Consider the following 56,501-nt stretch of genomic DNA (forward strand, 5'->3'; position numbering starts at 1 on the left):
GAGCGGTACGGCGAGACGCTGTTCGCGGTGTTCAAGACGGTCTGCTACGTCGAGCACGAGAAGCTGACGGCGACCAGTGAGGTGGTGAACACCGGCGAGATCATGGTGTTCGTCGGCGAGGACTTCGTGATCACGGTGCGGCACGGTCGGCACGGTTCGCTGGGGCCGCTGCGCGAGGAGCTGGAGGCGACGCCGAACCAGCTCGCCAAGGGCCCCGCGGCGGTGCTGCACGCGATCGCGGACCATGTGGTCGACGACTATCTGAACGTCACGGACGCGGTGCAGGCCGACATCGACCAGGTCGAGGCGGATGTGTTCGCGGAGAACGGCGCGCGGGCCGACCCGGGGCGGATCTACCAGATGAAGCGTGAACTCCTGGAGCTGAAGCGGGCGGTGGTACCGCTGGGCAGGCCCATGGAGGAGCTGACGACCCGGCCGATTCGGGTGATCGCCCCGGAGATACAGGCCTACTTCCGGGACGTGCTCGACCATCTGATGCGGGCCAAGGAACAGATCGCGTCCTTCGACGAACTGCTCAACTCCATTCTCCAGGCGCATCTGGCGCAGGTGACGGTCGCCCAGAACGAGGACATGCGGAAGATCACGGCGTGGGCCGCGGTGATCGCCGTGCCGACGATGGTGTGCGGGGTGTACGGCATGAACTTCGATCACATGCCGGAGCTGCACTGGCGGTTCGGCTATCCGCTCGTCATCGGCGTCATATCCCTGGCCTGTCTGGTGCTGTACCGGGGCTTCCGGCGCAACGGCTGGCTCTGAGCCCCACGACGGGCAGCGCCAGGGACAACGGCGTTCGAGGAGATCGACATGTGACCAGGCCAGTTACATGCATGCACCTGTGTAAAAGCGGTTCGCCGAATCAGCCGATGCGAGCAGGGCGGCGGGGCCTGCCGGGGACGCTCAGCCGTTCCACGCCGGATGCCGCGGGTCGTCGGCGCGGACCAGGACGTCGGCCGTGCCGGCGGGGTCGGTCTCGGCTTCGTAGCGCTCGAAGGCGGGGAGGGTCCAGTGCTCGGACTCGGGGGTACGTCGGCGCAGGGCGCCGGGAGACAGCAGGAGGTGGACGGTCAGGTCGAACGGGAACCAGTGCCGCAGCAGCAGCGGTCCGTGCAGCAACAGAAGGCCCCCGGGCGGTAGTTGGACGTAGGGGCTGCGGGTGGCTCGGTCGGTGGCCGGGTCCCACAGGTCGGGCAGGACACGTCCGGTCCCGCCGGGGTCGAGGGGGCCGAAGACCTCCCGCCACAGGGCGTTGGTGTCGAACCAGCCGCCGTAGTAGGACTCCGCGTCGCGGCGGCCGTGTTCCAGACGCAGCGAGGCGGGGCGCAGGAAACCCTCGGCGCCCACGACGAGCGAAGGCCGGCCCCGCAGGCGCAACGCCTCCGCGACGCGCTCCGCGAGGTCCGCGGGCCGGGCCGCCGGGGCGCCGTCGAGAGCGACACGCGGCCAGGCGCCCCCGTCGGCGGGCTTCAGCTCGGCCAGCCGTTCGGCGAGGCGCTCGGCGAGCCGGTCCCAGGTGATCGCTTCGAGTCGCACGGGGTCATGATGCCGCGCGGCCCGGGCGGCGGCCGTGCCGGGGCCGGGGCACCCCGGCGAGTTTCGCCGGGATGCCCCGGCGCACCGAGCCGCGGGGGTGGCCGAGGGCGGCCGGGTCGTACTCCCGTTCCTGGCCGAACCGCACGTCGTGTGCCCGCCGCGGTGCGGACGTGAGATCCCTGGCCCGGAAGGGGAAAGAACCGCATATGACGCGCCTCGCAACTCCCCCTCACCACGGTGGACTTCTGGTGGTGCAGCCTCTTCGGCACCAGCGGTGTGCGGCCTGCCTGCGGGGGCCGTTGTCGATGCTGGTGCTGGAGGACGGGGCGCCGCGGTGCCTGGAATGTGCGGATCTCGGGCATCTGGTGTTCCTGCCGCGTGGGGACACCGCGCTGACCCGGCGGTCGCGGGAGGAGAGCACGCTGTCGGCGGTGGTGGTGCGGTTCAACCGCCGCAAGAGCCGGTACGAACGGCAGGGCGTCCTCGTCGAGGAGGCCGCACTGGCGCGGGCCGAGGCGCGGTGTCTGGCCGATGCCGAGGCGCGGCGGCGGCGCCGGGCGCGGGACGCGAGGCGGCGGGCGACGGAGGACGTGCGGTTCACGGAGGCCTTCGCGGCGGAGATCCTGCGCCTGTTCCCGAGCTGCCCGGTGGAGCGGGCCCGGGCGATCGCGACGCACGCGTCGGTGCGGGGCAGCGGGCGGGTGGGGCGGACCAGGGCCGGGCGGGCGCTCACGGAGAGGGCGGTGGTCTCAGCGGTGGTGGCGGGGGTACGGCATGTGGACACGCCGTACGACCAGCTGCTGATGGGCGGGGTGCCGCGGTACGAGGCACGGCGGCGGATCGCGAGGACGGTGGAGGCGGTGCTGCGGGAATGGGAGGCAGGGGTGGAGATCCGCCTCACCGGCTGACGCCGGGCGGAACAGCCGGCCGGAGGAGGCCGGGCAGTACAGAGGAGGCGGGCAGTACAGCCGGCCGGAGGAGGCCGGGGGACGGGAGGTGAGCAGGTAGGTGGCCGGGCGGGGCGGGCGTGGGCGATGCCTTGAATGGCGGCGGTGTCCGAGGCGAGGGCGAGAGTGAGTGTGATGGTTGTGATCGACGGGCCGTATTACGTACTGGTCCTGCTGGGAGTACTGGGGACCGGGCTGGTGGCGGGGGTGTTCTGCGGGTTCTCGACCTTCGTGATGCGCGGACTGGCGACGTTGCCGCCGGCACAGGGCGTCGCCGCGATGAACGCGATCAACCGGGCCGCGGTGACCCCCGCGTTCATGCTGGTGTTCGCCGGGTCGGCGGTGCTGTGCGCGATGATCGCGGTGGTGACGTTCGTGGTGTGGCCGGACGAGGGAAAGGCGGAGCTGCTGCTGGGCAGCGCGCTGTATCTGTCCGGTTCGTTCGGGCTGACCCTGGTGGCGAACGTGCCCCGGAACGAGGCGCTGGCCGCGCTGGAACCGGGCACCCCGGAGGCCGCCTCCTACTGGCCGGCATATGTGCGCGAGTGGACGCGGTGGAACCATGTGCGCACCCTCGCGTCGGCCGCGGCGGCGGTCGCCTATGTACTGGCACTGTCCTGAGGGAGGCATGGGAGAAAACTGACACCCGACTGACACCCGGCTGGCCTCCGGCTTGCTCCCGGCTGGGGAAGCCCCGGCAGATGGCGCTGTCAGCCACTCTGCGGGCACGACCGAGCGGACGTATCGTGGCCGAAAGAGTGCCGCCCGATGACACATGGCCTGGGGCAGTAGCACGCGAGGAAGTCGACCATGGCCGATCCCAAGGGTTTCATGACCACGCCGCGGGAGGAGTGGCCGCGGCGGCCGGTCGAGGAGCGGGTCCGGGACTGGGACGAGGTGTACGTCCCCGGGGCGCTGCTGCCCATCATCAGCAAGCAGGCGGACCGCTGCATGGACTGCGGGGTGCCGTTCTGCCACGACGCGTGTCCGCTGGGCAACCTGATCCCGGAGTGGAACGACCTGGTGTCACGGGAGGACTGGCGGGCGGCCGGTGACCGGCTGCACGCGACGAACAACTTCCCCGAGTTCACGGGGAGGCTGTGTCCGGCGCCGTGCGAGGCGGGGTGCGTGCTCGCCATCAACCAGCCGGCCGTCACGATCAAGAACGTCGAGTGCGCCATCGCCGACCGAGCCTGGGCGGAGGGGTTCGCCTCGCCGCGGCCGCCGGAACGGCTGTCCGGGCGGACCGTGGCGGTGATCGGGTCCGGTCCGACCGGCCTCGCGGCGGCGCAGCAGCTGACCCGGGCCGGCCACACCGTCGCCGTGTACGAGAAGGACGACCGGCTGGGCGGGCTGATGCGGTACGGGATCCCTTCGTTCAAGATGGAGAAACACCATCTGGAGCGGCGGCTGGGGCAGATGCGGGCCGAGGGGACCAAGTTCCGTACGTCGGTGACGGTGGGGCGGGACATCGGGGCGGCGGAGCTGCGGACGCGGTACGACGCGGTGGTCATCGCGACCGGGGCGACGGCGTGGCGGGAACTTCCGGTGCCGGGTCGGGAGTTGGACGGGATACACCAGGCGATGGAGTATCTGCCGCTGTCCAACCGGGTGGGCGAGGGGGATCTGGTCCGGTCGCCGATGTCGGCGGCCGGTAGGCACGTGGTGATCGTGGGCGGGGGTGACACGGGGGCGGACTGCCTGGGGACGGCGGTGCGGGAGCGGGCCGCGTCAGTGACCCAGCTGGACATCTACGCGCAGCCGGGGGCGGAGCGGGACGAGGACGTCGAGCCGTGGCCGACGTACCCGAAGATCTACCGGCTGTCGGCGGCGCACGAGGAGGCACGGGACCTGGAGACGGCGCCCGACGCGCATGCGGACGCGCGGTTGTTCGCGGCGTCGACGCTCCGCTTCACCGGCGACGGGAGCGGGCATGTGCGGTCACTGCACCTGACGGAGGTGGACGCGGCGCGGCGGCCGCTGCACGGGACCGGCCGGACGCTGCCCGCCGACATGGTGCTGCTCGCGCTCGGTTTCTCGGGCCCCGACCGGGAGGACGGGCTCATCGACCAGCTGGGGCTGGTGATGGAGCCGCGCGGGACGATCACCCGGGACGCGGAGTTCACCACGAACGTGCCCGGTGTCTTCGCCGCCGGGGACGCGGCGCGCGGGCAGTCGCTCATCGTCTGGGCGATCGCGGAGGGGCGGGCGGTGGCGGCGGCCGTCGACCGCTATCTGACGGGGAGTTCGCAGCTGCCGTCGCCGATATCACCGTACGACCGGCCGATGACCGTGTAGGGGAGAGCGCGGGATGCGGGACCGCCGCCGTAGGGCGGGCGGGTTCTCGGTCCTGTGGAGGAGACGGGGAGTACTGCCGAAGGAGGAGCGCCGGGCCGTGGTCTCCTCCCGGCTCATGAAATCCCCTCGCGGTGGGCCGGAAAGTGGACTGCGAGCGGCTTGGAGTTCAACGCCGGTGGGACGATGGAGGTAGGAGGCGTGTCGCGGTCGGCCGGCAGTGGGTCGTCGTGCGGCGCCCCCATCCTTCGTTCCGCCGTCAGGCGCAGCGCCACCCCCGCGCGTCCCCCCTGTTGGCGGTCGGTCCTGGAGGGTGTTGATGACGACACTCGGCGACGCCATGGGCTGGTCGAGGCGCGGGGGCCCGGCGCCGTACCGCTGGATCGGCCACTCGCCGCGGTTCCCCTGCGGGCCGGCTCCAAGGCCGCCAACCTCGCCCGGGCCGCTCGCGCCGGGCTCCCGGTACTTCCCGGGTTCGTGATCCCCGACGGCGCGTTCGGCGACACGGCCGTACTACGGCGGGCGGGCCTGGCTGGAACTCTCCGGCGGGAGCGACCTGCCGCTGGTCGTACGGTCCTCCTCGCCGCAGGAGGACACCCGGTCGTCGTCGCTGGCGGGGCAGTTCGCGTCCGTGCTGGAGGTGCGCGGCTGGGCGGACTTGGGTACGGCGGTACGGACGGTGCTCGACTCGGCGCGCCGGCCCGACGGAACCGTCGCCCCCATGGCGGTGCTGGTGCAGCCGATGCTGGCCGCCCGGATCGGCGGAGTGATATTCGGGGCCGATCCCGTGGCGGCCCGCGCCGACCGGATGCTGGTGAGTGCTGTGCGCGGCGGCCCGGACCGGCTGGTCAGTGGTGAACTGGCCGGGAGCAGCCACTGGTTGAGCAAGCGAGGGCGGCTGCTACGGCTTGCGCCCCACCGCCCCGTAGCCCGGAATCACGCCGTCGTCCTGCCCCGGTACCGGCTCGCCCAGTTCCGGATGCCAGTGGTGGACCGCCGAGACGCCGGGGTCGACCAGGTCCAGGCCGTCGAAGAAGCGGCCGAACTCCGCCCGGGAGCGCAGCGCCAGGGTGACTCCGGCCGCCTTGAGTTTCGCGGTGGCCGCCGCCGACTCCTCCGGGGTGAAGTCGGCGGTGGCATGGGTCATCGTCAGGTAGCTGCCGGACGGCAGCTCGGCGAGCAGCCGGCCGACCAACTCGTGCGCCCCGTCCTCGTCGGGGACGAAGTGCAGCAGGGCGACGAGCGACAGCGCGACCGGGCGGTCGAGGTCCAGGACCTCGCGCGCGCCGGCGACGATCGCCGCCGGGTCACGCACGTCGGCCTGGAGGTACTCCGTCGCACCCTCGGGCGTGCCACGCAGCAGGGCGGCCGCGTGGGCCAGCACGATCGGGTCGTTGTCGCAGTAGACGACCCGGGTGTCGGGTGCGACGCCCTGGGCGATCTGGTGCAGGTTGGGCTCGGTCGGGATGCCCGTGCCGATGTCCAGGAACTGCCGTACGCCCTGCTCGGCCAGCCACCGGGTGGCGCGGTGCATGAAGGCGCGGTTGACCCGGGCCATCACCGGCACCCGGGGGTCGAGGGCCAGCATCTGCCTGCCCATTTCCTCGTCGACCGGGTAGTTGTCCTTGCCGCCGAGGTACCAGTCGTACATCCGCGCGGGATGCGGCTTGCTGGTGTCGATCACGAGGCACTCCGTAAGCGTCCGGCAGGGGCGATGATCAATTCGGCACCATTACAAAGAAGTTGAACAAGAAAAAGAAGCAGCTTCAGGAGAGCAGGAAGTCGGCCTCCCCCGCTTTGGCGCCCTCGATGAAGGCCGTCATCTCGTCCGTGGTGTAGATCAGCGCCGGCCCGTCGGGGTCGGTCGACTGGCGGACGGCGATCCGGCCGTCGGCCAGCTTCATCGCCTCCAGGCAGTTGCCGCCGTTGCCGCCGCTCCACGGCTTGTGCCAGCCCTCGCTGCCCAGCTCCCGGGCGGGCATGCCGTTGTAGATCCGCTCGGTGCGGTTCCGCGGCCCGGACTGGGGCTTGATGCGATCCATTCACAGCTCCTTGCGGAGATCCCGGAGGATCTCCTTCGTGCGTTGTGCCGTAGCGGCCTGCGCCGCCATGCGGTCCATGACCTCCAGGTGGGTCGCCACCTCGGTGCGCGCGTCCAGGTAGACGGCGCCGGTCAGGTACTCGCTGTAGACCATGTCCGGCAGTTCGGGCATGGCGAATCGGAACAGCACGAAGGGCCCGTACGTCCCCGGGTGCGGCCCGCTCTCGAACGGGGCGACCTGGAGCGTCACATTGGGCAGCTTCGTGACCTCTAGCAGCCGGTCGATCTGCGCGCGCATCACCTCCGGGCTCCCGACCGGGCGGCGCAGGGCGGTCTCGTCCATCACGGCCCAGAAGCGGGGGGCGTCATCACGGGTGAGCAGGTTCTGGCGTTGCCTGCGCAGGGCGACATGGCGCTCGATCTCCTCCGGCTGGGTCTGGCCGACGGCTCCCGACTTCAGCACCCCGCGCGCGTAGTCCTCGGTCTGCAGCAGCCCGGGCACGAAGTGCGGCTCGTAGGAGCGGATCAGACTCGCCGCGCCCTCCAGGCTGACGTACATGGAGAACCAGCCCGGCAGGATGTCGTGGAACCGCTGCCACCAGCCGGGCTGGTTGGCCTCCTCGGCGAGCCGGACGAAGACGTCGGCCTCGTCGTCGGTCACCCCGTAGGCCTTCAGGAGCAGTTGGAGGTACGGGATCTTGAGGGCGACCTCGGCCATTTCCATACGGCGGACGGTGGCGGGCGCCACGCGGAGCACACGGGCGGCCTCCTCACGCTTGAGCCCGGCGCGTTCGCGCAGGTCAAGGAGGCGCCGGCCGAGGACCACCTGGCCCACGGTCGGCGCAGACCGCGGCTCGCTCACGCTCCACCTCCACGAAGTTCCCTGGCCGGACCGCCACTTGTACTCGTCGGCGGCACGGTCGCCGCCACATACAGGTGTCACCCCGGCTACAGGTGTCAGCGGCACGCTGACAGCCCAGCGGCGCCATTCGAAGACTCATTCGACGATCTGACGGGGTGACCGGGCCGGGCAGGGTGACCGAATTGACCGGAACAGCCGGAAACTTCCGGTTCAGCCGCATCGATCGCATTGGCCGGATCGGTCCGTCGGATCCTCACTGATCCCAACTGGCGCCGCTCGACATGCTGTTGCGAGCAGTGTGCCACGGCCTCTCACCGCGTCACACAGCACTCTGCATTTTTCAGAGTGACTCTTGCCAAGTGTTCACGGCGGGGCGATAGTGGCAAGCGTGATTCCGTCTCCGCCCTTAGGAACAGACGCCGTCGCAGACCGTCTCGGTCTCGGCGCTGCCGCGGTTGTCGCCCCTGGTGGGGGCGGTGCCGAGCGCCGGTTCCGGTTCGAGTTGGCCGCTCATCCGGGTTCCCCCGCCCAGGCGAGACGCCTGGTGCGTGCCCGGCTGACCGGCTGGTCGGTCTGCGCGGACACCTGTGACACCGCCGTACTCGTCATATCCGAGTTGGTCACCAACGCGATCGTGCACACCGCGAGCAGTCGCGTCGTGTGCGAGTTGCACGACCACGACGACACGGTGCGCATAGCCGTGCAGGACGAGGGCTGTGCACCGGATGAGCCCCACCCGTCCCCACAGCGTCCGGAGGAGGAGCACGGGAGGGGGTTGCTCCTCGTCGAGGCGCTGTGTCAGGCGTGGGGGGCTCAGCAGCACGGTCCCGGGCTGCTGGTCTGGGCGGAGCTGCCGCGCCAGGCCGATGCCGCCCAGGACACCGCCGAGCCGCGCAACGACCTGGGATGGGGCGCCCGCCCCGACCCGGGCCCGTCGCGCGGCTCGTCCCGCGGACCCTCGCGCGACCCGTCGCACGGGCCCGCGCACAGCCCGGTCCACCGTCCCTCGCCCGGTTCCGGGGAAGAGGGGCAGTCGGAGGCCGCGCTGCGCCCGGTGCCCGGGCGGAGGCAGCCGTGAACGGCGTCCCCGGTACCGGCCGGTCGCTCGGCCTCGACACCCTGGTCCGGCTGCAACGCGGCCAGCGGCCGACGGCCACGGGCGATGCCCGGCGGCTCACGGTGCCCGAGGGCATGACGACCCCGCTGGGCTGCGACGCCGTGGCCGTACCGGCGCGTCTCGGGCCGCTGGTGGTACCCCGGCTGCCGCGGGTGGGCTGTGTGTACGCCGACGGCACGCGCTGGTGGTGGATCGTCCCCTCCGACTCCGACTACGCCCTCAGCTGGCCCGCCCCGGCCGACTACAGCTCGGGGGCCCCGCTCCCCGGCGCCGCCCGGCTGATCCACCGCCCCGAGAGCACGGTGCCGTACACCCCGCCGATACCGCTCTACCTCGCCCTGTGCCGGGTGACGGGGACGACACCGGAGTGGTCCCGCCCCCTGAGCGCGTGACCGCCGCGCCACTTCGACGGACAGCGGCGCGAGACCGACGGGGGTGACCACCGGCGGCCACATCGTCGGCCCACCCCGTCCTCACCCCGCACCCCCGGCGCACTCCCCCGTGCCCCGCGAGCCCCGTCGTACGCCCTGCCCGGGGGCCGCCGTGGCCGCGATAGTGGCCGTTCGTCGACGGCCCTGGGGAGGAACTCGGTGACGAAGAGGCGGGACACGGCGGCGTCCGAGGTGTCGGAGTCGGAGCGGCTGCTGTTCGGGGGGCCGCTCCGCTACGACATGGGCTGGAACCAGCACCGGGACGCCTTCCTGGAGCTGGACCTCCGCGCGATGCTGACCCGTCTGCCCGGCATGCTCATGTCCAGCCTGCGGCTGGCCCGCCAGGCGGACGCCGGCGCCGCGCGCGTGGTGCTCACCGCGCAGGTGGCCATCGGCGTGACCCAGGCCGTGAGCCTGCTGGCCGTCAACAGCGTGCTGGGCCGGCTGATCGGCACCGGCACCATCGAGGAACGGCTGCGCGGTGCCGCCCCGGCCCTGGTGATCATGGCCGCCGTGCTGTTCCTGGCCGCCCTGCTGCGCGCCGCGTCCACCTATGCCACGGGCCGCCTGGAACCCAAGGTCGAGCGGGTGGCGACCGAGATGTACCTGGAACGTGCGGCGGCCGTCGAGCTCGCCGCGATCGAGGACCACGCCTTCCACAAGCTGCTGGACACCGCGCAGTACGGCGCCTCCTCCGCCCGCCGCATGATCATGTACGGGACGCGCGTGGTGAACGCGATGATCTCGCTGATCGCCGCGGCCGGTGTGCTGACCGTGCTGCACCCGGCCCTGCTGCCGCTGCTGATCACGATGACGATCCCGAGCGCGTGGGGCGCCCTGACCAACGCCCGGCGCCGCTACGAGTCGTTCCACACCTGGGTGCAGCACGCCCGCGCCGGCCACCTGATCAGCTCCCTGCTCACCGAGCCGGAGGCGGCGCCGGAGATCCGGGTGCACGGCGTCGGCCCCTTCCTGCTGCGGCACTTCCGGGCGATGTCGGAGACGGCGGAGGCGGAGCAGGCCCGGCTGGCCCGGCTCGCCGCCCGCACCGGCCTGATCGCGGCGGCCTGGACCGGCCTCGCGACCGTCGCCACGTACGCGACGCTGGGCGCGCTGCTGCTGAACGGGGCGATGGCCCTGTCGGTGGCCGGTACGGCGGTGATCGCGATCCGCACCGGCTCGGCGAGCCTCAACACGCTGGTGCTGGAGATCAACACGCTGCACGAGGAGGCACTGTTCGTCGGCGACCTGGAGCGGCTGTACGTCGAGGCGGCCGAGCGGGCCATCCCGACCGGCGGCGACCCGCTCCCGGAGGATCCGCGGGAGATCCGCTTCGAGAACGTCACGTTCACCTATCCGGGTGATGCCACCCGACCCGCCCTGGACGACGTCACCCTCGCACTCCCGCTCGGCCGGATCGTCGCCCTGGTCGGCGAGAACGGCTCCGGCAAGACCACCCTGGTCAAGCTGCTGGCCGGGCTGTACCAGCCGGACCGGGGCCGCATCCTGTGGGACGGGGTCGACGCGGCGCGCGCCGACCGGCACCGGCTCGCCGAGCGCATCGCGATGGTGGCCCAGGACTTCAAGCGCTGGCCCTTCACCGCCAAGGTGAACGTGGCCGTCGGCCGCTCGTCGGCGCCGCTCACCGAGGAGCGGCTGACCAGGTCGGTCTCGGAGGCGGGTGCGGAGGAGGTGGTCGAGGACCTGCCGCGCGGCCTGGACACCCTGCTGGCCCGCAACTTCAGCGGCGGGCACGAGCTGTCCGGTGGTCAGTGGCAGCGCCTCGGCATCGCGCGGGCCGCCTACCGGCGCGGGCGCATCCTGATCGTGGACGAGCCGACCGCCGCCCTGGACGCCCGGGCCGAGCTGGAGGTCTTCGAGAAGATCCGCGCGCTGGCGGGGAGCGGGCAGACCGTCGTACTGATCACCCACCGCCTGGCGTCGGTCCGCCACGCCGATCTGGTGCACGTCCTCGACCAGGGCCGGGTGGTGGAGTCCGGGACCCCCGACGAGCTCCTGGCGAACGGCGGTGTCTACGCGGAGTTGTACGCGCTCCAGGCGGACCAGTTCACGGCCAAGGTGCCCGCCCGGAAGGTGGGTTAGCCCTGGGCTCCGTCGGTGCCGCGCACGATGACCAGGAACGTGTCCGTCGCCAGGTCCATCACGACCTCCGCGGGCATGCCTTCGAGTCGCCGCGCGTGCGCGAACTCCTCCGCCGGCCATGATCCTCGCGGTCCGCCTGCGGAAAAGCGTTCGAGCACGGTTCGCCCGTTCACCATCCTGCACCTCCAGAAGTGCGTCGTACTTGTAGGAGTTAACGCTCTGGAGAACACGAATGGCTCGCCCGGTGACGGTACTGAGACATAGCCGACACGTCACCGGCGCGGAGGGTGAGAGTCCGTTGACTTTCGGCCACTTCCGTGACCACTTGTGTCAGTCCTCGTACTCGTCGTGATAACGCACCCGGTCGCTGCCCGCGGGCACCCGGCCCAGTGCCGTCAGGTCGAGCAGGGAACTGGTCGAGCCGAGTCCGTCGAGGCCACGGTCGTGGGCGGAGTAGGTGTGGAAGACCCGGTCGTGTTCCCGCAGGAAGCAGCTGATCCCGGGCCGTTCGACCGATTCGTCGTCGACCGTGAGGGTCGCCCCGAAGTCACGGTTGAAGTCGCTGTGGTGGGAGGAGTACCAGGGCAGCGTCCAGCCCATCCGTGCCTTGAACGGCAGGATCCTGGTGAACGGCGCCCGGGACACCGCCGCGAACGAGGTGCCGCGCGCCCGCAGATGGGCGAGGTGGCCGATCTGGTCCAGGAACGCCGAGCAGTTGGGGCAGCCGGCTTCCCACTCCGGGGCGAACATGAAGTGGTGGACGATCAGTTGGGCCCGCCCCTCGAAGAGGTCGAGCAGGGTGACCTTGCCGTCTCCGCCCTCGAACACGTACTCGGGGTCCACCTCGACCATCGGGAGCCGGCGCCGCTCGGCGTTGAGCACGTCCCGCGCGCGCGTGAGCGCCTCTTCCTTGAGCAGTAACTCCTCACGGGCGGCTCGCCACCGCTCACGCGAGACGATCTCCGGAAGCGACATGGGCCCTCCTGTACGACGGTCGGTTCCGGGTGGTGACCGTCGGCGGGAGAGGAACTCATCGGCGCGGCCGAAGTTTTTTTCCGGCGTCACCGTCAGGTGTCGTACTCCTGGATGCGCCGGCCCTGGCGGCGGTCGACGAGGGCGGGGAGTCGCTCCTCCAACTCCCGTACGATCGCCGGCACATCGAGGGTGAGCAGCTCGCGGTCGCGCATCAGGACACGGCCGTCGACGATCGTCGTGCGGACGTCGGCCGCGCGGGCGCTGTGCACGAGCGTGGCGGCGAGGTCGTGGACGGGCTGGGTGTGCGGCCCAGTGAGGTCGACGAGGACGATGTCGGCGCGGTGGCCGGGGGCGAGACGGCCGATGCGGGTGCCGAGCCCGACGGCCCGCGCGCTCTGCAGCGTGGCGTGGTGCAGGGCCTGCCGGGAGGTCAGCCAGCGCGGATCGCCCTCGCTGGACTTCTGGATCAGCGAGGTGAGCGCCATCGACTCCCATACGTCGAGGGAGTTGTTGGAGGCGGCGCCGTCGGTGGCGAGGCCGACCGGGACGCCGGCGGCGCGCAGGGCCCGTACCGGGGTCGTGGCGGGCCAGCCGAACTTGAGATAGCCGCGGGGCGCGGTCGCCACCGCGGTGCGGCCGCCGGTGCGCTCCAGTAGGGGCAGGTCGCGGTCGAGGATGCCGGTGCCGTGGGCGATGAGCAACTCGGTGTCGAGGAGCCCGGCGCGGTCCAGGATCTCGATGGGGGTGGCGCCGTGCCGGGCGAGGCTGGTGTCGGTCTGGTCGCGGTTCTCGGCGGCGTGCAGGTGCACGGGCAGGCCGTGGGCGCGGGCGAGTTCGGCGGTGGCGGCGAGGTCCGCGTCGGTGACGGTGTAGGGGGCGTGCGGGGCGAGGGCGGTGGTGATACGGCCGTCCGCGCCGCCCCGGTGCCGTAGCGCGAACTCCAGCGACCGCTCCCGCCCTTCGGGCCCCTGCGAGGAGAAGTACGCCTCGCCCAGGTGGGCCCGCAGCCCGCACTCGGCGACGACGGCGGCGACCGCGTCCATGTGGAAGTAGTGGTCGGCGAAGCAGGTGACCCCGCCCCGGATCATCTCGGCGCAGGCGAGCCGCGCCCCCGACTCCACGTCCCGCTCGGTGAGGTTGGCCTCGACGGGCCAGACGACGTCGTTGAACCACGCCTCGGTCGGCAGGTCCTCGGCGAGCCCGCGCAGCGCGACCATCGGGGCGTGGGTATGGCAGTTGACGAGCCCCGGCATGGCGACCTGCCCGCGCGCGTCGATCCGCTCCACGGCGGCCGTGTCGGCGCCCGCTCCCACGGATTCGACGACTCCGTCCCGTACGACGATCGAGGCGTCCGCCAGGAAGACGATCTGCTCCTGCTCGTCGTGCGTGAGCGCGGTACAGCCGGTGATGACGAGGTCGGCGGGAGCGGCAGCACGATCGGCGGGACCGGAACCACGATCGGCGGAGGTGAGACCTCGATCGGCGGGAGCGGAGCTCATCGCCCCAACGTAGGGCAGGGTCGTCGGCCCGCGTGAGCCGAACCGCGCATCCTGTCCTGCCTCTGTCACGTACCGGCCCGGACGAGCACGCTGGCCGCACCACCTCCTGGAAGGAGCCGGGCATGCTCCTCGGCACCTGGAACCTCGAGAACCTCTACCGACCCGGCAGCCCCTACGGCCCCAAGGACAAGTCCGCGTACGAGGCGAAGCTCGCCGCCCTCGCCTCCGTGATCGGCGCACTGGACCCGACCCTGCTCGGAGTCCAGGAGGTCGGAGACCCCGGCGCCCTGGAGGATCTGGCCGGACTGCTGGGTGTGAACTGGCGCGTCGCCCTCTCCGCGCACCCCGACGGCCGGGGTATCCGGGTCGGCTTCCTGGCCCGCACCGAGCTGACGGTGGTGTCCGACACGGCGGCCCTCCCGGCCCGGCTGGACCCGGTGCAGACCGACGACTCGGGCGGAACCGCCGCCGAAGCCGGGCGCGGCTTCCTGGCCGTGACGGTCCAGACCCCGGCAGGGCCGCTGACGGCGGCGGTGGCCCACCTCAAGTCCAAGCTGCTCACCTACCCCGGCGACCGCTTCTACCCGCACGACGAGGGCGAACGGGCGCGCTACGGGGCGTACGCCCTCTTCCGGCGCGCCGCCGAGGCGACGGCCCTGCGGGCCCTGGCGGACGAACTCCTGGCCGGGCAGGGCAAGTCCAGGGACGTGGCGGTGCTCGGCGACCTCAACGACGAGGTGCGGGCGGCCACCACCCAGATCCTCCTCGGGCCGCCCGGCTCCGAGATCGGCACCACCGGCTTCGACCATGCCGACAAGGGCGACGCCGTACGGCTGTGGGACACGGCCCCGCGGATCCCGGCCGAGCAGCGCTACTCCCGCGTCGACTCCGGCCGCCGCGAACTCATCGACCACATCCTCCTCAGCCACCACCTGGTCCACCGCCTGACGGAGGCCGGCACGGGCCTCCCGGGCACCACCGCGCCACCGTCCCTGCCGTCGGTGGGCGAGGACCCGGCGGAGCGCCGCGGGGCCCCGGGGTCGGACCACGCACCGGTGTGGGCGCGGTTCGGGGACTGAGGCCCCGGCAGGAGAAAGGCGGGAGCGTCCGGGACGGCTGTGGTCTCCGCGATAATCGCATCCCCGCCCTCCCGAAACGACTGGAGTCCCCCCGTGCCCGCACTGCACGACTTCGCCGTCTGGGCACCGGTACTGCGGCTGCTGCGGACCGCCCACGCGGAGCGGCTCGCCGCGCCGGGCGGCCAAGTGGCCGGACGCGTCGGCCTGTTCGGCTGGAGTCTTCCGCTGGACCGCCCCGCTCCGCCGCCCGGCCGGGCGGCTCAGGTGGAGGACGTGCAGGACGAGTTCGACGCGGTGCACCGTGTGCAGGAGGCGCTGACCGCGGCCGGTACCGACGACATGGCCTTCGTCGCGGAGATCGGGCCGGACGAGCGGACCGTGCTGCACCTCATCGGCCGCAGCCCCGCGGTGACACCGGGAATCGGAGGTCCGCACCCGGGCTCGCTCGTTCTGGTCGAGGATGCCGTCCCCGAGCCGTGGCGCCGGCTGCCCGACCCGGTGCCCGGCGCGCTGCCGCACCCCGCTGCGGACCCGGTGCTGCTGGAGCGGACATTGCGCGACCGGCTCCCCGACGCCGTCGGCGCGACCGAGGCGGAGATCGCGGCGGCGGAGGCGTGGCTCGGTATCCCGCTGCCCGAGGAGCTCAGGGCGCTGTACCGGGTGGCGCGGGCGCGCTGGGAGGACTGGGACGATCCGTTCGCCGGTGCCGAGGCGGTCGGCTGCGAACTGTTCCCGTTGGACGAGGTGTACCTGGCGGAGGCGGCGACCCGGCGGGCCGACTGGCGGTTCGCGGCGATGGCCGCCGTCGTCACCCCGCCGGACGCGGCGGTGCAGGGGCTGGTCGGCTCACCGGGCTGGATCGTCTTCGGCGACAACGGCGGCGGGGACCGGATCGCGGTGGACCTCACGCCGGGCCCGCGCGGCCACATCGGCCAGATCATCGTGATCGGTCACGAGCACCACACCGGCGCCGAAGTGCTCGCCGACTCGCTGACCGATCTGGTGGTGAACCTGCCGGAGGAGGCACGGCGCCGCGCCCCCGGGGACCGGCCGCCGGTCGTGGCGTACGTCAACAGCAGGGGCATCGGCAGCGTCGAGGAGGCGGCCCACCCGGCGCTGGAGGTGCTGAGCATCGGCGTACTGGACGAGGGCCGACGGTTCGGTCTCGGCCCGGTCACCGGGCTGCCCCGGCTGCGGACCCTGAGCGCCTTGCCCGGTACGCTCGCCGACCCGCTGGAGATCGGCGAGTTGACGGGCCTGGAGTTCCTGGCGCTGGGCCCGGAGGACTGGCGTGTCCTGCTGGACGCCTCGGTGGTGCCGCGCGGCCTCTCGGCCGCCGCCGTCGAGGTGCACGGCGAACGGCGGCCGCTGCCGATCGTGGCCCTGGCCAACGAAATCCTCGCACTCTGGAACCGCCCGCTCATCCCGGTCACGGTGCTGGAGGGCGACCTGGGGCTCTGACCTGGGCGGCTTCGTCGGCGCAAACGCCCTACGCGGAGACCGGCATCCGCGGCACCGTGAGTCCGAGCCGCTGCCCGCCGTGCTCCAACTCGGCTGCCAGGTCCTGGAGTTGCCGGGTGTGCCGGGCGGTGAGGCGCCCTGTCTCGTCGAGGTGCACGGCACACGCGGTGGTCGTGTCCACGAGCCGTTCGAGTACGGCGGCCACCGCGTCCGTGCCCTCGGTGTGCCGGGCGAGGGCGGGGAGTTCGGCGGCGGCGAGGGCGATCGTGGTGCGGGCCTCGGCGAGGGTGCGGTAGGCCTCGCGGCGCAGGGTCCAGCGTTCGCCGCGGTCGTCGGACTCGCTCAGTACGTGGTCGAGGTAGGCGTGCGCGGCCCGCCCGGCCGCCGCGAGCCGGGCCCGTACCGCGCCGCCCCGTTTCCCGGCCATCGGCAGATGCCCCACGATCAGCACGATCGCGCAGGCCAGCAGGGTCTCGCCGATGCGGCTGACGGAGGCCTGCGGTTCGCCGCCGACCATGACCAGGGCGAGCACGAGGACGGTCACGGCGGCGGTCTGGGCGGCGAAGTGCCGGGTGGACACCGGGATGACCGCTCCGCAGACGGCGACCAGCGCGATGAGCCCCTCGGGCCGGGGCAGTACCGCGGCGAGGCCCGCGAAGAGCAGGGCGCCGAGTACGGTCCCGGCGGCCCGGCACAGCACCCGGGAGGCGAGTGGTCCGAGGTCGGGCTTGACGAGGAAGACGGCGGTGGCGGGCAGCCAGTACCAGTGCTGGTGCTCGCCGTACCAGCGGGCCTGGTGCAGGGCCTGGGCGATGGCGGCGCTGGCCCCGAAGCTGAGCGCGACCCGCAGCCCGTACTCCCGGCCGCCGCTGCCGAGCGCGGCCCGCAGCACCTCCTTCGGGCTGCGGCGCCGGGCGGGCGGCCGGTGCTGCGCGCCCTCGGCCCGGTCGAATGCCTCGGCTGCGCGCAGCAGGGCGTCGTCCAGGGCACGCAGGGCGGGCGCCGACCGGGACGGCGCGGGCAGCGGCCCGGTGCCGTCGTTCTCCCGGACCGCGGCGGCGAGCCGCCGGGGCCCTTCGGCGGCCCGCGCGGATATCGGCTCCTCCGCCCAGGCGAGGGCGGTGGCGGCCTCGGCGAGGGGCAGTGCGGCGGCGTACTGCGCGTGCAGCCGTCGTTCGGCGGCGGAACTGGCGTGCCGCCGCAACCGGGGGCCGGTGAGCGCGTCCTGGGCATGGTCGAGGGCGGTGCTCAGCGCCTTGCGCCGGGCGAGGGCGGTCTCGCCGCCGACGGCGTCGAGCAGGTCGGCGACGGCGTCGTACACGGCGGCGACGGCGTCCCGTTCCCCGTCGAAGCGGTAGTCGCCGGCGAGGGCGCCGGGGGTGGGCAGGGCGAGCCGCAGCACGAGCAGCCAGCCGGCTCCGGCGAGGAAGGCGAGGGCCCGCTGCCAGCCCTCCTCGGCGACCGGCATCCCGGCGCCGATGGCGGCGGCGACCAGTAACTGCGTCCCGGCGCCGGAGGCGACGGGACCGACGGCACTCATGCCGCCGGCGACCAGCCCGAGCCCGGTGAGCAGCAGGGTCAGGGGGACGGCGGTGAGGTGTTCGCCGCCGTAGGTCCCGACGAGCAGCCCCACGGCCCCGGCCGCCGCGGGCACCCCGAGTCGCCGTACGGCGGCCCGCCGGCTGCCCGGCCGGTCGTTGATGCCGGCGAGCATCGCGGCGATGGCGGCGACGACACCGAGAGAGGTGTGGTGGAGCAGGACCGCGGTGAGCAGCAGCGGCCCGGCGGCCAGCGCTCCTCTCGTCACGGCGCTCCAGGGCACGGGCCCGCGCTGGGCGCGCAGGGCGTGGGCGAGCCAGGGCGGCAGGGCGACACGACGGGACACGGGGCTCCTGTACGGCGGACGAGGGCGGGGGTATGCCTTCGGGCGACGGCGGCCGTGGCTTCCGGTCTGGGTCTGTCCACCGTAGATCGTGTTCCCGTACGGAACGGTGCGTTTGCATTTCCGAGGTGTGACAAGTGGGGCGAAGGGCCGTGTTCTTTATGAACGCAATTTCAGGACTCCACGGCGAACGGGAATGGGCCCGGGGGCGTAGCCTGCCCCCGGGCCCTGGAGTGCCGCCCATCGTCACACGCCGGCACACTTGAGAACCCGGGTCAGTCGTGAGGTCGCCGCGTCCTTCCTTTGGACCACCACGCATCGAGCTGCGCGGGCAGGACTTGAACCTGCATTTCGACGTACTGGGGCCCGGGCCCGTTCGATCCGGCGATCGGCGGCGAATGCTGAGTCTGGAGCGAGAGTCTGAGATTCAACGCGGTCCGCCCCGTGTTCTGTGGGGTACGACCGCTCGTCACGACAAGCTTCAGCTTAAGCTTTGCGCTCCTCGCGCACCCCGGCCGCGAAGGACCGGGGAGTCTTCTGTGTCAGCCCTCTTCGATCACCCGAAGAGGTATCCGAACACGGCGCCCCCGACCCGCTGGTCGACGACGTCGGCGCCGTTCGCCTCTTCGCGGGCGAATTTGACGGCCTGCTGCAACTTCTCGACCCGGTCGAGGAGTTCGTTGATACGCCGCGCGGGCAGCGCACCCGAGAACTTCACGGTGGTCCAGTACCCCACCGGAATGTCCTCGTAGTACACCTCGACCTGTGCCGGGTGTTTCTCGGTCGCCTCGGCCTTCACATGGTTGCGGGGCACCTTCTTGGTCCGCAGAGTCCGCACCGGCTCGGTCTTCCAGGCGTCGGTGGACGGATCCTGCACCCACGACTCGGAGGCGTCGAGTACGGGCAGCTTCCGCACGAACGTGTTGAGATCGACGAGCTGCTTCTCCAGGAACAGCAGATAGGCCACGGGCACGGCGGCGACGAGCACCCGTCCGTCCACCTTCACGTCCGCCCTGGCCTCGCAGTTGGCCCAGTCCTTGGTGGCGGTCACGTCGAAGAGCCGCGTCAGCGTGGCCGAGGTCTGCCGCAACACGTCCTCGGCCTGCACCTGAACCCGCGTGGACTCGGGCGGCAGTTGCTCGCCCTCCTCGTCCTTCGGCTGATACGTCCGCGAGATACCGGCCAGCAAAGCGGGTTTCTGCAACCCGTGATGAGCTGCCGTCAGGTCCTGATGAGCCTTGGACTTGATGCCCTTCTCGACCGCGATGATCTGATTGAGTTTCGCCACGTGCAGGACGGTAGCAGCGGCAACTTGGGTATTTCCAACGTATTTTCGAGCGGAGAAAACCGTCACGCGGCGTCGAAAAAGTCCCCCGCTTCGGCGAAGACGCTAACCAACACCCCGGATGCCGACCACATCCCGCGAGGATGTCGCCGACACCCCGCAATCCGGCCCGCCCCGACAGCGCTTTCACGTTCGTCACCCGCTCCCCGCGGGGCCGCGAGGACGGCGTGACCGGTCTGGGGGGGCAGCCGTGGCGACGGCGTCGGAGACCTCGGTGGGGCACCATTCAGGACGTGGTTGGCCTTGGCTTGGCCTCGATTCGTCAGAGGTCGTGAGTGTCTAACTGCGGAGTCAGTTCACCCTGTTTGTTCCGCGTGATCGCGGGCGGGGTCTTCGCGTGTCCCTACGGCTGCGCCGGGGTTCCACGGCCCCCGGAGGTCGTGCAGGTCGGCTCCTCCCCTTGTCTCGTCGGGCTGGTGGTCAAGTCGTCAGGTGACGGCGGGCGGGTCGGTCGGCCGATGCCAGCAGATGGTGAACGCCGCCGCCCAGAGCCAGGTGGGTTCGATGTGCAGGAAGCGGTGGCGGGCATGGTCGGCCAGGCGGTAGCGGACCGGCGTGATGCCGTACAGCTGTACGCGCGCTCGGCTCTGGCCCTGCATCTGGCCGTGCGCGGGCGGCTGTTGGTGCGGGGTGAGGAGGAGCGGCTCAGGGCTCATCACTGGTGTGACATCGGCGAACCGGAGGGGCTCGCCTACAAGATCGGGATCTTCGAGCGGGTGGCACGGGACCGGGGGGCGGGTGGAAAGTCCGTACGGCGGCCTTTCCACACTGTGACACCGGCTGCGGGAAATTCGGGTGCGACAGCCCGGCGGGAGCGCGGATGATCGACAGGTTGTCCGCCGTTCACTCCAGGAGCCCCTGTGATCCAACGCGTCACCGCTCCGGCTCTCTTCCCGCCGCCCGGTCACTCGCACGTCTCCGTCCTCGAGGCCGGTACGAAGCTCGCCTTGCTCGCCGGTTCCGTTCCGCTGGACGCCGGAGGGAAGCTCGTCGGCGAGGGCGATCCGCCGCGGCAGGCCGAGCGGGTGATCGTGAGCCTGCGGGAGCAACTCCGCTCGGTCGGCAGCGACCTGGAGCACGTGCTGGCGACCGAGAGCGGTGAGCCCGCGGTGCTGTCCGGCGTGTGGGAGGCCGTCCAGGCCTCCGGGCTCGATGCCGGGCCGCACTCGCCGACGCTGGTCGGGGTCGTCTGCCTGGCCTACACCGGGCAACTGGTGGAGATCACGGCCACGGCCGTCGCGCCAGAGGGGGCGCGGGTATGAACGCCGAGGTCGTACTGCGCCGCGCCGCCGGACCGGACGCCGGCGCCGTCGCCGACGTCTGGCTGCGGTCGTACTCCGCCGCCCTGCCCACCGTCGTCCGGCCGCGCTCCGACGACGAGGTGCGCGCGTACTTCCGGGATGTCGTGGTGCCGGAGCGGGAGACCTGGCTCGCGGAGGTGGGCGGTCGCGTCGTGGGCGTGATGGTGCTCGCAGGGGATCTGCTCTCCCAGTTGTATCTGGCCCCCGAGTGGCGGGGGCAGGGCCTCGGTGACCGGTTCGTCTCGCTGGCCAAGGAGCGCTCCCCGCAGGGGCTCACGCTCTGGACGTTCCAGGTCAACAGGCCCGCCCACCGGTTCTACGAGCGGCACGGTTTCGTCGCCGCCGAGTACACCGACGGAAGCGGGAACGAGGAGCGGGAGCCGGACGTGCGGTACGTGTGGCGGCCCTGAAGCCACGCGCCGGACCCTCCGCCGGTGCCGGCCGAACGTGCACCCCGGCGATCGGGTCGGCGTCGACTCCCACCGGACCCGGGTTCCCCGCGCGACCGTCGCTACGGGGACCCGGCCCCCCACACCCGCCTTTTCGGCAACGGCTTCGCATAGCTCCCCGCCCGGCTGGTCGTGAGGCCCAGCGCCACCAGTGACTCCGCCAGCTTCACCGCCGCGCCGACCCCGTCGACCACCGGAAGCCCGAGCTTCTCCCCCACCGTGCGCTGCAGCCCGGTCATCCCGGCGCAGCCGAGAACCAGGACCTCGGCGCCGGCGTCCCGGGCACGTTCGGCCGCCGCGAGGAACGCGGCCTCCGTGCGCCCGGGGTCCCCGGCGAGGTCGAGGACGCCCAGTCCGGTGCCCGTCACGGCCGCACAGTTGCGGGCCACCCCGGCCGTCTCCAGGCTGTCCTCGATCTGCCCGCGCGACCGCTCCAGGGTCGTGACGACGCCGTACCGGCGCCCCAGCAGGCACGCCAGATGCGCGGCCGCCTCGGTGATGTCCACGACCGGTACGTCCACCAACTCCCGTACGCCCTCCCGTCCGTGCTCTCCGAACCCGGCCATCACCACCGCGTCGTACGGGGTGCCGTCGTACGTCCGCAGTGTGTCTATGACGGCCGCGGCCGAGAGGTAGCTGTCGAGCCAGCCTTCCGCCGACGCGGGGCCCCAGTTCGGGGTCAGGCCGGTCACGGTGGTGCCCGGGCCTGCGGCGGCCCGGGCACCTCGTACGATCTCCTCGGTCATCTCCTGCGTGGTGTTGCAGTTGGTGACGACGATCCGCACGGTCGTCAGGCCTCCCGGGGTGCGACGGCTCGGTCGGTGCGGCAGAGCGCCGCGTACAGTCCGGCGGCCAGCGCCGTGCCGATGAACCAGGAGTACGGCGCCACCTCGCTGAACGTCTTCACCAGCGCGAGCACCGCCGCGACCGCCGCCGACGGCAGGAACGCCCACAGCGCCTTGGGGTTGACGCCCTTGCGGTAGTGGTACGGCGATCCCGGCGTCGCGTCGAACAGCTTCTCGACGTCCACCTTGCCGCGCTTGACCCAGTAGTAGTCGACCATGATCACTCCGAACAGCGGGCCCAGGAAGGCGCCGAGGCCGCCGAGGAAGTAGTTGACGACGGTGGGGTTGGAGAAGAGGTTCCAGGGGGTGACGATCAGCGCGGCGACCGTGCTGATCATGCCGCCGACCCGGAAGCTGATCTTCTGCGGCCAGACGTTGGCCAGGTCGTACGCCGGTGAGACGAAGTTGGCGACGATGTTGACGCCCATGGTGGCGACCGCGAAGGTCAGCGCGGCCACGACCAGGACCCAGGTGTTGCCGACCTTGGCGACCAGTTCGGCGGGGTCGGTGATGGCCTCGCCGAAGACCTCCAGCGAGCCGGCCGTGACGATCACCGAGACGACCACGAAGGCCGTGGAGTTGACGGGCAGGCCCCAGAAGTTGCCGCGGCGGACGGTGCGGTAGTCCGGTGCGAAGCGGGAGAAGTCGCAGAAGTTGAGCATCAGCGTGCCGTAGGTGGCGAGGATCAGGCCGATCGCGCCGAACCACTGGCGCCACTGCTCGCCGGCCGAGACCGGGTGCGGGGTGGAGGTGAGCGAGATGGTCCAGTGGGCCTTGGCCAGGATCCAGACGGCGAGCGCGATCATGACCAGCCAGATCGCCGGACCGCAGAAGTCCTGGAACTTGCGGATCGTCTCCATGCCCCGGCTGATGATCGCCGCCTGGATCAGCCAGAGGGAGACGAAGGAGATCCAGCCGAGCGCGTCCAGGCCCAGGAAGGAGTGGTGCGTCCAGGACTCCAGGCCGGGCCAGGCCGCCAGCAGCATCACGTTGACGGCGACGGACGCCAGATAGGTCTGGATGCCGTACCACATGATGGCGATCACGGCCCGGATCAGGGCCGGGATGTTCGCGCCCCAGACGCCGAAGCTGATCCGGCTGACCACCGGGAACGGCACGCCGTGGCGCTGGCCGATCCGCCCCATCCAGTTCATGCCGACGTAGATGAGCACGAAGCCGACGAGGAGGGAGGTGAAGACCTGCCAGACGTTCATGCCGAGGACCAGCAGGCCGGCGGCGAAGGTGTAGTTGCCGAGGTTGTGGACGTCGGACATCCACATGGCGAAGAGGTCGAAGACCTTCCAGTTCCGCTTCGCGGCGGGGGCGAGGTCTTCGTTGGTGAGCCGGGGGTCGGGGACGAACGCGGGTGCGCCGGTGGCTTCGGCGCGGTCGGCCAGGGACACGGGGCCTCCAGGGACTACGAGGAACGCGGGGACTACGAGGACCGCGGGGGCAACGGGCTAGGGGGACGGGGAGGGCGCGGGTGGAGGGTGGGGGTGGAGGGTGACTGCCAGATGACGCGCACGTTTGGTATACCAAACTGTCGTCATGGTCCTCCCGTCAAGCGTTCCGACCGATGTCCGTCCCGTTACGGCTCCGTAAAAGCCCCCTCAGGTCGGCGAAGATGGCCTCATGGGATCCCCCACGACGAAGATCGAACCCCTGGGCGCGGTGCGCGAGCGCGTCCTCGCGACCCTGCGGCAGGACATCATCGCGGGGCGTCTGGGCCCGGGCGACCGGCTGGTCGAGCGCGAGCTGGCCGAGCGGTTCGGGGTGTCCCGGGTGCCGGTCCGGGAGGCGATCCGGGCCCTGGTCGCCGAGGGCTTCGTCCTCTTCGAGTCGGCCCGCCGGACCGTCGTACGCCGGCTGACCCCGACCGACGTCAAGGAGCTCTTCGAACTGCGCGAGGCGCTGGAGGTGTACGCGGCCGGGCTGGCGGCGGCGCGGGCGACCCCGCAGGCCCTGGCCGAGCTGCGGGACCTGCTCGACCGGGCCGCCACCGCGACGCGGGCCGGGGACGCCGAGGCGATCACCGACATCAACACCCGTTTCCACGACCGGATCCTGGCCCTGGCCGGCAACAGCCTGCTCATCTCGGTGATGGAACCGGTCGACGGCCGGCTGCGCTGGCTCACCCGGCGGAACGAGGAGTGGCCACAGCTGCTCACCGAACACCGCGAGCTGTACGACGCGATCGCCTCCGGCGACCCGGACCGCGCCCGCGCCCGCGCCCTCGGCCACGTCCAGGCCAACTACCGGTCGACGGTACGGCACCTCTTCGGCGAGGAGACCGAGCAACGGCCCTGACCTCGCATCGGGTTGTCCACAGGAACACCAGTTCGCACGCGGATCTCCTAGATTTCTCTTCAGCAGCGAAGACCGGAACGGATCCGACCGGACCACACGGGGAGGTACGACCATGGTGAGCAGCCGGGGGCTGTCGAGCGGAGCCGCACTCGTGGGGACGGGCGCGGTGGGCGGCCCGGCGGCGGGCGCGGAGACCGCCGCGACCGACACCCCGCTGGACACACCGTTCACCCCGGCCGCCCTACCGCATCTGGCCGAGGCCGAGCAGTTGGTGCGGTACCAGCGCATGCTGGCGGCCGGCCATCTGCCGACGGGACTGGCCGGGCACTGGCCGCTGGACGGCTCCGGCACCGACCGCTCCGGCCTGGAGCATCCCGTCACCCTGGGCTCCGGGGCGGGCTGGACGACTCTGCGGACCGGCGGTGAGCTGAGCTTCGACGGCACCTCCGGCGCCTACGCGGCCACCGGCTCGGTGCTGGACACCACAGCCCCGTTCACGGTCGCGGCCTGGGTCCGGCTGGCCGACGACGCCGTGCTGACCAACATGTACACGGCCGTCAGCCAGGACGGCGACCGCGTCAGCCGCTTCCTGCTCCAGTACGACGACGTGGCCGGGACCTGGGCCTTCAAGGTGCGCAGCGAGGACCAGGGCGCCAAGATCTCCGCACTGGCCGCCACGCCCGTCACCAGGACCGGCGTCTGGACCCACCTCACGGGTGTCTGGGACGGCAGCCGCGTCCAGCTGTATGTGAACGGCGTGCTGGAAGGCAGCGCCGACACGACCCTGTCCTGGGCCGCGCCCCAGGGCTTCAGCATCGGCCGGGCCCGCTGGGACGGCGGCTACGTCAACCGCTTCAAGGGCGCGATCGACGACGTCCGCGCCTACGGCCGCGCCCTGAGCGCCGCCGAGGTCGCGCTGGTCAGCGGCGCCACGGCACGCGCCAACAACGTCTACCTGACGAACGCGGCGGCGACCGTCGGCTGGGGCCGCCCGGACGACCTGGCGAGCTGGGTGGCCCGGGCCCGCTGCGCGTCCTTCGTCACGGCGCTGCTCAGACACACCTACGGCTGGGCGACCGACGCCTACTTCCTCCAGCACTTCCGGCAGAGGGGCCCGGAGGCCGCAAGCTACTGCGCGGCCTTCCTGACGGACACCGGCGGCCCGCGGTTCCGCCCCGTCCGCAAGGTCACCGACCTACGGCCGGGCGATCTGATCGCGGTCGACTACAACGGGCAGGACACCGAGAGCACCGGGCACATCGTGGTGGTCCGTGCGGTCAAGGGAGTCTTCAGCGGGGTCGCCGACTTCCCGGGCGAGACCCAGTACGCCGTCGAGATCATCGACTGCACCTCCGACCCGCACGGCGTGTACGGCCTGAGCAACTACCCGCGGTACCCCGACACCCGCATGGTCAGCAACGTGGACGGCGAGAACTTCCAGGGCGTCGGCATCGGCCACATGATGTTCTACGCCGCCGACGCCACCGGCGCGTTCTCTCGCTACCGCTGGAGCGTCAACTCGTCCGCGTCCACCGGCACCCACCCGGTCACCTACCGCCCGGTGGCGGCGGCCCGCATAGTCTGAGCCCGCCGCCCGCCGCCCGCCGCCCGCCGCCCGGAGCCTGTCACCGCAGCCCGGCCGCCTCCGCCGCCGTCGCCAGCACATCGCGGAGCATCTCGGGGGTGAGGCGGCCGGTGAAGGTGTTGCGCTGGCTGACGTGGAAGCAGCCGAAGAGGTCCAGGCCGTCCAGGTCGACCCGGGTGCCGTGGGCGAAGGCCGGCCGGGGCCGGGGCACGTTCCAGCCGGCCGCGGCCAACGCGGGCAGCGTGGCCTGCCAGCCGAAGGCGCCGAGCACGACGGCGGCGCGCGCCGTCGGCCGCAGCAACGTCAGCTCCTCGACCAGCCAGGACCGGCAGGTGTCGCGCTCCTCGGGGGTCGGCTTGTTGTCGGGCGGGGCGCAGTGCACGGGCGCGGTGATGCGCACGCCGTACAGCTCCAGACCGTCGTCGATGCGTTCCGACGTCGGCTGCGAGGCGAGGCCGACGTCGTACAGCGCCTGGTACAGCACGTCGCCGGAGCGGTCGCCGGTGAACATCCGGCCGGTGCGGTTGCCGCCGTGCGCGGCCGGGGCGAGGCCGATGATCAGCAGTGGGGCGTCGGGCGGCCCGAAGCCGGGGACGGGCCGGCCCCAGTACGTCCACTCGGCGAACGCGGCGCGCTTGGTACGCGCCACCTCCTCGCGCCAGGCGACCAGGCGAGGGCAGGCCCGACAGGCGCTGACCCGCTGGTCGAGGCGGTCGAGGGGGGTGGGCGGAGAGGGAGGAGGGGGAGGGGAGGGAGGGGGGTGGGCCACAAGGTCAACGGTAGAGCCGGGCGGCGCCGGCCGTACCGGATCGATCCGGTCGACGCGAGGGGCCACACGGGCGTCCGGGAAATCCGCTCCGTTTCTCTCGGCTCGGGGGGCTAAGGTCGGGGCATGGCTTCTGAGGACGCGGGCGAGAGCAGGGAGCGCGAGAGCGGTGGGACGGGAACCCCCGTCTCGGCCGGGCCTGCCGAAGGCACCGAGGCGTCTGCCGCCGAGGCCCCCGACTCCGACCCCGCCGCCGTCGCCGCGGCCATCGCCGCCGCCGAAGCCGCGGGGCCCGCTCCCGGTGAGAACGTGCGGATCGACAGCTGGATCTGGGCCGTGCGCCTGATCAAGACGCGCTCGATGGGAGCCACCGCCTGCCGGGGCGGACACGTCCAGGTGAACGGCGAACGGGTCAAGCCCGCCTACTCCGTGCGCGTCGGTGACGAGGTGCGGCTGCGCCAGGAGGGGCGCGAGCGGATCGTCATCGTCAAGCGCCTGATCCGCAAGCGGGTCGGCGCCCCGGTGGCCGCCCAGTGCTACGTCGACAACTCGCCGCCGCCCCCGCCCCGCGGGGCCTTCGTCCCCATCGGCCTGCGCGACCGCGGCACCGGCCGCCCCACCAAGCGCGACCGCCGCGATCTGGAACGCCTGCGCGGCCTCGGCGGGATGGGAAGCGCGGGCGGAACGAGTGGCATGGGCCGACCGGACGGCGGACGCCCCGGCGGACGATGATCCACCGGGGCTGACTCCACAGGGCTCTGCCGGGTCGGGTTCCGGCTCTGCTCTCGTTCGGCGGGTACGGGGTGTCATGCCCGGGGCCGCACCAATCCCCACAGCCGCGCGTTCTGTCCGCGTCGGGCCCAGGCGATCAGGGCCAGCGGCACGATCAGGATCAGCGGGGTCGCCGCGTACTGGCCGTCGAAGACGGTGAGCTGGACGATGAACGCGCCCACCATGAGCGCACTCAGCGCCGTCGCCGCCACCGACTGCAGCACCGGTACCAACAGGGCGACGGCACCGGCCAGTTCGAGCGCGCCGATGGTGTACATGCCCGTGCTGCCCCAGCCGATCCTGTCGAAGGACTCGACGGCCGACGGGTGCGCGATCAGCTTGGGCAGGGCGCTCGCGACGGCGTAGAAGAGGGCGAGCAGCACCTGCACCGTGCGCAGGGCCAGCCGGGCCCGGCGGCCACGGGCCGTCGCCGACCCGGCGACGACGGGGGCCGTGGCCGGTGCGGGGGCGGCGAGAGCGGCGAGGGAGGCGGAAGCGGTGGGCTCGGACATGGGGTTCTCCTGGGGGAAGCGGTCCCTGTTGCTGTCACAGGGGTAGACCCGCCGCCGACGGAGAACTCATCGACCGCCGCCGGGATTACCCGGCGGCCCGCCGCTCCTCGCTAGGCCGCAGGTACCGCCCTCACCCACACCCCGTCCTCGGTCAGGTACTCGGTCACCTCCAGTCCCGCTTCCGCGAGCGCCTCCTCGAACTGCTCCTGGGTGAGCGGCCGGGCCAGGAACGTCTGTGTCCAGGCCGCGTCCGGGAAGTCGTACTCCGCGCGCACCGAGTTCACCCCGTCCCCGGCCGGCTCCACGGACACGATCCGTACCGTGTAGCCGCTGGGGTCGACCCGTTCCCTCGGCACGTTCGAGTGGTAGTCGGCGCCTTCCCGCTGGATGAGCACGCAGCCGCCGTCCGCCACATGTGCCGCGCAGGTGCGCAGCATGCCCCGGCGTACGTCCGCGTCCCCGGTGTTCACGAGGAACGACGCGAGCATCACCACGTCGAACTTCCGGCCCAGGTCGAGCCCTTCGATGGTGCTGTGTACGGTGCGTGCTCCGCGGACGCGCGCCAGCATCTCCGCGGACTCGTCCACCGCCGTGACGGTGAACCCGCGTTCCAGGAGCGGGTGGGTCATCCGTCCCACGCCGCTGCCCAGTTCCAGGATGTGGGCGCCGGCCGGGACCGCCGCCTCGATGATGTCCGGCTCGCTGCCGACGGACAGCCGTGAGTAGAGCTCCACCGCGCAGCCGTCCGGGGTGATGGCACCGGGACCTGTCCCCTTGTATCCCTCGCGCATTTCAACCGTCATGCCCGGACAACGACCCACCCCCGTAAGGACGTTCCCGCCGTGGCGTCATTCTCCCCAGGGGAACCATCCGTGTCCGAGGTACCAGTGGCCGCCCGCCCGCAGGTGGTCGCCGACCGCCCGCTCCACCGACGTACGCCGGGGCAGGTCCTGTACCGGCAGGTCCGGGTCGCCGAAGACGAACTGGACCGCTGTGGTGTCGACCGGTTCGGTGTCCTCGTGGCCGGGCCGGAACCGGTCCTGGAAGCGGACGATGTTCGAGTCCGCTCGCAGGTACCGCCTCAGCTGCGGGTCGAGCAGCCAGGAGTGGCAGGTCGCGACCCCGTACTCCTCCTCGGGGAAGTACCGGGGGAAGAACTCCCGTGCCAGGGCCAGCGAGCGGTCGCAGGCGACGGGGGTCAGCGGCCCGCGGTAGTCGGGTATGTGCAGGTTCAGGCAGGGTTGCCCCGGAGCCACGGTCCCGGACGAGCCCGACGCGGTCGCCGTGACCGCCCGTGCCGTGCGCTCGCCGAGCCGGGCCCGCTCGTACTGCAGCCGGCCCAGCTGGTACAGCTCGCCGCGGAAGTGGCGGATGAGCCAGGACGCCTGGACGGCCGACAGTCCTCCCCTGCCGTGGCGCCTGCGGTGCAGCGTCATACCGCGCCCCAGGTCGGCGAGCGTGCGCCGGGACACGTCGGCGGGGATGCCTCGCGCCTGGTGGTACGCGTGGGCGTGGGGCAGTGCGGCGAGGAAGACGTAGACCAGGAAGTACCCGTCCAGTGCGGCCGGAGCGGCGGCGGCGAGCTCACCGAGCCCGGACGGGCCGTCGGCCGCCGCCGGGGCAGCCGTGGCGGCCGGAGCGGCCGTGGCGCCGGTGACCTCGTCGGCGCATTCGGCGAGCAGCCGCAGCACTCCGGGATCGGCGGTCACGGTCCGCCGCAGGGCCACCACCGCGTTGATGTCCTCATGCGGCACGGCGAGGTCGAGGAGCAGGTCGGGCAGGTCGTCGGCGTCCGGCAGCACGGCGGGGTCCCCCTTGGTGAACGTCCTGGTCGAAGAGTACGTTGCAAGGAGGAGTGGTGATCCATGATGCGTACGGGCAGTGAACCGGCGACCGCGCGCAGTGCGCTGCGGGCGCGGTTGTGGCTGAGTGTGTGGGGCGTGCTCTGGGCGATCTTCGGCACGGCGGCGTTTGCGCTCGTCGGCCGTCCCGGCTGGGCGGCCGCCTGCGGGGTGCTGTGGCTGGTGGCCACCGCCGACATGACCATGATCCTCCGGCACATCAGGCAGGGCCCGCACTATCAGCCGGGCCGTGATGTGCCGCCGTACCGGCCGGTGGACAGCGGCCCGCGGCGGCTACGGCACCCGCCGCAGCACGGCCACGGCCACCCGTGAGCGGCCGTCCACTCACGCGCCGTCGACCCCGGCGACCCCGTCGACCCGGCTGATCATCGGCGCTCCCACCCACGAGCCGGGCGGTTCAGCTGATCATCCGCTCCCCCACCCACGAACCGGGCGGTTCAGCTGAACGTCCGCTCCCCCGCCCACGAAGTGGGGTGACCCTGTGCGGACGTCGGCGTACCCGCCCACGGACCGGGCGGCCCTGGAGAGCACCCGGTCTCGCGCCGGCGAACCCGGCTGCCCTGGGGAGTTGTCCGCTCACCCGGCGTCGTCGAAGCGGGCTGCCTTCAGGTACTCGGGGTTCGGGTCCAGGGCGGCCGCCAGCCGGAAGTGGCGTATCGCGAGGTCGGCGCGGCCCTGGCGTTGGTAGGTGCGGGCGAGCGCGAAGTGCGCGAATGCGTTGTCCGGCTCGCGCTCCAGGACAATGGTGAACTCCAGCTCGGCGGGGCGCAGTTGCGCGGCGGCGAAGAAGGCTCGCGCGCGCAGCAGCCGGGCGGCGGTGTTCTCGGGGTGTGCGGCGATCACTCGGTCGAGCAGTTTCACCGCACCCCGCGGGTCCCGTGCGTTGAGCAGTTGCTCCGCGGCACGGAAGTCGATGACATGCGTCTCCGGAGTACGTCCGGTCGAACCGCTGGTCTCGGGCACGGCAAAGTCCTTCCCTCACTGAAGCGGTTCAACGCCCGGACGGGTGCCCGCTATTTCGAAGACGCATGGCCGCTAATTCGAACCCGCCTCCCGTGCCTGGCGTACGAGGTCGGCCCACACCTCGGCGACCCGCTGTTCGAGCACGTCAAGGGGCACGTCGTTGTCGATCACGATGTCGGCGATCTTCAGGCGCTTCTCGCGCGTCGCCTGCGCGGCCATGCGCGCGCGTGCGTCCTCCTCGGTCATCCCCCGCAGCCGTGTCAGCCGGTCGAGCTGGGTCTCGGGGGTGACGTCCACGACGACCACGACGTCGTAGAACGGTGCGAGGCCGTTCTCCGCGAGGAGCGGTACGTCGTTGATCACCACCGCGTTGGCGGCGGCCGCGTTCTCCAGCTCGCGGGAGCGGGACCCGACCAGGGGGTGCACGATCGAGTTCAGTACGGCGAGTTTCTCGGGGTCGGCGAAGACGATCGAGCCCAGCTTCGGCCGGTCCAGGCTGCCGTCGGCGGCGAGCACGTCCGGCCCGAAGGCCTCGACGACGGCCGCCAGACCGGGGGTTCCCGGCTCGACGACCTCACGCGCGATGCGGTCCGCGTCGATCAGCACCGCGCCGTGCCCGACGAGCAGCCGCGACACCTCGCTCTTGCCGGCGCCGATCCCGCCGGTGAGGCCCACTTTCAGCATGCCCCGAAGCTTAGGCCCTGCCACCGACACCGGCCCCGGCCGGCCTTGCTCCCGAGCGGACCCGCTTGGTCCCCAGCGGACCCGGACCCCACTGAACCGGCGCTGGTTCAAGGCCCGTCGGGTCCGGTGGAGGCCCCGGAGGGCGATTCAGTTGTCGCCCTCTCGCTCCGCGAGGAAGCGCTCGAACTCCAGGCCGATCTCGTCCGCCGAGGGGATCTCCACCGGCTCGGCCAGCATGTTGCCCCGGGTCTCGGCGCCCGCGGCGGCGTCGTACTGGTGCTCAAGGCCCTGGACCAGGGCGGTGAGTTCCTCGTCGCCCTCCTGGATCTGGCGGTCGATCTCCGTCTGCGTGCGGTACGCGTCCGTGCGCAGGGCGTGCGCGATGCTCGGGAGCACGAGACCGGTGGCGCCCGTGATGGCCTCCAGGACGGTCAGGGCGGCATCGGGGTAGGCGGAGCGGGCGATGTAGTGCGGGACGTGCGCGGCGACGCCCAGGACGTCGTGGCCGGACTCCATGAGGCGGTATTCGAGCAGCGACGCGGCGCTGCCGGGCACCTGGGCCTCGTCGAAGGGGCTGCTGTGGCCCGGGACGAGGTCGGTGCGGTTGCCGTGCGGCGTGAGACCGACGGGACGGGTGTGCGGAACGCCCATGGGAATGCCGTGGAAGTCCACGGACAGCCGGACACCGAGCCGCTCCACGATCTGCCGTACGGCCGCGGCGAAGCGCTCCCACTCGACGTCCGGCTCGGGGCCGGACAGCAGCAGGAACGGCGCGCCCGTGGCGTCCTGGACCAGCCGGACCTCGATGCTGGGCTCCTCGTACTCGGTCCAGCGGTCCCGCTTGAAGGTAAGCAGCGGGCGGCGCGCCCGGTAGTCCACGAGCCGGTCGTGGTCGAAGCGGGCGACGACCTGGTGGGGCAGCGAGTCGAGGAGCCGGTCGACGATCTGGTCGCCGGTCTCGCCCGCGTCGATGTATCCGTCGAAGTGGTAGAGCATGACAAGACCGGCCGACTCCTGGGCCAGCGCCACGTCCACCACGGCGAGGCCCTTCGGCTCCCATGCGTACAAACCCTGCGGATCAAGCACTGTGACCGCTCCTCCTCGTGTTCCTAGGGCACAACGTGGCAGGGGCGGCGGGCATTCCCGCCGCCCCTGCGATGATCCGACCACTCACCTTCTTCTCATGCCGAAGGACGCTCTTCTCGTACCGAAGGACGCTCTTCTCCTGCCGAAGACCCTTCTTCTCATGCCGAAGGACTCCCTTCTCCTGCCGAAGGACGCGCCCAAGTGCCCGTGCGGGCCCCGCCCTGTCGCGCCCTACGCGGACAGCACGCGCGCGTGCAGTGCCGTGACCGCCTTTCGCGCGGAGCTGAACGCGCCGTGCTGCCAGGCGTCCGTGTAGCTGAGCCAGTCGCCGGCGAAGTAGACGCGGCCGGTGGGCTCGTTGAGCGGCTTGTAGCGCACGTCGTCGGGACCGCCGGGGGTGTCGTGCCAGGCGGCCTCCAGATGGGGGGTCTGGCGCCAGTGGTGGGAGAAGGAGGAGACCAGCTCGGTGCGGTACTTGTCGCCGAAGATCTTCACGCCGGCGGCCACCGCGCGCTGTTCGCGTCGGGCCGGGGTGAGTTCGGCGTAGGAGTCCGCGTCGGTGTCGTAGTTGTAGTAGCCGATGAGGACGCCCCGTTGGCCGTGGAAGCCGTACGAGGGATGCCAGATGTGGGTGACGTCCTGGTCGGTCTCGGTGATGCCGCCGTAGATGCGGTGGTCCAGTTCCCACCAGCGGGAGCGGTATTCGAGGCCGATCTTGGCTGCGGACGACGGGGTGACGGCCGCCAGGGCGCTCTGCACGCCGGAGCCCAGGTTGTGCGGAACCTTGGCGAGGATGTTGGGCGGCATGGCGGCCACGCAGTAGTCGGCGTCGACGGCCTTGGTACGGCCGCCCTGGGTGTAGGTCACGGTGACGCCGTCGCCCTTGTCGGTGATCCTGGAGACGACGGCTCCGGTACGGATGCGGTGGGCGCCGATCGCGCGGGTGAGCGCCTTGGGTATCCGGTCCATGCCGCCGACCGGCTGGAACATCAGCATCGCCTGGTCGAAGCCGAACTCGAAGGAGAAGTAGCGTCCGACGCCGCTCGCGAACACCTCGGAGGCGGCCGGGACATCGCCGAGAAGCACGCCGGGAGTGCCGGCGGCGGCCGGTACGGTCGTGTATCCGCGCCGCTCGCCGCCCTCGTACGTCAGCTTGTCGCCGAGTTCGCCCCAGTCCTTGAGGAACTCGACGAGCCGCTCCTGGTCGGTGGCCGTCAACTCCTTGTCCAGGGCGCCTTTGTCGGTGGCCTTGGCGAGCAACTCCGCGACGTAGCCGTACACGTCGGCCTTGGCGGTGCGGTAGCGCTCGGGCTTCGTCATGCCGGCGGACTCGTTGTAGAGGTAGGCGTCGGCGTTGGTGTTCGTGAACACCTCGATGGGGACGCCGAGTTCGCGGCAGTAGTCGAGGGTGATCATCCACTGCGGTATGCGGGCCGGCCCGGCGTTCATGTAGTGGCCTTCGGCGAACCGCGCGGTCTGCGTATGGCCGTAGAGGTCCGTGGTCGTGTCGCCGCCACGCACGGTGAAGTTGCGTCCGCCGGTACGGTCCCTGGCCTCCAGGATCGTACAGTCGTAGCCGGCCTTGCCCAGTTCGTACGCGGTGGCGAGGCCGGCGATGCCGCCGCCGAGGACGACGACCCTGGCCGCGGCGCGCCCGGTGAGGGTGAAGTCGCTTGCGCCGGGCGCCCGGAAGGGCTGTTCGCGCTGGGCGGCTTGGGCGGTGGGCGCGAGGCCGAGGGCTCCCATGGTGGCGAGCATGGTGCCGGCGCCGCCGGTGAGACCGACGTTGCGCAGGAAGGTCCGCCGGCTCGTCCCTGACCTGTACTGAGGCTGTGCCATGCCTGGGCTCCTCTCCCGATCTTGAACGAAGACCGGGGAAGCGTCCCAGCGCCGCGTTACGGCTCAACGGTTACTCGTGTATCCCACACGTTTCTGCGAACGGGAAGTGAAGCGCCCCGCAGGGGGCGCGGGGGACTGCGCGGTCGGCCACAGCGGGCCCGCGCACGCGCGCGAACGCCCCCGGGAAAACGCTGAAGGGCCGTACCTCGAAAGGTACGGCCCCTCAGTCACCGGCTAGTCAAGCCCAGCGGCTGGCGTTCAGCTCTGGCCACCCGCGAGCTTCTCGCGCAGCGCGGCCAGCGCCTCGTCAGAGGCCAGCGCACCGGAGGTGTCCGCACCCTCGGAGGAGTACGAACCGCCACCCGAAGCGGCCGGAGCGGCAGCCTCGCCACCCTCGGCGGCAGCGGCAGCGTCGGCCTCGCGGCTCTTGATGACCTGCTGCTGGTGCTGCTCGAAGCGGGTCTGCGCCTCGGCGTACTGGTGCTCCCACGCCTCGCGCTGGGTCTCGTAGCCCTCGAGCCAGTCGTTGGTCTCGGGGTCGAAGCCCTCGGGGTAGATGTAGTTGCCCTGGTCGTCGTACGAGGCAGCCATGCCGTACAGGGTCGGGTCGAACTCGACCGAGGCCGGGTCGGCACCGAAGGACTCGTTGGCCTGCTTCAGCGAGAGGCTGATGCGACGACGCTCGAGGTCGATGTCGATGACCTTGACGAAGATCTCGTCGTTGACCTGGACGACCTGCTCCGGGATCTCCACGTGGCGCTCGGCCAGCTCGGAGATGTGGACCAGACCCTCGATGCCCTCGTCCACGCGGACGAACGCACCGAACGGAACCAGCTTGGTGACCTTACCCGGGACGACCTGACCGATCTGGTGGGTCCGGGCGAACTGCTGCCACGGGTCTTCCTGGGTCGCCTTCAGCGACAGGGAGACACGCTCGCGGTCCATGTCGACGTCGAGGACCTCGACGGTGACTTCCTGGCCGACCTCGACAACCTCGGACGGGTGGTCGATGTGCTTCCAGGACAGCTCGGAGACGTGGACCAGACCGTCGACGCCACCCAGGTCCACGAAGGCACCGAAGTTGACGATCGAGGAGACCACGCCGGAGCGGACCTGACCCTTCTGGAGGGTCGTGAGGAACGTCTGGCGGACCTCGGACTGGGTCTGCTCCAGCCAGGCACGGCGGGACAGGACCACGTTGTTGCGGTTCTTGTCCAGCTCGATGATCTTGGCCTCGAGCTCCTTGCCCACGTAGGGCTGGAGGTCGCGGACGCGGCGCATCTCGACCAGGGAGGCCGGGAGGAAGCCACGGAGGCCGATGTCGAGGATGAGACCACCCTTGACGACCTCGATGACGGTACCGGTGACGATCCCGTCTTCTTCCTTGATCTTCTCGATGGTGCCCCAGGCACGCTCGTACTGGGCGCGCTTCTTCGAGAGGATCAGGCGGCCTTCCTTGTCCTCCTTCTGGAGAACAAGGGCCTCGATCTCGTCACCGACGGCGACGACCTCGTTGGGGTCGACGTCGTGCTTGATCGAGAGCTCGCGGCTCGGGATTACACCTTCGGTCTTGTAACCGATGTCGAGCAGGACCTCGTCCCGGTCGACCTTCACGATGACGCCGTCGACGATGTCGCCGTCGTTGAAGTACTTGATCGTCTCGTCGATCGCGGCGAGGAAAGCTTCCTCGTTACCGATGTCGTTGACCGCTACCTGCGGGGTGGTGGCGGTGGTCTCGGTGCTGCTCGTCATGTGAGAAAGGGCTCCGGTACGGACATTGAAGTCGTAGGTACTGCTTACGCCGGGAGCCTGTTTCGCTCTGAAGAAGCCGGACAGCCTAGGAAGCGCCACCTGAACCACTGGTGGCGCCTCGAGAACCGAGGGGACATACAACAGATGCGAGCGCAGCCTGCTAGGTCTGAGGTGCGCAGGCCCGCAGCGCAACTTGTAGCATACGGGGGCAGCCGGACAGGGTCAATGCGCGAAGGCGCACACCCGGGGCGGATCGCCGCATACCCGGCACAAAAGCCGTCCCGTGAGGCCACGCAGGCCTGACAGACCTCCTCCGTGACACCCCCCCCTGAACGGGTTGCACGGAAGAGTACGACGAGGGAGCCGATCATCCAAGAGCCCGATTCGTTCGACCTCGAAGAGGCCGGATCACAGACCGGAACAGCGGCCGAGCCCGAAGCCACCCGGCGTGCCGCCGGGGTCACGGAGAGCAGCCGCGCCAACCGGGGCTGGTGGGACCGCAACGCAGACGAGTACCAGGTCGAGCACGGCACGTTCCTGGGCGACGACCGTTTCGTGTGGGGTCCCGAGGGCCTCGACGAGGTGGAGGCGGAACTGCTCGGACCGCCGGAGGACCTCAAGGGCAAGGACGTCCTGGAGATCGGCGCCGGCGCGGCCCAGTGCTCGCGCTGGCTGGCCGCCCAGGGCGCCCGTCCGGTCGCCCTGGATCTCTCGCACCGCCAGCTCCAGCACGCGCTGCGCATCGGCGGATCGTTTCCTCTCGTCTGTGCCGACGCCGGCGCGCTGCCCTTCGCCGACGGCTCCTTCGACCTGGCGTGCTCGGCGTACGGCGCGCTCCCCTTCGTCGCCGACCCGCGCCTGGTGCTGCGCGAGGTGCGGCGGGTGCTGCGGCCGGGGGGCCGTTTCGTCTTCTCCGTGACGCACCCGGTCCGCTGGGCGTTCCCGGACGAGCCGGGCCCCGAGGGCCTCACGGTCTCCGCCTCCTACTTCGACCGCACGCCCTACGTCGAGCAGGCCGAGGACGGCCACGCGGTGTACGTCGAGCACCACCGCACGCTCGGCGACCGGGTCCGGGACATCGTCTCCGCGGACCTGCGGCTGGTCGATCTGGTGGAGCCGGAGTGGCCGGCCTGGAACACGGCCGAATGGGGCGGCTGGTCGCCGCTGCGGGGCAGCCTCGTGCCGGGGACCGCGATCTTCGTGTGCGAGCGGACCTGAGCCGCCGGCGGCTCGGACAGCTGCCGGCGCCTTTGTACGAGCTGCCTTTGTACGAGCTGCCTTTGTACGAGCTGCCGGCAGCTCCTTTGTACGAGCTGCCGGCAGCTCGTACAAAGGAACGCGCGCAAGCGCACGCGCGCGTGGGGACGTCTCGGCGGCCGTAATGCACTTTCGGCGGCCGTAAGACACTAGAGCCGTGATCCGTTACGACGCCCTGGACGCGCTGCCCGTACGACAGGCCCTGCCCGGTCTGGACGACGCCCTGGCCGGGCCCGGCACCGCCGTCCTGGTGGCACCCCCCGGCACCGGCAAGACGACGCTGGTGCCACTGGCGCTGGCCGGGCTGCTGGACGGCGGGCGGCCCGCGCGGCGGGTGGTCGTGGCCGAGCCACGCCGGATCGCGGCGCGCGCGGCGGCCCGCCGGATGGCCTGGCTGCTCGGTGAGCAGGTCGGGCGCAGCGTCGGCTACACCGTGCGCGGCGAACGCGTCGTGGGCCCACGCGCGCGCGTGGAGGTCGTCACGACCGGTGTGCTGTTGCAGCGCCTGCAACGCGACCAGGAGCTTTCGGGCGTGGATGTCGTCGTCCTGGACGAGTGCCACGAGCGGCATCTGGACGCCGACACGGTGGCGGCCTTCCTCTGGGACGTTCGCGAGACGCTCCGCCCGGAGCTGCGCCTGGTGGCCGCCTCGGCGACCACGGACGCGCAGGGGTGGGCGCGGCTGCTGGGCGGTGCGCCGGTGGTCGAGGCGGACGGCGTGTCGTACCCGGTGGAGGTGGTGTGGGCCCCGCCGGTGCGGCCGGTGCGGCCGCCGCACGGGATGCGGGTGGACCCGGCGCTGCTGACGCATGTGGCGTCGGTGGTGCGGCGGGCGCTGGCCGAGCGGCCGGGGGACGTGCTGTGCTTCCTGCCGGGCGTGGGCGAGATCGCCCGGGTGGCGGGCCAGCTGGGCGACCTGGGGGACGTGGCGGTGCTTCAGGTCCACGGCCGGGCACCGGCGTCCGTGCAGGACGCGGTGCTGGCACCCGGGGAGCGGCGCCGGGTGGTCCTGGCCACGGCGGTCGCCGAGTCGTCGCTCACCGTCCCCGGGGTGCGGGTGGTCGTCGACTCCGGGCTGGCGCGGGAGCCGCGGGTCGACCACGCGCGCGGGCTGAGCGCGCTGGCGACGGTACGGGCGTCTCGGGCGGCCGGGCGGCAGCGGGCGGGCCGTGCCGGGCGGGAGGCACCGGGAGCGGTGTACCGCTGCTGGTCCGAGGCCGAGGACGCTCGTCTGACCGCCTTTCCGGCGCCGGAGATCAAGGTGGCCGATCTGACGGCGTTCGCCCTCCAGACGGCCTGCTGGGGTGATCCCGGGGCCGCCGGGCTGGCGCTGCTGGATCCGCCGCCGGGCGGGGCGATGGCGGCGGCGCGGGAGGTGCTGACGGCGATCGGGGCGGTCGACCCCGCCGGACGGGCCACCGAACGGGGGCTGCGGCTGGCCCGGCTGGGGGTGCATCCGCGGCTGGGCCGGGCGTTGCTGGACGGCCCCGGCGGGAGTGCCGAGGCGGTCGCGCTGCTGAGCGAGGAGCCGCCGCGGGAGTACGGGGACGACCTGGCGGGCGCGCTGCGGGCGGCCCGGCGCGGCGGCGACGCCTACGCCGGCCGATGGCTCGCGGAGGTACGCCGACTCCGGGCGGCCGACCAGGGCACGTCTCCCGGCACAGCGGACGACCGGCACACCAAGGCCGGCACGGTGGGCGATCGCTCGGTCAACGACCGCAGGGTCGGACTCGTCGCCGCTCTCGCCTTTCCCGAGCGCGTCGCCAAGGCCGACGGCGGCTCGTATCTCATGGCCTCCGGCACCCGGGCCGAGCTCGCCGACGGCAGCCCGCTGCGCGGCGCCCCCTGGCTCTCGGTGGCCGTCGCGGACCGCCCCCTCGGCAGAGGGCACGCGCGTGTGCGGCTCGCCGCGGTGGTGGACGAGGCCACGGCCAGGTCGGCGGCCGCGTCGCTGTACTCCGAGGACCAGGAGGTCCGCTGGGCCGACGGGGACGTGGTCGCGCGGCGCGTGGAGCGGCTCGGCGCGATCGAGCTCGTGGTGCGGCCGCTGCGGAACGCCGACCCGGCCCTCGTCCGCGCCGCGCTCCTCGACGGGCTGCGGCAGGAGGGGCTCGGCCTGCTGCGGTGGACGCCCGACGCGGCCGTACTGCGGCAGCGCCTCGCGTTCCTGCGGCTGCGCCTCGGGGAGCCCTGGCCCGACGTCTCCGAAGACGCGCTGCACGCGCGCGTGGACGAGTGGCTGGAACCGGAGCTCGGCCGGGCCCGGCGCCGGGCCGACCTCGGGCGGATCGACGCCGGGGAGGCGCTGCGGCGGCTGCTGCCGTGGGCGAGCGGCGAGGCGGGCCGGCTCGACGAGCTGGCGCCCGAGCGGATCGTCGTACCCAGCGGGTCGCGGATCCGGGTCGACTACGGGAACCCCGAGCAGCCCGTGCTCGCCGTGAAGGTGCAGGAGATGTTCGGGGCGCAGGAGTCACCGGCCGTGGCCGGGGTGCCGGTGCTCGTGCATCTGCTGTCGCCCGCCGGGCGCCCCGCCGCCGTCACCGCCGACCTCGCCTCCTTCTGGCGGGACGGGTACAAGGGCGTGCGGGCCGAACTGCGCGGTCGCTATCCGAAGCACCCCTGGCCCGAGGACCCGGCGGCCGCCGAGCCCACCCGGCACACCAACGCGCGGCTCAGGCGCTGACCGGTTCCGGGACCGCGGACGCGGCCGGTTCCGGGTCGGCCGGGCGGCGGCCGAAGGCTTCCAGGCAGAGGGCGAGGGCGAGCAGCGCGATGCCGAGGGAGAGGAAGCCCCACGGGAGGTAGGAGGTCAGCATCAGGACGAGGGTGCGGTTCTGCTTGACCAGGGCGACCGTGTGCTCGATGTAGTCCTCGCGCATCTTCACGTCGCCGGCGAAGGCCGTGACCTTGGCGCGGCCGCCCAGCAGGGTGCCGCCGCGCAGTTCCTCCTTGTGGATCTCCTCGCCGTAGACGGGTGCCCCGGTGACGGGCTCGACCCAGAACCTGCGGACCGTGGTGTACCAGCGGGTGGTGCCGGTCTTGGCTACCGTCTCGGGGGTGATGCCCCGCACCGGCATCTTCTTGGGCATGGGGACCTTGGTCCAGGGGATGGTCTGCTCGAAGTAGTAGACCTCGACGCCCCGGAAGGTCTGCGTCCCCTTGTAGTGGATGGGGTTGGTGGTGCGGGTCTGCGCGTCGAAGTACTCGTAGTCCCGCTTCTCGGTCAGGAACGGCCACTTGAACTCGATGCCGTCCCGTTTCACCGGGTCGCCGTCGACCATCTCGCCGGTGGCGTGGACGGGTTCCTGGCTGTGGGCGTCGAAGATGTAGCGCTCGGGGATCTCGGAGACCATCTTGCCGTCGGGGCCCTGGACGTAGGACAGGCCGTCCCAGACGACGACGTCCCGTCCCGCCGTCTTCTCGATCTTCTTCGCGGCCGCCACATCGCCCTTGAGGGTCTGCACGATGGTGACCTTCGGGACCTTCTTCGCCTTCATGGTGCCGTAGTCGAGGAGCGTGGCGTCCTTCGCCTCCAGGACCATGTCCTGGTACTGGTTGGCGGGGATCTTGGCCAGGCGCGGGAAGGCGTACCAGCGCAGCAGCGGGGACAGTGCCGCGAAGAACACGGCGCAGGCGAGCAGGACCAGACTGGCCTTGCGGCGCATCTCGGCCTCCCGGGGCGGCGGTTACGGATGTGACGGCACCGTCGTGAGCAGCGGCTTGGGGGACGTCGTCCCGGCCGGCGACCCCAGGGCGCTGATCGTGACGACCAGGACCAGCGCGAGGGCGAGACCGGTCGCGGCGGCGATCAGGGCACGCATGCGGGGCCTCCCGACGGCCGACTGTTTCCCGACGGTCTTCCTGATGGAGCGTCAGGTCCGGGCACCGTAGCAACGGGAGGGTGAGATGAGAACAGGTCGTACGACGCCGAAGGGCGCCGTCCCGCGTCGGCGGGAGGGCGCCCTGGTGGTCGTACGACCGTGGATCAGGGGGTGGCCGAGGCGCTCGGGGAGGCGGAGGCCGACGCGGACTCGGACGCGGACGGGCTCGGCGACGGGCTCGGTGAGCTGTCGGCCGCGGCGACCGTCAGTTCGACGGTGAGGGTCGCACCGCCGGTGGTGGTGATGCGGAGCAGGAAGGTGCCGGTGGTGTCGTCCGCGTACAGCTTGGGCAGCGTGAGCAGGCCGTTCTCGTCCGTCTTGAGGTCGGTGAGGGTCCGGACGGGGTCGCCGTTCGCGTCCTTGAAGTACGGGCCCTTGTCGTTCTCGGTGGCGTCGTCCGCCGACTTGACGAGCGTGGCGGTGGCGGCGACCTGGTCGGCGACGGCGCCCTGGTAGGTGGCCTTCGCCCGCACCTGGTCGGTGAATTCGGCGCCGGGGGTGCTGGTCGGCGCGGTGGTGTTGGCGAGGGCGACGGTGTCGGCGGCGCGCGCGGTGACACTCGCCGCGTAGTCGACGCCCTTGGCCGTACGGCCCACCACGCCGGCGCGGACCGTGAAGTCACCGGTCTTCTCGCCCGCCTGGAGCGCCGGTGCGACCGCGACGCCCTTGCTGTCGGTGGTGACCGTGGCGACGCTCTCGCCGCCGGTGAAGGTCGCGTCCGTGTCGCCGACGATGGTGAACCGGACCCGGACCTTGGCGACGATCCGGCCCGCCTTGGTCTCCGCGCGTGTGCTGATCTTCTTGGTGAACGCGTGGCCTGCCATCGCCGTGAGCTCGGCGGTACCCGCGTCCTCCAGGTGGTCCACGGTGTCGGTGGCCGTGGGCGGCAGGGTCGGGGTCGTGCTCGGGCCGCCCGGCTTGGGCTCGTTGGGCTTCGGGGTGGCCGGCGCACTGGGCGTCGGGGAGCCGCTGGGACCGCTGGAGCCGTTGGAGCCGCTGGAGCCGGAACCGCTGCCGGGCTTGTCGTCGTCGCTGCGGTGGCCGGGCACGGTGCCGGTGCCGTTCGGGACCGAGTGCGTGCCCTTGCGGTAGAACTCGTACCAGGACAGCACCAGGTTGAGGTAGTCCTGCGAGTTGTTGTAGCTGAGGATCGCGCTGTTCATGTCGGCCTGGACGGACAGGTCCCAGCCGTTGCGGCACAGGTAGTGGCCGGCGGCGAGCGCCGCGTCGTAGACGTTGTTGGGGTCCTTGACGCCGTCGCCGTTGCCGTCGCGTCCCGCCCACGCCCAGGTCGAGGGGATGAACTGCATGGGGCCGACGGCCTGGTCGTACTGGCTGTTGCCGTCGTACTGGCCGCCGTCGGTGTCCTGGATGAGCGCGAAGCCGTTGCCGTCGAGCTGCGGGCCCAGGATCCGGTGCAGGGTGTTGCCCTCGGCGTCGACGTCGCCGCCGCGGGCCTGCCCGGACTCCACCTTGCCGATGGCGGCGAGCAGCTGCCAGGGCAGGTTGCAGCCCGGCTTGGAGCCGCGCAGCTCCGCCTCGGCCTTCTTGTAGGCGTCGAGGACGGTGGCGGGTATGCCGGCTTCGGCCGCGTCCCGGGAGACGGCGGTGCCGACGCTCGGCGAGGAGGCGGTGGGACTGGCGCTGGGGTTCGGGCTGTTGAGCGGCGGCAGGTCCGTGTAGTACGGCGAGTTGCCGGTGGCGCCGTCGGCCGCGCCGGCTCCGTCGGACGCGGAGGCGCTGGCACCGGCGTTCGCCTGCCGGCCCGTGTCGCCGCCCGTCGCGCCCGGTGCCTGGGACGCGGACAGAGCCGCTACCGCCAACGCGGCCGCGGCGGTCGTCGCCGCTCCCTTGCGCAGCCGCCTGCCGAATTGCGCCGCCATAAGGTGAACCCCTCCCATGGGCGCCTTCTGAGCGCCCGTCTCCGTCTGTCTGCTCGCCTCTGGTGTGACGGTTGACCTGGTGCTGTGGTTGCCCCCTGTTACCTCTTTCGTGTGGTGAGGTAGCGCATCCGTGGTTCACGCCGGGGCGGCGACCCAGGCGACACTACGACAACTTCCATTCCGCGGACACCCGGCGGTGCCCGATTTTCACCAGTTGGCCATTACCCGTTGAACGATGGTGGTGTCGCGGATACTTGTCGTACGCGATCGCTTGTTCGGCGCTCCGGCCGACGACTGCTCCAGGGAGACCGGGTGCCGTTCACTCTCAGCCATGCCGCCGCCGTGCTGCCCGCCGTGCGCGGTGACGGGACCGGGCGTGGGCGGCTGGTGCCGGCGGTGCTCTTCGCCGGGTCCTTCTCCCCCGACCTCACCTACTACGCGGCGAGCGCGGTACCGGACGCGATGGAGTTCGGCGGGTTCACGCACTCCTTCACCGGTGTCTTCACCGTGGACGTGCTCTTCTCCTGGGCGCTGGTGGCGCTGTGGGTGCTGGTACGGGAGCCGCTCGTGGCCCTGCTGCCCCGGACCCGGCAGGGGCGCCCGGCGGCCCTGCTGCGCTGTGGGGCGCCACGCGCGCGAGCTGGTCTTTCCGTCGCCGCCCGGTGGTACGTCTCCGCCGTGCTCGGCGCGCTCACCCATGTCGTCTGGGACGCGTTCACGCACCACGACCGCTGGGGGACCCGGCTGATCCCCCCGATCGGCCGGAACGTCGCGGGCGTACCGCTCTACACCCTGCTCCAGTACGGCACTTCGGCGGTGGCCGCGGCCGTGCTCGCCGTGTTCGTGCTCCGTGCGCTGCGGCGGGCCCCGGCCGGGGAGCCGGTGGGGGTGCCGCTGTTGTCCGTACGGGACCGGTGGTGGGCCGGGGCCGGGATCGCCGGCTGCGCGCTGGTGGCCGCGGTGCAGCGGGCCACGCGGTGGTGGGCCTACTGGGGTTCGACGGCGAAGCCCTGGGAGCTGCTGCCGACGGTGCTCTTCGGAGCGGGCGCGGGGCTGCTGCTCGGGGTGCTGGGGTACGCCGTGACGGTCAGGGTGTGGCGTCCGGCGCCGGTGGCCGGCGGTGTGCGCCGGAACCCTTCGGCCGTTCGGTGAGGGTCGCCACGAAGACGGTCATGGTGCGGGGGCGGCGAGGGCCGGGGAGGGCGTTGAGGAGCAGCGCGAGATAGCTGCGGGCGAGATCCAGCCACTGCCGCGGGTCGGGGCGGGTGCGGAGTCTGCGCCGGAGGCGGGCGACCGCTTTGCGCAGGGTGACGGCAAGGTCGGTGGGGATGTGGGCGGAGCTGGCGCCGGGTGCCATGGCCGGGGCCGCCGAGGCCGCCGTGACCTGCGCCGCGGCGGAGCGGGCCTTGGCCGGGGGCCTGATCTGGGGCGTCCGGCCGTGAAGCATGCGTATACCCATGCCCGCATCCTTGCCGCTGCCAGGTACGGGGGCGTTCTGGCGGGGTCCAGCTGAGTGACGCCGCCGACCCGACGACCGGCGGCGGGCGCCGCTCCACCGGTGTCGTGGAGTGGCGCCCGCTGTCGGCTGCCGGGGGAACGCCCCCTGTCGGCTCTCGCCGGAGGCTAGTGCGCTGCTGATTCCCAGTCCGGGCCCACGCCGACCGAGACGTCCAGCGGGGCCCTGAGGTGGACCGCGTCGGCCATCTCGCGGCGGAGGACCGCCTCGACCTCGGTGCGCTCGCCGGGCGCGATCTCCAGGACGATTTCGTCGTGGACCTGGAGGAGCATCCGGGACTTCAGGTCCGCCTCGCGCAGCGCGCCGTCCACCTTCAGCATGGCCATCTTGACGATGTCCGCCGCGGTGCCCTGGATGGGCGCGTTGAGCGCCATCCGCTCGGCCGCCTCGCGGCGCTGGCGGTTGTCGCTGTTGAGGTCGGGGAGGTAGCGGCGGCGGCCGAAGAGCGTCGCCGTGTAACCGGTCGCCCGTGCCTCGTCCACGACCCGGCGCAGATAGTCACGGACGCCGCCGAACCGCTCGAAGTAGGTGTCCATCAGGGCGCGGGCCTCGCCGGCGTCGATGTTCAGCTGCTGGGAGAGGCCGAACGCCGACAGACCGTACGCGAGGCCGTACGACATCGCCTTGATCTTGCGGCGCATCTCCGCGTCGACGCCCGAGCGGTCGACGGAGAACACCTGGGAGGCGACCGTGGTGTGCAGGTCCTCGCCGGAGGTGAACGCCTCGATCAGGCCCTCGTCCTCGGAGAGATGGGCCATCACCCGCAGTTCGATCTGGCTGTAGTCGGCCGTCATCAGCGACTCGAAGCCCTCGCCCACCACGAAGCCCCGGCGGATCGCCCGGCCCTCGTCGGTACGGACCGGGATGTTCTGGAGGTTCGGGTCCGTGGAGGAGAGCCGGCCGGTCGCGGCCACCGTCTGGTTGAACGTGGTGTGGATACGGCCGTCCGCCGCCACCGTCTTGATCAGGCCCTCGACCGTCACCCGCAGCTTGGCCTGCTCACGGTGGCGGAGCATGATCACCGGCAGTTCGTTCTCGGTCTGGCCGGCCAGCCAGGCGAGCGCGTCGGCGTCGGTGGTGTAGCCGGTCTTGGTCTTCTTGGTCCTGGGCAGCGCCAGCTCGCCGAAGAGGACCTCCTGGAGCTGCTTGGGCGAGCCCAGGTTGAACTCGTGCCCGGCCGCCGCGTGCGCCTCCTTCACGGCCTGCTGGACCGCGCCCGCGAACATCTGCTCCATCGCTGCCAGATGCGCGCGGTCGGCCGCGATGCCGTGCCGCTCCATGCGGGCGAGGAGGACGGAGGTCGGCAGCTCCATGTCACGGAGCAGGTCCGCCGCGCCGACCTCCTGGAGCCGGCCCTCGAAGGCCTCGCCCAGGTCGAGGATCGCGCGGGCCTGGATCATCAGTGCCTCGGCCTCGGCACCGTCGTCCGCGCCGAAAGCCAGCTGACCGTCGGCCGCGGCGGCCGGCGCCAGCTCGCGGTGCAGGTACTCCAGGGACAGCGCGTCCAGGTCGAAGGAGCGGCGGCCGGGCTTGACCAGATAGGCGGCGAGCGCGGTGTCCATGGTGACGCCGTCGATGCTCCAGCCGTGCTCGGCGAAGACCCGCAGCGCGCCCTTGACGTTGTGGAAGACCTTGGGCCTCGCGGCGTCGGTCAGCCAGGCCGCCCACGCGTTCTCATCGGCCTCGTCCAGCTCGGCGGGGTCGAACCAGGCCGCCGCTCCCCCGCCCGCGGCCAGCGCGACCTCGGCGACCGAGCCGGTGCCGAGCGCCCAGGTGTCGACGGTGGCGACGCCCAGCGCCTGCGAGCCGTGCTCGGCGAGCCAGCCGGCCAGCTCGCCGGTGCCGAGGACGGTGCCGTCCACCTCCACACCCGCCTCGGCGGCCGGCGCGGTCTCGGTCTCCTCGGCGCCGGGGTCGACGGCGTAGAGCCGCTCGCGCAGCGACGGGTTACGGATCTCCAGGGTGTCCAGGATCATCGCGACGTTCTTGCGGTCGTACGGCGCGCGCTCCAGGTCGGCGACCGTCTTCGGCAGCTCGACCCGGCGCTCCAGCTCGGTGAGCCGGCGGTTGAGCTTGACCGACTCCAGGTGGTCGCGGAGGTTCTGGCCGGCCTTGCCCTTCACCTCGTCGACGCGCTCCACCAGCTCGGTGAAGGAACCGAACTGGTTGATCCACTTCGCGGCCGTCTTCTCGCCGACGCCGGGGATGCCGGGGAGGTTGTCGGACGGGTCGCCGCGCAGGGCGGCGAAGTCGGGGTACTGGGCGGGCGTCAAGCCGTACTTCTCGAAAACCTTCTCCGGGGTGAACCGGGTCAGCTCGGAGACGCCCTTCGTCGGATAGAGCACCGTGGTGTGCTCGGTGACCAGCTGGAAGGAGTCACGGTCGCCGGTGACGATCAGGACCTCGAAGCCCGCGGCCTCGGCCTGGGTGGCGAGGGTGGCGATGATGTCGTCGGCCTCGAAGCCCTCGACGGCGAAGCGCTGCGCGTGCATCGCGTCGAGCAGCTCGCCGATCAGCTCCACCTGGCCCTTGAACTCGTCCGGGGTCTTGGAGCGGTTCGCCTTGTACTCGGTGAACTCCTCGGAGCGCCAGGTCTTGCGCGAGACGTCGAAGGCCACCGCGAAGTGTGTGGGCGCCTCGTCACGCAAGGTGTTGGCCAGCATCGACGCGAAACCGTAGATCGCGTTCGTCGGCTGGCCCGTCGCGGTCGTGAAGTTCTCCGCGGGCAGCGCGAAGAACGCGCGGTAGGCCAGCGAGTGCCCGTCCATGAGCATCAGCCGGGGGCGGGTCCCACTGGGGGTCTGGTCGGTCTTCTTCGATGCTGTCTCTGCCACGCCCCCGATCCTGCCACGCCGCACTGACAGCGAGGGCCGACGGTTCGGGTCGCGGTGAGCCCGGCACCGCCGGACGGCACCCGTCGTGGCTGATCGCCGTTGCGGCGGAAAACTCGAGAACGGGGTGAGCCGGGAGGCGCAACTCTGCCGAGCATTGGTTCCGTTGCGCTCGGCCGACCGCCCTCGATCGCTGTCGGCGGCGCGTGCGAGTATCGGGTGCACAGGGCACTGGTGCCGGCGTAGAGGGAGATCGTGCGATGGCGACGAAGCCGCCCAAGGAGGACCCGGTCCAGGACGCGCCGCGGGTCGCGGAGCCGAAGCGCGCGGCCGCGGGGCTGCCGGCCATCGGCCACACCCTGCGTATCGCCCAGCAGCAGATGGGGGTGAAGCGCACCGCGCTGACGCTGCTCCGGGTCAATCAGAAGGACGGCTTCGACTGCCCCGGCTGCGCCTGGCCGGAGCCCGATCACCGGCACGCCGCCGAATTCTGCGAGAACGGCGCCAAGGCCGTGGCCGAGGAGGCCACCCTGCGCCGGGTGACGCCCGAGTTCTTCGCCGAGCACCCGGTCGCCGATCTGCACCACCGCAGCGGCTACTGGCTCGGCCAGCAGGGCCGGCTCACCCACCCCATGTATCTCGCCGAGGGCGCCGACCACTACGAGCCGGTCGGCTGGGAGCGCGCCTTCGACATCATCGGTGAGGAGATCGCCGCCCTCGGCTCCCCCGACGAGGCCGTCTTCTACACCTCGGGCCGGACCAGCAACGAGGCCGCGTTCCTGTACCAGCTGTTCGCACGCGAGCTGGGCACCAACAACCTGCCGGACTGCTCCAACATGTGCCACGAGTCCTCGGGCTCGGCGCTCAGCGAGACCATCGGCATCGGCAAGGGCAGCGTCCTGCTCGAAGACCTCTACAAGGCCGACCTGATCGTCGTCGCCGGGCAGAACCCGGGGACCAACCACCCCCGCATGCTGTCGGCGCTGGAGAAGGCCAAGGCCAACGGCGCGAAGATCATCAGCGTCAACCCGCTCCCGGAGGCCGGCCTGGAGCGGTTCAAGAACCCGCAGACCCCCCAGGGCATGCTCAAGGGCGCCGCGCTCACCGACCTGTTCCTGCAGATCCGGATCGGCGGCGACCAGGCCCTGTTCCGGGTCCTCAACAAGCTGATCCTGGAGACCGAAGGCGCGGTCGACGAGGAGTTCGTGCGCGAACACACCCACGGGTACGAGGAGTTCGCCAAGGCCGCCGGTGCCGCCGACTGGGCCGAGACGCTCGCCGCCACCGGTCTCACCCGCGCGGAGATCGAGGAGGCGCTGCGCATGGTGCTCGCCTCCGAGCGCACCATCGTCTGCTGGGCCATGGGCCTGACCCAGCACAAGCACTCGGTGCCGACCATCCGCGAGGTAGTCAACTTCCTGCTGCTGCGCGGCAACATCGGCCGTACCGGCGCGGGCGTGTGCCCGGTCCGCGGCCACTCGAACGTGCAGGGCGACCGCACGATGGGCATCTTCGAGCGCCCGGCGCCGGCCTTCCTGGACGCTCTGCAGAAGGAGTTCGGCTTCGCACCCCCGCGCGAGCACGGCTTCGACGTCGTCCGGGCCATCCGCGCGCTGCGCGACGGCGAGGCGAAGGTCTTCTTCGCGATGGGCGGCAACTTCGTCTCCGCGACCCCCGACACGGAGGTCACCGAGGCGGCGATGCGGCGGGCGCGGCTGACCGTGCACGTGTCGACGAAGCTCAACCGCTCGCACGTCGTGACGGGCGCGCGGGCGCTGATCCTGCCGACGCTCGGCCGCACCGAGCGCGATCTCCAGAACAGCGGCGAGCAGTTCGTCACCGTCGAGGACTCGATGGGCATGGTGCACGCCTCGCGCGGGCGCCTGGAGCCCGCGAGCCCGCATCTGCTGTCGGAGCCGGCGATCGTGTGCCGGCTCGCCCGCCGGGTGCTCGGTGACGAGAGCGTCACCCCCTGGGAGGAGTTCGAGAAGGACTACGCGACCGTCCGCGACCGCATCGCGCGCGTGATCCCCGGTTTCCAGGACTTCAACGCGCGCGTGGCGCAGCCGGGCGGCTTCGCGCTGCCGCACGGCCCGCGCGACGAGCGCCGCTTCCCGACCGCCACCGGCAAGGCGAACTTCACGGCGGCGGCCGTCGAGTACCCCGAACTGCCCGAGGGCCGGCTGCTGTTGCAGACGCTGCGCTCGCACGACCAGTACAACACCACGATCTACGGTCTGGACGACCGCTACCGGGGCATCAGGAACGGCCGCCGGGTGGTGCTGGTGAACCCGGAGGACGCGCGGGCGCTGGGTGTCGCCGACGGGGCGTACGTCGACCTGGTGAGCGAGTGGAAGGACGGCGTGGAGCGGCGGGCGCCGGGCTTCCGGGTGGTGCACTATCCGACGGCCCGGGGCTGCGCGGCCGCGTACTACCCGGAGACCAATGTGCTGGTGCCGCTCGACGCGACCGCCGACACCAGCAACACCCCGGCCAGCAAGTCCGTCGTGGTCCGTCTGGAGAGCGGTGTGCCGCAGCCGACGCCCGCCCTCTGAGCGGATGCTCGGTCCGTCTGGAAGAATCGGCGGCCTACTGAGCGTTTGCTCAGTGGAGCGAGACAGCCGTACGACGATCGGAGCCGGCCCATGGGCGAGCAGCAGCGAGTGAAGTTCCCGCAGGAGGTCATCGACGAGTACGCCGCCCTCGGGGTCGACCTGCCCGCCCTGTTCTCGGCGGGCCATCTCGGCACCAGGATGGGCGTGCAGATCATCGAGGCCTCGGCGGACCGGGTCGTCGGCACCATGCCGGTGGAGGGCAACACCCAGCCGTACGGACTGCTGCACGGCGGGGCCAGCGCGGTGCTGGCGGAGACCCTGGGGTCGGTCGGGTCGATGCTGCACGGCGGCAGCTCGAAGATCGCGGTCGGCGTCGACCTGAACTGCACGCATCATCGCGGGGCCCGCTCCGGCCTGGTCACCGGCGTGGCCACGCCCGTCCACCGGGGGCGTTCCACGGCGACGTACGAGATCGTGATCAGCGACGAGGAGGGCCGCCGGGTGTGCACGGCCCGACTCACCTGCCTGCTGCGCGACCTGAAGGGCGACTCGCTCCCCTCCGCGCCCCAGGGCTGAACACCCTCGCCCCAGGATTGAGCACCGTCGCCCCGGGGTTGAGCACCGTCGCCCCCGCAGGGTTGAACACCCTCGACCCCGCAGGACCACACCGAGCGCCCTCGGCCCCGCAGGGTCGAGCACCGTCGCCCTCGCCGGACCGGGCCCGGTCCGGCCGCAGGGCTTGGACCCGCCCGCCGCCCAGGGCCGGGGCCCGTCGCCGACGGGCCCATTGCTCCCCGCCGTCCCCGCCCTTAACGTCGGCGCATGGGACGGCGAGGAGGCACCCTGCCGGGTGGAGCGACCGCACTGGGTATCGGCCTCGCCCTGCTGACCGGCTGCGGCACCACCGGTCCCACCGGCACCCCCGCTCACACCACCGCGGCCTCCACGTCGCCTTCGGCGTCACCTTCGGCAACCTCCGACGCCGCGCTGTGCGCCGCGATCGTCGCGCACTGGTCGCGCGAGGTGCTCGACAGCGGTACCTACGGCGACTACCAGTCGATGGGGCTGTCCAACGGCCAGTACGAGATCCTCCGGGACGTCGTGGACGCCGCGCGGGCCGTGAGACACCGTCAAGGTGCCGCAGCCGCCGACCAGTTGATCGAGCGTCGGTCGCGTGCCGCCTGCACCGGGCGATACCGCGACGGCGCGCCGACGGGAGGCCCCTGGCAGTGAGCGGAACGACCGGTATCGGCCCCGTCGAGCCGGGCGAGGGCACCCACGGCCGGGACCTCCCCGAGCCGGAAACCGCCCCTCCCCCGCACCCCGGCCGCCGTCGCGCCGCCCTCGCCCTGGCCACGACCGCCGCCGTACTGGCCGGCGGCGGCTACCTCTACGCGACCCGCCCGCACGACCCGCCGCCGCCCGAAGTCCCTTACCCCGCACAGACGGTGGCGTTCGCCTTCCTGGGCGACCGGCTCACTCCGCCCGGCGCCCCGATCCGCAGTTTCAGCTTCGCGGTGCGGATGAGCGTGCTGGAGGGACCACCGGTCACCGTGGACCGGATCAACCAGCCCTACGCCGGCCTCTCACTGACCGAGACGCCCCGCGCCCCCTTCCGGACGAAGGCGGGCTCGCCGCGCGACGTCACGATAACCATGCATGTGACCGACTGTGCGACGGTTCCGAAGGACGCCGGACTTCCTTTCCTTGACGTAACTCTGCGTAATACGCGCGCAATACAAGTACAGAGTTTCATCCTGGGGTCCCGCTACGCACAACACCTGTCACGCGCCCTGAAAGTCGCCTGCAGCAACGGCCGGTAAGCGCTTCGAGTAATCACCAAAAGCCCCGAGACACCTGATCCGATTACGGCGGGTCCTGCGGGTTCTCACCATGCGGACGGAGCGAATCGGCCTGAATTCCACTCTTCTCGACACCATGTACCGCTCTGCATTACCTCGTGTCATAACAAGAGCGTCACAGCATCGGTCAGACCCTCCTCCACGTTCCCTCAGCCCGCTTAGAGTCACGGCCAGTCACGGCGCCGTTGAAATCTTCACTTCGACAGGGCGCCCGACTCGACCGTTTCCACGGGGATGCGGTTGTTCAGGGGAAAGGACTGATCGTGCGTCAACGTTCGCTCATCGCCATCACCGCAGCTCTGGCAGCGGGAGCACTCACCCTCACGGCCTGCGGCTCGCGCGACAGCGGCGACAAGGGCTCCGACTCGGGCAGTGGTGGCACCACGGTCACCATCGGCGTCGACGCCCCGCTGACCGGCGACCTGTCCGCGCTCGGCCTGGGCATCAAGAACTCGGTGGACCTGGCGGTCAAGCAGGCCAACAAGAAGAAGTACGTCGACGGCGTCACCTTCAAGATCGAGGCCAAGGACGACCAGGCTCAGCCCTCCTCCGGCCAGGCCAACGCCTCCGCCTTCGTCAGCGACAACAGCGTCTACGGCGTGGTCGGCCCGCTGAACTCCTCCGTCGCCCAGTCGATGCAGAAGGTGTTCGACGACGCCAAGCTGGTCGAGGTCTCCCCGGCCAACACCAACCCGGCCCTGACCCAGGGCGACAACTGGCAGACGACGAAGGCACGGCCGTACAAGTCGTACTTCCGTACCGCGACCACGGACGCCATCCAGGGCCCGTACGCCGCGCAGTACGTGTACAACACGGCGAAGCTGACCAAGGCCTTCATCATCGACGACAAGAAGACCTACGGCGCCGGCCTCGCCGCCACCTTCACCGACGAGTTCAAGAAGCTCGGCGGCAAGGTGGTCGGCACCGAGCACATCAACCCCGACTCCAAGGACTACTCCGCGGTCGTCACCAAGGTGAAGAACTCGGGCGCCACCGTGGTCTACTACGGCGGCGAGTACCCGCAGGCCGGTCCGCTGAGCAAGCAGCTCAAGGCCGCGGGCGCCAAGATCCCCCTGGTCGGCGGTGACGGCATCTACGCCGACGACTTCATCAAGCTGGCGGGCACCGCCGCCACCGGCGACATGGCCACCTCGGTCGGCGCCCCGGTCGAAACCCTCGACTCCGCCAAGGAGTTCGTCGACAACTACAAGGCCGGCGGCTACACGGAGGCGTACGGCGCCTACGGCGGTTACTCCTACGACTCCGCCTGGTCGATCATCGAGGCCGTGAAGAAGGTCGTCGACGACAACGGCGGCAAGCTGCCGTCCGACGCCCGCGCGAAGATCACCGCCGCGGTGCAGAACGTCTCCTTCGACGGTGTGACCGGCAAGGTCTCCTTCGACGAGTACGGTGACGCGACCAACAAGCAGCTCACCGTCTACAAGGTCACGGGCGGAGCCTGGAAGGCCGCTACCTCCGGCACGTACACGCCGAGCAGCTGACCCACACCCGCCGCAGCACCGAGCCGCGCGGGGCGCTGTTCCACTGGCGCCCCGCGCGGACTCGCATCCGGCCTCATCCGTCGAACTTTCCGAACGTCTCGGAGGACATGCGGTGAACGAACTGCCGCAGCAGCTGGTCAACGGCCTGCTACTGGGATCCATGTACGGGCTGGTCGCCATCGGCTACACGATGGTCTATGGCATCGTCCAGCTCATCAACTTCGCCCACGGCGAGATCTTCATGACCGGCGCCTTCGGCGCGCTCACGGTCTACGCGTATGTACTGCCCGGCGGCACCTCGATGTGGGTGGCGCTGCCGCTGATGCTGGTGGGCGCGATCATCGTGGCCGTCCTGGTCGCCGTGGGAGCGGAACGGTTCGCCTACCGTCCGCTGCGCACCGCCCCACGTCTCGCCCCCCTCATCACCGCCATCGGCCTCTCGCTGGCCCTCCAGCAGGCGGTGTGGGCCTGGTACCCCGAGGCGAAGTCCGCCCGGACCTTCCCGACCATCCCGGGCGGCCCCTTCAACATCGGCAACGTCACGATCCAGACCGGTGACATCTTCCTGGTGGTCGTGGCCCCGCTCAGCATGGCCTTCCTCGCCTACTTCGTGATGCGCACCCGCACCGGCCGGGGCATGCAGGCCACCGCCCAGGATCCGGACACCGCGAAGCTGATGGGCGTCAACACCGACCGCATCATCGTGATCGCGTTCGCCCTCGGTGCCGCCTTCGCCGCCGTCGGCGGTGTCGCCTACGGCCTCAAGTACGGCCAGATCGACTTCAAGATGGGCTTCCTGCTCGGTCTGAAGGCCTTCACCGCAGCCGTCCTCGGCGGCATCGGCAACATCTACGGCGCCATGCTCGGCGGACTCGTCCTCGGCGTCGCCGAGGCCCTGTCGACCGCCTACATCTCGAACATCCCCGGCATGGGCCAGTTCGGCAGCCAGTCCTGGGCCGACGTCTGGGCGTTCGTACTCCTCATCCTCGTACTGCTGTTCAGGCCACAGGGTCTGCTCGGCGAACGCGTCGCGGACAGGGCGTGACACCGATGACCACAGAGACCACCGCATCCGAGACCCCCGAGACCCCGGGGTCCCCCGAGACCGAGAGCGCCCCCGCGCCCGCCGCGTCCGGCCTCATCGGTCTGCCCACCCCGCTGGGCCGGGCCCTCGCCACCGGCGGCGGCGCCCTCGCCGTCATCTCCACGTTCATGTCCTGGACCTGGACCTCCGCGTTCCCCGGTGACCTCACGGTCTACGGCTACCCGGGCGGCCTGCAGGTCCTGGTCCTGATCGGCGGCCTCCTCACCACCCTGTTCGGTCTCGCCTCCTACGGCGTGCGGGGCCTGAACGCGCTGACGCCGGGCAGCGCCGACAGCGCGCTGAAGATGGCCGCGGTCGGCACCTTCGCCACCGCCTGGTACACCGTCATCGCCATCAGCGACGAGCTCGGCGGTGTGGTCAACCTGGACCCGGGCGGCTTCGTCGTCGCGATCGCCACGCTCGCCGCCCTGGTCGGCGCGCTGGCCCTGCCGTTCGAGCGACCGGAGCCCGACCCGGTCGACCCGGACGACACCGGCTGGGAGCTGCTCAGGCACAAGTCCCGGCAGAACTGGAGCACCTTCCGCGCGTCCTTCGCCGCCAAGGCCCCGGCCCCGAGCCGCCCGCTGCCCTCCTGGGCCGAGATCCTGGTGATCGTCGCGGCCATGGCCGTCGGCCTGATCGTCTTCAGCTACGGCGTCGGCACGTCGTACGACGAGCTGTTCATCGGCTTCCTCCTCACGGCCGGTTTCGGTTTCGCCGCCCTCTCCAAGGCCGGGATCGTGGCCCGGGTCTCGGCGATCACCGCGAAGCACCGGAACATCACCATGACCGGCGCCTTCCTGGCCGCCGCCGCCTTCCCGTTCACCCAGTCCAACGACCAGTACGCGACGATCGGCGTCTACATCCTGATCTTCGCGACCGTCGCCCTCGGCCTGAACATCGTCGTCGGCCTCGCCGGCCTGCTCGACCTCGGTTACGTCGCCTTCCTCGGTGTCGGCGCCTACACCGCGGCCCTGGTCTCCGGCTCGCCGTCCTCGCCGCTGCACGTGCAGTGGCCGTTCTGGGCGTCGGCGCTGCTCGGCGCGGCCGTCGCGATGGTCTTCGGTGTCGTCATCGGCGCGCCGACACTGCGACTGCGCGGCGACTACCTGGCCATCGTGACGCTCGGCTTCGGTGAGATCTTCCGTATCACCGTCCTCAACCTGGACGGCACTTCGGGCCCGGACGTCACCAACGGCTCCAACGGCATCTCCTCGATCCCGAACCTGGACATCCTCGGCTTCGACTTCGGCGCCGAGCACCAGATCCTCGGCTCCACCATCGGCCGGTTCGCCAACTACCTGCTGCTGATGCTGATCATCACGCTCATCGTGGTCATCGTCTTCCGGCGCAGCAGCGACTCCCGCATCGGCCGCGCCTGGGTCGCCATCCGCGAGGACGAGACCGCCGCGCTCGCCATGGGCATCAACGGCTTCCGGGTCAAGCTGATCGCGTTCGCCCTGGGCGCCTGCCTCGCCGGCCTCTCCGGCTCGGTCCAGGCACACGTCACCTACACGGTGACCCCGGAGCAGTACCAGTTCGCCTACGTCGTACCCCCCAACTCGGCCTTCCTGCTGGCCGCGGTGGTACTCGGCGGCATGGGCACCATCTCCGGGCCACTGGTCGGCGCGTCCCTGCTCTACCTGATCCCGGCCAAGCTGCAGTTCCTCGGCGACTACCAGCTCTTCGCCTTCGGCGTGGCGCTCATCCTGCTGATGCGCTTCCGCCCGGAGGGCCTCATCCCCAACCGGCGCCGCCAGCTCGAGTTCCACGAAGACGCCGAAGCGCCCGCCGTCCTCACCAAGGCAGGGGCGTGACCA

At 71.5% G+C, this 56,501-nt stretch carries 51 protein-coding genes and 1 pseudogene (1 of these 52 running past the window's edge); 26 read left to right on the plus strand and 26 right to left on the minus strand.

Annotated features, from left to right (window positions below; genetic code table 11):
- Positions 1-777, plus strand: partial view of a magnesium/cobalt transporter CorA gene (gene corA, locus ABZ642_RS13475; protein WP_360481924.1) — the 3' portion only. The gene continues 351 nt to the left of window position 1, outside the view; only the last 777 of its 1,128 coding nucleotides appear in the window; its start codon lies beyond the left edge, outside the window; the stop codon is at positions 775-777.
- A gap of 141 nt (positions 778-918) precedes the next feature.
- Here corA and ABZ642_RS13480 read toward each other — a convergent pair whose 3' ends face one another.
- Positions 919-1,551, minus strand: a complete 633-nt coding sequence (locus ABZ642_RS13480; RefSeq protein ID WP_360481927.1) for a uridine kinase — start codon at positions 1,549-1,551, stop codon at positions 919-921.
- Between the two features lie 206 nt (positions 1,552-1,757).
- On the opposite strand from ABZ642_RS13480, the gene ABZ642_RS13485 reads away from it, so the two are divergent.
- From ABZ642_RS13485 to ABZ642_RS13500, 4 genes and pseudogenes are all read left to right on the plus strand, one after another.
- Positions 1,758-2,459 carry a DUF2293 domain-containing protein gene (locus ABZ642_RS13485; protein WP_360481930.1) on the plus strand — a complete coding sequence of 234 codons (702 nt, stop codon included), beginning with the start codon at positions 1,758-1,760 and terminating at the stop codon, positions 2,457-2,459.
- Between the two features lie 180 nt (positions 2,460-2,639).
- The gene (locus ABZ642_RS13490; protein ID WP_360482475.1) at positions 2,640-3,119 is read left to right on the plus strand and encodes an anthrone oxygenase family protein; all 480 of its coding nucleotides are present in this window, start codon (positions 2,640-2,642) and stop codon (positions 3,117-3,119) included.
- Positions 3,120-3,308: 189 nt separating this feature from the next.
- The gene (locus ABZ642_RS13495) at positions 3,309-4,796 is read left to right on the plus strand and encodes a glutamate synthase subunit beta (protein ID WP_360481933.1); all 1,488 of its coding nucleotides are present in this window, start codon (positions 3,309-3,311) and stop codon (positions 4,794-4,796) included.
- A 559-nt stretch (positions 4,797-5,355) separates the two neighbouring features.
- Positions 5,356-5,607: pseudogene (locus ABZ642_RS13500) on the plus strand (PEP/pyruvate-binding domain-containing protein); the annotation flags it as partial.
- 87 nt (positions 5,608-5,694) lie between these two features.
- On the opposite strand, the gene ABZ642_RS13505 reads toward ABZ642_RS13500, so the two are convergent.
- From ABZ642_RS13505 to ABZ642_RS13515, 3 genes are all read right to left on the minus strand, one after another.
- Entirely contained in the window at positions 5,695-6,444 is a 750-nt protein-coding gene (locus ABZ642_RS13505; RefSeq protein WP_360482478.1) for an SAM-dependent methyltransferase, read from the minus strand.
- A 115-nt stretch (positions 6,445-6,559) separates the two neighbouring features.
- Entirely contained in the window at positions 6,560-6,835 is a 276-nt protein-coding gene (locus tag ABZ642_RS13510; protein WP_089100964.1) for a DUF397 domain-containing protein, read from the minus strand.
- A complete protein-coding gene (locus ABZ642_RS13515) occupies positions 6,836-7,696 on the minus strand; it encodes a helix-turn-helix transcriptional regulator (protein WP_360481936.1) in 861 nt (286 codons plus the stop codon).
- Positions 7,697-8,198: 502 nt separating this feature from the next.
- Between ABZ642_RS13515 and ABZ642_RS13520 the strand changes: the two genes are divergently transcribed.
- The 3 genes from ABZ642_RS13520 to ABZ642_RS13530 all read left to right on the plus strand — a co-directional run bounded on the left by ABZ642_RS13520 (position 8,199) and on the right by ABZ642_RS13530 (position 11,347).
- Complete coding sequence (locus tag ABZ642_RS13520; protein WP_360481939.1) at positions 8,199-8,774, plus strand: ATP-binding protein; 576 nt, start codon at positions 8,199-8,201, stop codon at positions 8,772-8,774.
- Complete coding sequence (locus ABZ642_RS13525; protein WP_360481942.1) at positions 8,771-9,205, plus strand: hypothetical protein; 435 nt, start codon at positions 8,771-8,773, stop codon at positions 9,203-9,205. Before ABZ642_RS13520 ends, ABZ642_RS13525 begins: the two co-directional genes overlap by 4 nt.
- 279 nt (positions 9,206-9,484) lie before the next feature.
- Complete coding sequence (locus ABZ642_RS13530) at positions 9,485-11,347, plus strand: ABC transporter ATP-binding protein (RefSeq protein ID WP_360482481.1); 1,863 nt, start codon at positions 9,485-9,487, stop codon at positions 11,345-11,347.
- On the opposite strand, the gene ABZ642_RS13535 is transcribed toward ABZ642_RS13530, so the two are convergent.
- From ABZ642_RS13535 to ABZ642_RS13545, 3 genes are all read right to left on the minus strand, one after another.
- Positions 11,344-11,523, minus strand: coding sequence for a hypothetical protein (locus ABZ642_RS13535; protein ID WP_360481944.1), 180 nt, complete (start codon positions 11,521-11,523; stop codon positions 11,344-11,346). The two genes, ABZ642_RS13530 and ABZ642_RS13535, sit on opposite strands and share 4 nt — an antisense overlap.
- 154 nt (positions 11,524-11,677) lie before the next feature.
- Positions 11,678-12,322, minus strand: coding sequence for a DUF899 domain-containing protein (locus tag ABZ642_RS13540; RefSeq protein ID WP_360481947.1), 645 nt, complete (start codon positions 12,320-12,322; stop codon positions 11,678-11,680).
- A gap of 92 nt (positions 12,323-12,414) precedes the next feature.
- Positions 12,415-13,821, minus strand: a complete 1,407-nt coding sequence (locus tag ABZ642_RS13545) for an amidohydrolase (protein WP_360481950.1) — start codon at positions 13,819-13,821, stop codon at positions 12,415-12,417.
- Positions 13,822-13,943: 122 nt separating this feature from the next.
- Here ABZ642_RS13545 and ABZ642_RS13550 point away from each other — a divergent pair, with 122 nt between their 5' ends.
- Together ABZ642_RS13550 and ABZ642_RS13555 are read left to right on the plus strand one after the other, a co-directional pair.
- A complete protein-coding gene (locus ABZ642_RS13550) occupies positions 13,944-14,900 on the plus strand; it encodes an endonuclease/exonuclease/phosphatase family protein (RefSeq protein WP_360481953.1) in 957 nt (318 codons plus the stop codon).
- 93 nt (positions 14,901-14,993) lie between these two features.
- Positions 14,994-16,361 carry an SMI1/KNR4 family protein gene (locus ABZ642_RS13555; protein WP_360481956.1) on the plus strand — a complete coding sequence of 456 codons (1,368 nt, stop codon included), beginning with the start codon at positions 14,994-14,996 and terminating at the stop codon, positions 16,359-16,361.
- A gap of 28 nt (positions 16,362-16,389) precedes the next feature.
- Here ABZ642_RS13555 and ABZ642_RS13560 read toward each other — a convergent pair whose 3' ends face one another.
- The 3 genes from ABZ642_RS13560 to ABZ642_RS13570 all read right to left on the minus strand — a co-directional run bounded on the left by ABZ642_RS13560 (position 16,390) and on the right by ABZ642_RS13570 (position 20,244).
- On the minus strand, positions 16,390-18,246 hold the full coding sequence (locus ABZ642_RS13560) for an FUSC family protein (RefSeq protein WP_360481959.1): 1,857 nt from the start codon (positions 18,244-18,246) through the stop codon (positions 16,390-16,392).
- A gap of 553 nt (positions 18,247-18,799) precedes the next feature.
- Complete coding sequence (locus tag ABZ642_RS13565; RefSeq protein ID WP_360481962.1) at positions 18,800-19,531, minus strand: hypothetical protein; 732 nt, start codon at positions 19,529-19,531, stop codon at positions 18,800-18,802.
- Positions 19,532-20,016: 485 nt separating this feature from the next.
- Positions 20,017-20,244 carry a hypothetical protein gene (locus tag ABZ642_RS13570; RefSeq protein WP_360481965.1) on the minus strand — a complete coding sequence of 76 codons (228 nt, stop codon included), beginning with the start codon at positions 20,242-20,244 and terminating at the stop codon, positions 20,017-20,019.
- 204 nt (positions 20,245-20,448) lie between these two features.
- On the opposite strand from ABZ642_RS13570, the gene ABZ642_RS13575 reads away from it, so the two are divergent.
- Together ABZ642_RS13575 and ABZ642_RS13580 are read left to right on the plus strand one after the other, a co-directional pair.
- Positions 20,449-20,850, plus strand: a complete 402-nt coding sequence (locus tag ABZ642_RS13575; protein ID WP_360481968.1) for a Rid family hydrolase — start codon at positions 20,449-20,451, stop codon at positions 20,848-20,850.
- Complete coding sequence (locus ABZ642_RS13580) at positions 20,847-21,299, plus strand: GNAT family N-acetyltransferase (RefSeq protein WP_360481971.1); 453 nt, start codon at positions 20,847-20,849, stop codon at positions 21,297-21,299. The genes ABZ642_RS13575 and ABZ642_RS13580 overlap by 4 nt, the downstream gene beginning before the upstream one ends.
- 101 nt (positions 21,300-21,400) lie before the next feature.
- Here the strand turns inward: ABZ642_RS13580 and ABZ642_RS13585 are convergent, their stop codons facing one another.
- Both ABZ642_RS13585 and ABZ642_RS13590 read right to left on the minus strand, forming a co-directional pair.
- Positions 21,401-22,123: an aspartate/glutamate racemase family protein gene (locus ABZ642_RS13585; protein WP_360481974.1), complete on the minus strand. Its 723-nt coding sequence runs from the start codon at positions 22,121-22,123 to the stop codon at positions 21,401-21,403.
- A 5-nt stretch (positions 22,124-22,128) separates the two neighbouring features.
- On the minus strand, positions 22,129-23,586 hold the full coding sequence (locus tag ABZ642_RS13590; protein WP_360481976.1) for an NCS1 family nucleobase:cation symporter-1: 1,458 nt from the start codon (positions 23,584-23,586) through the stop codon (positions 22,129-22,131).
- A gap of 229 nt (positions 23,587-23,815) precedes the next feature.
- Between ABZ642_RS13590 and ABZ642_RS13595 the strand changes: the two genes are divergently transcribed.
- A complete protein-coding gene (locus ABZ642_RS13595; protein WP_360481979.1) occupies positions 23,816-24,490 on the plus strand; it encodes a GntR family transcriptional regulator in 675 nt (224 codons plus the stop codon).
- Positions 24,491-24,602: 112 nt separating this feature from the next.
- Positions 24,603-26,075, plus strand: coding sequence for a LamG domain-containing protein (locus ABZ642_RS13600; RefSeq protein WP_360481982.1), 1,473 nt, complete (start codon positions 24,603-24,605; stop codon positions 26,073-26,075).
- A gap of 40 nt (positions 26,076-26,115) precedes the next feature.
- On the opposite strand, the gene ABZ642_RS13605 is transcribed toward ABZ642_RS13600, so the two are convergent.
- The gene (locus tag ABZ642_RS13605; protein ID WP_360481985.1) at positions 26,116-26,844 is read right to left on the minus strand and encodes a uracil-DNA glycosylase; all 729 of its coding nucleotides are present in this window, start codon (positions 26,842-26,844) and stop codon (positions 26,116-26,118) included.
- A 123-nt stretch (positions 26,845-26,967) separates the two neighbouring features.
- On the opposite strand from ABZ642_RS13605, the gene ABZ642_RS13610 reads away from it, so the two are divergent.
- Entirely contained in the window at positions 26,968-27,573 is a 606-nt protein-coding gene (locus ABZ642_RS13610) for an RNA-binding S4 domain-containing protein (RefSeq protein ID WP_360481988.1), read from the plus strand.
- A 74-nt stretch (positions 27,574-27,647) separates the two neighbouring features.
- Here ABZ642_RS13610 and ABZ642_RS13615 read toward each other — a convergent pair whose 3' ends face one another.
- The 3 genes from ABZ642_RS13615 to ABZ642_RS13625 all read right to left on the minus strand — a co-directional run bounded on the left by ABZ642_RS13615 (position 27,648) and on the right by ABZ642_RS13625 (position 29,926).
- Complete coding sequence (locus tag ABZ642_RS13615; protein ID WP_360481991.1) at positions 27,648-28,124, minus strand: DoxX family protein; 477 nt, start codon at positions 28,122-28,124, stop codon at positions 27,648-27,650.
- Positions 28,125-28,234: 110 nt separating this feature from the next.
- On the minus strand, positions 28,235-28,915 hold the full coding sequence (locus tag ABZ642_RS13620; RefSeq protein ID WP_360482484.1) for a class I SAM-dependent methyltransferase: 681 nt from the start codon (positions 28,913-28,915) through the stop codon (positions 28,235-28,237).
- 57 nt (positions 28,916-28,972) lie between these two features.
- Positions 28,973-29,926, minus strand: coding sequence for an acyltransferase domain-containing protein (locus ABZ642_RS13625; protein ID WP_360481994.1), 954 nt, complete (start codon positions 29,924-29,926; stop codon positions 28,973-28,975).
- Positions 29,927-29,992: 66 nt separating this feature from the next.
- Here ABZ642_RS13625 and ABZ642_RS13630 point away from each other — a divergent pair, with 66 nt between their 5' ends.
- Entirely contained in the window at positions 29,993-30,298 is a 306-nt protein-coding gene (locus ABZ642_RS13630; RefSeq protein WP_360482487.1) for a DUF6343 family protein, read from the plus strand.
- Positions 30,299-30,562: 264 nt separating this feature from the next.
- Here the strand turns inward: ABZ642_RS13630 and ABZ642_RS13635 are convergent, their stop codons facing one another.
- The 5 genes from ABZ642_RS13635 to rpsA form a co-directional block, all read right to left on the minus strand.
- Complete coding sequence (locus tag ABZ642_RS13635; RefSeq protein ID WP_360481997.1) at positions 30,563-30,949, minus strand: tetratricopeptide repeat protein; 387 nt, start codon at positions 30,947-30,949, stop codon at positions 30,563-30,565.
- A gap of 72 nt (positions 30,950-31,021) precedes the next feature.
- Positions 31,022-31,633, minus strand: coding sequence for a dephospho-CoA kinase (gene coaE / locus ABZ642_RS13640; RefSeq protein WP_360482000.1), 612 nt, complete (start codon positions 31,631-31,633; stop codon positions 31,022-31,024).
- A 147-nt stretch (positions 31,634-31,780) separates the two neighbouring features.
- Positions 31,781-32,719: a PAC2 family protein gene (locus tag ABZ642_RS13645; protein ID WP_360482003.1), complete on the minus strand. Its 939-nt coding sequence runs from the start codon at positions 32,717-32,719 to the stop codon at positions 31,781-31,783.
- A gap of 231 nt (positions 32,720-32,950) precedes the next feature.
- Positions 32,951-34,558: an FAD-dependent oxidoreductase gene (locus ABZ642_RS13650; protein WP_360482006.1), complete on the minus strand. Its 1,608-nt coding sequence runs from the start codon at positions 34,556-34,558 to the stop codon at positions 32,951-32,953.
- A gap of 258 nt (positions 34,559-34,816) precedes the next feature.
- Positions 34,817-36,310 (minus strand): 30S ribosomal protein S1, encoded by a 1,494-nt coding sequence (rpsA, locus tag ABZ642_RS13655; RefSeq protein WP_067125571.1) that lies wholly within the window; start codon positions 36,308-36,310, stop codon positions 34,817-34,819.
- A gap of 315 nt (positions 36,311-36,625) precedes the next feature.
- On the opposite strand from rpsA, the gene ABZ642_RS13660 reads away from it, so the two are divergent.
- Both ABZ642_RS13660 and hrpB read left to right on the plus strand, forming a co-directional pair.
- Entirely contained in the window at positions 36,626-37,528 is a 903-nt protein-coding gene (locus tag ABZ642_RS13660) for a class I SAM-dependent methyltransferase (protein WP_360482009.1), read from the plus strand.
- Between the two features lie 196 nt (positions 37,529-37,724).
- Positions 37,725-40,250: an ATP-dependent helicase HrpB gene (gene hrpB, locus ABZ642_RS13665; RefSeq protein WP_360482012.1), complete on the plus strand. Its 2,526-nt coding sequence runs from the start codon at positions 37,725-37,727 to the stop codon at positions 40,248-40,250.
- Here the strand turns inward: hrpB and ABZ642_RS13670 are convergent.
- The 3 genes from ABZ642_RS13670 to ABZ642_RS13680 form a co-directional block, all read right to left on the minus strand.
- Entirely contained in the window at positions 40,240-41,232 is a 993-nt protein-coding gene (locus ABZ642_RS13670; RefSeq protein ID WP_360482015.1) for a DUF3068 domain-containing protein, read from the minus strand. The two genes, hrpB and ABZ642_RS13670, sit on opposite strands and share 11 nt — an antisense overlap.
- 21 nt (positions 41,233-41,253) lie before the next feature.
- Positions 41,254-41,388, minus strand: a complete 135-nt coding sequence (locus ABZ642_RS13675) for an SPW_0924 family protein (protein WP_360482018.1) — start codon at positions 41,386-41,388, stop codon at positions 41,254-41,256.
- Positions 41,389-41,552: 164 nt separating this feature from the next.
- Positions 41,553-43,331 carry a lytic transglycosylase domain-containing protein gene (locus tag ABZ642_RS13680; RefSeq protein WP_360482021.1) on the minus strand — a complete coding sequence of 593 codons (1,779 nt, stop codon included), beginning with the start codon at positions 43,329-43,331 and terminating at the stop codon, positions 41,553-41,555.
- A gap of 312 nt (positions 43,332-43,643) precedes the next feature.
- Here ABZ642_RS13680 and ABZ642_RS13685 point away from each other — a divergent pair, with 312 nt between their 5' ends.
- Complete coding sequence (locus ABZ642_RS13685) at positions 43,644-44,483, plus strand: DUF4184 family protein (protein WP_360482024.1); 840 nt, start codon at positions 43,644-43,646, stop codon at positions 44,481-44,483.
- Here ABZ642_RS13685 and ABZ642_RS13690 read toward each other — a convergent pair.
- Together ABZ642_RS13690 and polA are read right to left on the minus strand one after the other, a co-directional pair.
- Positions 44,419-44,790, minus strand: coding sequence for a hypothetical protein (locus ABZ642_RS13690; protein ID WP_360482027.1), 372 nt, complete (start codon positions 44,788-44,790; stop codon positions 44,419-44,421). The genes ABZ642_RS13685 and ABZ642_RS13690 overlap by 65 nt on opposite strands.
- Before the next feature lie 164 nt (positions 44,791-44,954).
- The gene (polA, locus tag ABZ642_RS13695) at positions 44,955-47,681 is read right to left on the minus strand and encodes a DNA polymerase I (protein WP_360482030.1); all 2,727 of its coding nucleotides are present in this window, start codon (positions 47,679-47,681) and stop codon (positions 44,955-44,957) included.
- A gap of 257 nt (positions 47,682-47,938) precedes the next feature.
- On the opposite strand from polA, the gene ABZ642_RS13700 reads away from it, so the two are divergent.
- The 7 genes from ABZ642_RS13700 (at position 47,939) to ABZ642_RS13730 (ending at position 56,498) form a co-directional block, all read left to right on the plus strand.
- Positions 47,939-50,233, plus strand: coding sequence for an FdhF/YdeP family oxidoreductase (locus ABZ642_RS13700; protein WP_360482034.1), 2,295 nt, complete (start codon positions 47,939-47,941; stop codon positions 50,231-50,233).
- Positions 50,234-50,323: 90 nt separating this feature from the next.
- Positions 50,324-50,809 carry a hotdog fold thioesterase gene (locus ABZ642_RS13705; protein WP_360482037.1) on the plus strand — a complete coding sequence of 162 codons (486 nt, stop codon included), beginning with the start codon at positions 50,324-50,326 and terminating at the stop codon, positions 50,807-50,809.
- A gap of 246 nt (positions 50,810-51,055) precedes the next feature.
- Complete coding sequence (locus ABZ642_RS13710) at positions 51,056-51,466, plus strand: hypothetical protein (RefSeq protein ID WP_360482040.1); 411 nt, start codon at positions 51,056-51,058, stop codon at positions 51,464-51,466.
- Complete coding sequence (locus ABZ642_RS13715) at positions 51,463-52,056, plus strand: Tat pathway signal sequence domain protein (RefSeq protein WP_360482043.1); 594 nt, start codon at positions 51,463-51,465, stop codon at positions 52,054-52,056. The genes ABZ642_RS13710 and ABZ642_RS13715 overlap by 4 nt, the downstream gene beginning before the upstream one ends.
- Before the next feature lie 302 nt (positions 52,057-52,358).
- Positions 52,359-53,597 carry a branched-chain amino acid ABC transporter substrate-binding protein gene (locus ABZ642_RS13720; RefSeq protein ID WP_360482046.1) on the plus strand — a complete coding sequence of 413 codons (1,239 nt, stop codon included), beginning with the start codon at positions 52,359-52,361 and terminating at the stop codon, positions 53,595-53,597.
- Positions 53,598-53,709: 112 nt separating this feature from the next.
- Positions 53,710-54,642 carry a branched-chain amino acid ABC transporter permease gene (locus ABZ642_RS13725; protein WP_360482049.1) on the plus strand — a complete coding sequence of 311 codons (933 nt, stop codon included), beginning with the start codon at positions 53,710-53,712 and terminating at the stop codon, positions 54,640-54,642.
- 5 nt (positions 54,643-54,647) lie between these two features.
- Positions 54,648-56,498, plus strand: coding sequence for a branched-chain amino acid ABC transporter permease (locus tag ABZ642_RS13730; protein ID WP_360482052.1), 1,851 nt, complete (start codon positions 54,648-54,650; stop codon positions 56,496-56,498).
- The last annotated feature ends 3 nt before the right edge of the window (positions 56,499-56,501 follow it).

Origin of the sequence: Streptomyces sp. NPDC007157 (genome assembly GCF_040634235.1) — a bacterium.
Taxonomy (GTDB): Bacteria; Actinomycetota; Actinomycetes; order Streptomycetales; family Streptomycetaceae; genus Streptomyces.

Coding starts and splice junctions, on each gene's coding strand:
- ABZ642_RS13485 (WP_360481930.1), top strand. CDS start 1,758: ATGACGCGCCTCGCAACTCCCCCTCACCACGGTGGACTTCTGGTGGTG.
- ABZ642_RS13495 (WP_360481933.1), top strand. CDS start 3,309: ATGGCCGATCCCAAGGGTTTCATGACCACGCCGCGGGAGGAGTGGCCG.
- ABZ642_RS13505 (WP_360482478.1), bottom strand. CDS start 6,444: ATGTACGACTGGTACCTCGGCGGCAAGGACAACTACCCGGTCGACGAG.
- ABZ642_RS13510 (WP_089100964.1), bottom strand. CDS start 6,835: ATGGATCGCATCAAGCCCCAGTCCGGGCCGCGGAACCGCACCGAGCGG.
- ABZ642_RS13530 (WP_360482481.1), top strand. CDS start 9,485: ATGGGCTGGAACCAGCACCGGGACGCCTTCCTGGAGCTGGACCTCCGC.
- ABZ642_RS13535 (WP_360481944.1), bottom strand. CDS start 11,523: ATGGTGAACGGGCGAACCGTGCTCGAACGCTTTTCCGCAGGCGGACCG.
- ABZ642_RS13540 (WP_360481947.1), bottom strand. CDS start 12,322: ATGTCGCTTCCGGAGATCGTCTCGCGTGAGCGGTGGCGAGCCGCCCGT.
- ABZ642_RS13545 (WP_360481950.1), bottom strand. CDS start 13,821: ATGAGCTCCGCTCCCGCCGATCGAGGTCTCACCTCCGCCGATCGTGGT.
- ABZ642_RS13550 (WP_360481953.1), top strand. CDS start 13,944: ATGCTCCTCGGCACCTGGAACCTCGAGAACCTCTACCGACCCGGCAGC.
- ABZ642_RS13570 (WP_360481965.1), bottom strand. CDS start 20,244: ATGAGCCCTGAGCCGCTCCTCCTCACCCCGCACCAACAGCCGCCCGCG.
- ABZ642_RS13580 (WP_360481971.1), top strand. CDS start 20,847: ATGAACGCCGAGGTCGTACTGCGCCGCGCCGCCGGACCGGACGCCGGC.
- ABZ642_RS13595 (WP_360481979.1), top strand. CDS start 23,816: ATGGGATCCCCCACGACGAAGATCGAACCCCTGGGCGCGGTGCGCGAG.
- ABZ642_RS13600 (WP_360481982.1), top strand. CDS start 24,603: ATGGTGAGCAGCCGGGGGCTGTCGAGCGGAGCCGCACTCGTGGGGACG.
- ABZ642_RS13610 (WP_360481988.1), top strand. CDS start 26,968: ATGGCTTCTGAGGACGCGGGCGAGAGCAGGGAGCGCGAGAGCGGTGGG.
- ABZ642_RS13615 (WP_360481991.1), bottom strand. CDS start 28,124: ATGTCCGAGCCCACCGCTTCCGCCTCCCTCGCCGCTCTCGCCGCCCCC.
- ABZ642_RS13620 (WP_360482484.1), bottom strand. CDS start 28,915: ATGCGCGAGGGATACAAGGGGACAGGTCCCGGTGCCATCACCCCGGAC.
- ABZ642_RS13630 (WP_360482487.1), top strand. CDS start 29,993: ATGCGTACGGGCAGTGAACCGGCGACCGCGCGCAGTGCGCTGCGGGCG.
- coaE (WP_360482000.1), bottom strand. CDS start 31,633: ATGCTGAAAGTGGGCCTCACCGGCGGGATCGGCGCCGGCAAGAGCGAG.
- ABZ642_RS13650 (WP_360482006.1), bottom strand. CDS start 34,558: ATGGCACAGCCTCAGTACAGGTCAGGGACGAGCCGGCGGACCTTCCTG.
- rpsA (WP_067125571.1), bottom strand. CDS start 36,310: ATGACGAGCAGCACCGAGACCACCGCCACCACCCCGCAGGTAGCGGTC.
- ABZ642_RS13670 (WP_360482015.1), bottom strand. CDS start 41,232: ATGCGCCGCAAGGCCAGTCTGGTCCTGCTCGCCTGCGCCGTGTTCTTC.
- ABZ642_RS13675 (WP_360482018.1), bottom strand. CDS start 41,388: ATGCGTGCCCTGATCGCCGCCGCGACCGGTCTCGCCCTCGCGCTGGTC.
- ABZ642_RS13680 (WP_360482021.1), bottom strand. CDS start 43,331: ATGGCGGCGCAATTCGGCAGGCGGCTGCGCAAGGGAGCGGCGACGACC.
- ABZ642_RS13690 (WP_360482027.1), bottom strand. CDS start 44,790: ATGGGTATACGCATGCTTCACGGCCGGACGCCCCAGATCAGGCCCCCG.
- ABZ642_RS13700 (WP_360482034.1), top strand. CDS start 47,939: ATGGCGACGAAGCCGCCCAAGGAGGACCCGGTCCAGGACGCGCCGCGG.
- ABZ642_RS13705 (WP_360482037.1), top strand. CDS start 50,324: ATGGGCGAGCAGCAGCGAGTGAAGTTCCCGCAGGAGGTCATCGACGAG.
- ABZ642_RS13710 (WP_360482040.1), top strand. CDS start 51,056: ATGGGACGGCGAGGAGGCACCCTGCCGGGTGGAGCGACCGCACTGGGT.
- ABZ642_RS13730 (WP_360482052.1), top strand. CDS start 54,648: ATGACCACAGAGACCACCGCATCCGAGACCCCCGAGACCCCGGGGTCC.